This window comes from Chitinophaga chungangae, from assembly GCF_017742215.1.
Taxonomy (GTDB): Bacteria; Bacteroidota; Bacteroidia; order Chitinophagales; family Chitinophagaceae; genus Chitinophaga; species Chitinophaga chungangae.
Genome location: NZ_JAGHKP010000001.1, coordinates 1,556,153 through 1,613,823, shown reverse-complemented (window position 1 = coordinate 1,613,823; position 57,671 = coordinate 1,556,153). Strand labels below are relative to the sequence as shown.

The 57,671-nt window shown below is 52.0% G+C and carries 51 protein-coding genes and 2 tRNA genes (1 of these 53 cut by a window edge); 37 read left to right on the top strand and 16 right to left on the bottom strand.

Annotation, left to right across the window (positions count from 1 at the left end; translation table 11 throughout):
* Positions 1-647: 647 nt before the first annotated feature.
* The 22 genes from J7I43_RS06800 to J7I43_RS06700 all read left to right on the top strand — a co-directional run bounded on the left by J7I43_RS06800 (position 648) and on the right by J7I43_RS06700 (position 15,758).
* Positions 648-779: transfer RNA gene (locus J7I43_RS06800), tRNA-OTHER, on the top strand.
* Positions 780-1,099: 320 nt separating this feature from the next.
* Positions 1,100-1,228 carry a plasmid mobilization protein gene (locus J7I43_RS24840; protein ID WP_262898644.1) on the top strand — a complete coding sequence of 43 codons (129 nt, stop codon included), beginning with the start codon at positions 1,100-1,102 and terminating at the stop codon, positions 1,226-1,228.
* 120 nt (positions 1,229-1,348) lie between these two features.
* Positions 1,349-3,394: an AAA family ATPase gene (locus tag J7I43_RS06795; protein WP_209144556.1), complete on the top strand. Its 2,046-nt coding sequence runs from the start codon at positions 1,349-1,351 to the stop codon at positions 3,392-3,394.
* A 12-nt stretch (positions 3,395-3,406) separates the two neighbouring features.
* The gene (locus J7I43_RS06790; RefSeq protein ID WP_209144555.1) at positions 3,407-4,240 is read left to right on the top strand and encodes a recombinase RecT; all 834 of its coding nucleotides are present in this window, start codon (positions 3,407-3,409) and stop codon (positions 4,238-4,240) included.
* A complete protein-coding gene (locus J7I43_RS06785) occupies positions 4,240-4,962 on the top strand; it encodes an MBL fold metallo-hydrolase (protein ID WP_209144553.1) in 723 nt (240 codons plus the stop codon). The genes J7I43_RS06790 and J7I43_RS06785 overlap by 1 nt, the downstream gene beginning before the upstream one ends.
* Positions 4,962-5,372, top strand: coding sequence for a hypothetical protein (locus J7I43_RS06780; RefSeq protein WP_209144551.1), 411 nt, complete (start codon positions 4,962-4,964; stop codon positions 5,370-5,372). Before J7I43_RS06785 ends, J7I43_RS06780 begins: the two co-directional genes overlap by 1 nt.
* A gap of 433 nt (positions 5,373-5,805) precedes the next feature.
* The gene (locus J7I43_RS24975) at positions 5,806-6,060 is read left to right on the top strand and encodes a helix-turn-helix domain-containing protein (RefSeq protein WP_209144549.1); all 255 of its coding nucleotides are present in this window, start codon (positions 5,806-5,808) and stop codon (positions 6,058-6,060) included.
* Between the two features lie 436 nt (positions 6,061-6,496).
* Positions 6,497-7,270, top strand: coding sequence for a hypothetical protein (locus tag J7I43_RS06770; protein WP_209144547.1), 774 nt, complete (start codon positions 6,497-6,499; stop codon positions 7,268-7,270).
* A complete protein-coding gene (locus tag J7I43_RS06765) occupies positions 7,167-8,006 on the top strand; it encodes a hypothetical protein (RefSeq protein WP_209144545.1) in 840 nt (279 codons plus the stop codon). Before J7I43_RS06770 ends, J7I43_RS06765 begins: the two co-directional genes overlap by 104 nt.
* Positions 8,003-8,239 carry a helix-turn-helix domain-containing protein gene (locus tag J7I43_RS06760; protein WP_209144543.1) on the top strand — a complete coding sequence of 79 codons (237 nt, stop codon included), beginning with the start codon at positions 8,003-8,005 and terminating at the stop codon, positions 8,237-8,239. The genes J7I43_RS06765 and J7I43_RS06760 overlap by 4 nt, the downstream gene beginning before the upstream one ends.
* Positions 8,229-8,486, top strand: a complete 258-nt coding sequence (locus J7I43_RS06755; protein ID WP_209144541.1) for a helix-turn-helix domain-containing protein — start codon at positions 8,229-8,231, stop codon at positions 8,484-8,486. The genes J7I43_RS06760 and J7I43_RS06755 overlap by 11 nt, the downstream gene beginning before the upstream one ends.
* On the top strand, positions 8,483-8,899 hold the full coding sequence (locus J7I43_RS06750; protein ID WP_209144539.1) for a DUF1064 domain-containing protein: 417 nt from the start codon (positions 8,483-8,485) through the stop codon (positions 8,897-8,899). The genes J7I43_RS06755 and J7I43_RS06750 overlap by 4 nt, the downstream gene beginning before the upstream one ends.
* The gene (locus J7I43_RS06745) at positions 8,896-9,852 is read left to right on the top strand and encodes a DNA cytosine methyltransferase (protein ID WP_209144537.1); all 957 of its coding nucleotides are present in this window, start codon (positions 8,896-8,898) and stop codon (positions 9,850-9,852) included. The genes J7I43_RS06750 and J7I43_RS06745 overlap by 4 nt, the downstream gene beginning before the upstream one ends.
* 328 nt (positions 9,853-10,180) lie before the next feature.
* Complete coding sequence (locus J7I43_RS06740; RefSeq protein ID WP_209144535.1) at positions 10,181-10,561, top strand: hypothetical protein; 381 nt, start codon at positions 10,181-10,183, stop codon at positions 10,559-10,561.
* A 2-nt stretch (positions 10,562-10,563) separates the two neighbouring features.
* A complete protein-coding gene (locus J7I43_RS06735; protein ID WP_209144533.1) occupies positions 10,564-10,998 on the top strand; it encodes a hypothetical protein in 435 nt (144 codons plus the stop codon).
* Entirely contained in the window at positions 10,995-11,459 is a 465-nt protein-coding gene (locus J7I43_RS06730) for a YopX family protein (RefSeq protein WP_209144531.1), read from the top strand. The genes J7I43_RS06735 and J7I43_RS06730 overlap by 4 nt, the downstream gene beginning before the upstream one ends.
* 193 nt (positions 11,460-11,652) lie before the next feature.
* The gene (locus J7I43_RS06725) at positions 11,653-12,804 is read left to right on the top strand and encodes a DUF551 domain-containing protein (protein ID WP_209144529.1); all 1,152 of its coding nucleotides are present in this window, start codon (positions 11,653-11,655) and stop codon (positions 12,802-12,804) included.
* A gap of 726 nt (positions 12,805-13,530) precedes the next feature.
* Positions 13,531-13,764 carry a hypothetical protein gene (locus tag J7I43_RS06720; RefSeq protein WP_209144527.1) on the top strand — a complete coding sequence of 78 codons (234 nt, stop codon included), beginning with the start codon at positions 13,531-13,533 and terminating at the stop codon, positions 13,762-13,764.
* Between the two features lie 16 nt (positions 13,765-13,780).
* Positions 13,781-14,137: a hypothetical protein gene (locus J7I43_RS06715; protein WP_209144525.1), complete on the top strand. Its 357-nt coding sequence runs from the start codon at positions 13,781-13,783 to the stop codon at positions 14,135-14,137.
* A gap of 112 nt (positions 14,138-14,249) precedes the next feature.
* The gene (locus tag J7I43_RS06710; RefSeq protein WP_209144523.1) at positions 14,250-14,534 is read left to right on the top strand and encodes a hypothetical protein; all 285 of its coding nucleotides are present in this window, start codon (positions 14,250-14,252) and stop codon (positions 14,532-14,534) included.
* Between the two features lie 229 nt (positions 14,535-14,763).
* The gene (locus tag J7I43_RS06705) at positions 14,764-15,480 is read left to right on the top strand and encodes a hypothetical protein (protein WP_209144522.1); all 717 of its coding nucleotides are present in this window, start codon (positions 14,764-14,766) and stop codon (positions 15,478-15,480) included.
* Positions 15,481-15,494: 14 nt separating this feature from the next.
* Positions 15,495-15,758, top strand: a complete 264-nt coding sequence (locus J7I43_RS06700) for a hypothetical protein (protein WP_209144520.1) — start codon at positions 15,495-15,497, stop codon at positions 15,756-15,758.
* Here J7I43_RS06700 and J7I43_RS06695 read toward each other — a convergent pair.
* Both J7I43_RS06695 and J7I43_RS06690 read right to left on the bottom strand, forming a co-directional pair.
* Positions 15,755-16,873, bottom strand: coding sequence for a site-specific integrase (locus J7I43_RS06695; RefSeq protein ID WP_209144518.1), 1,119 nt, complete (start codon positions 16,871-16,873; stop codon positions 15,755-15,757). The genes J7I43_RS06700 and J7I43_RS06695 overlap by 4 nt on opposite strands.
* Before the next feature lie 135 nt (positions 16,874-17,008).
* Positions 17,009-17,079, bottom strand: a tRNA-Cys gene (locus tag J7I43_RS06690).
* Positions 17,080-17,184: 105 nt separating this feature from the next.
* Here J7I43_RS06690 and J7I43_RS06685 point away from each other — a divergent pair.
* From J7I43_RS06685 to J7I43_RS06675, 3 genes are read left to right on the top strand one after another with little or no spacing between them, the layout of a single operon-like run.
* A complete protein-coding gene (locus J7I43_RS06685; protein ID WP_209144516.1) occupies positions 17,185-18,060 on the top strand; it encodes a nucleoside phosphorylase in 876 nt (291 codons plus the stop codon).
* Positions 18,061-18,098: 38 nt separating this feature from the next.
* Entirely contained in the window at positions 18,099-18,872 is a 774-nt protein-coding gene (gene dapF / locus J7I43_RS06680; protein WP_209144514.1) for a diaminopimelate epimerase, read from the top strand.
* A gap of 44 nt (positions 18,873-18,916) precedes the next feature.
* Positions 18,917-19,855 carry a magnesium transporter CorA family protein gene (locus J7I43_RS06675; protein ID WP_209144512.1) on the top strand — a complete coding sequence of 313 codons (939 nt, stop codon included), beginning with the start codon at positions 18,917-18,919 and terminating at the stop codon, positions 19,853-19,855.
* On the opposite strand, the gene J7I43_RS06670 is transcribed toward J7I43_RS06675, so the two are convergent.
* The 3 genes from J7I43_RS06670 to J7I43_RS06660 are packed head-to-tail and all read right to left on the bottom strand — an operon-like array spanning position 19,852 to position 21,394.
* A complete protein-coding gene (locus J7I43_RS06670; RefSeq protein WP_209144510.1) occupies positions 19,852-20,304 on the bottom strand; it encodes an NUDIX domain-containing protein in 453 nt (150 codons plus the stop codon). The two genes, J7I43_RS06675 and J7I43_RS06670, sit on opposite strands and share 4 nt — an antisense overlap.
* Before the next feature lie 14 nt (positions 20,305-20,318).
* Positions 20,319-21,116, bottom strand: a complete 798-nt coding sequence (locus J7I43_RS06665) for a queuosine precursor transporter (protein WP_209144508.1) — start codon at positions 21,114-21,116, stop codon at positions 20,319-20,321.
* Entirely contained in the window at positions 21,113-21,394 is a 282-nt protein-coding gene (locus tag J7I43_RS06660; RefSeq protein WP_209144506.1) for a hypothetical protein, read from the bottom strand. Before J7I43_RS06660 ends, J7I43_RS06665 begins: the two co-directional genes overlap by 4 nt.
* Before the next feature lie 63 nt (positions 21,395-21,457).
* Here J7I43_RS06660 and J7I43_RS06655 point away from each other — a divergent pair, with 63 nt between their 5' ends.
* Complete coding sequence (locus J7I43_RS06655) at positions 21,458-23,923, top strand: YfhO family protein (protein ID WP_209144504.1); 2,466 nt, start codon at positions 21,458-21,460, stop codon at positions 23,921-23,923.
* A 54-nt stretch (positions 23,924-23,977) separates the two neighbouring features.
* Here J7I43_RS06655 and J7I43_RS06650 read toward each other — a convergent pair whose 3' ends face one another.
* Genes J7I43_RS06650 through J7I43_RS06630 form a run of 5 tightly spaced genes read right to left on the bottom strand, consistent with a single transcriptional unit; the run spans position 23,978 to position 29,963 of the window.
* Entirely contained in the window at positions 23,978-24,889 is a 912-nt protein-coding gene (locus J7I43_RS06650) for a glycosyltransferase family 2 protein (protein WP_209144502.1), read from the bottom strand.
* The gene (locus tag J7I43_RS24915) at positions 24,886-26,052 is read right to left on the bottom strand and encodes a glycosyltransferase family 4 protein (RefSeq protein WP_209144500.1); all 1,167 of its coding nucleotides are present in this window, start codon (positions 26,050-26,052) and stop codon (positions 24,886-24,888) included. The genes J7I43_RS06650 and J7I43_RS24915 overlap by 4 nt, the downstream gene beginning before the upstream one ends.
* Entirely contained in the window at positions 26,049-26,861 is an 813-nt protein-coding gene (locus tag J7I43_RS06640) for a glycosyltransferase family 2 protein (protein WP_209144498.1), read from the bottom strand. The genes J7I43_RS24915 and J7I43_RS06640 overlap by 4 nt, the downstream gene beginning before the upstream one ends.
* Positions 26,862-26,870: 9 nt before the next feature.
* The gene (locus J7I43_RS06635; RefSeq protein ID WP_209144496.1) at positions 26,871-27,707 is read right to left on the bottom strand and encodes an alpha-1,2-fucosyltransferase; all 837 of its coding nucleotides are present in this window, start codon (positions 27,705-27,707) and stop codon (positions 26,871-26,873) included.
* A gap of 51 nt (positions 27,708-27,758) precedes the next feature.
* Positions 27,759-29,963 carry a CshA/CshB family fibrillar adhesin-related protein gene (locus J7I43_RS06630; protein ID WP_209144494.1) on the bottom strand — a complete coding sequence of 735 codons (2,205 nt, stop codon included), beginning with the start codon at positions 29,961-29,963 and terminating at the stop codon, positions 27,759-27,761.
* Positions 29,964-30,085: 122 nt separating this feature from the next.
* Between J7I43_RS06630 and J7I43_RS06625 the strand changes: the two genes are divergently transcribed.
* A complete protein-coding gene (locus J7I43_RS06625) occupies positions 30,086-31,570 on the top strand; it encodes a lipopolysaccharide biosynthesis protein (protein ID WP_209144492.1) in 1,485 nt (494 codons plus the stop codon).
* Here J7I43_RS06625 and J7I43_RS06620 read toward each other — a convergent pair.
* Positions 31,556-32,494, bottom strand: a complete 939-nt coding sequence (locus J7I43_RS06620) for a glycosyltransferase family 2 protein (RefSeq protein ID WP_209144490.1) — start codon at positions 32,492-32,494, stop codon at positions 31,556-31,558. The genes J7I43_RS06625 and J7I43_RS06620 overlap by 15 nt on opposite strands.
* Before the next feature lie 56 nt (positions 32,495-32,550).
* Between J7I43_RS06620 and J7I43_RS06615 the strand changes: the two genes are divergently transcribed.
* Positions 32,551-33,366 carry an FkbM family methyltransferase gene (locus J7I43_RS06615; RefSeq protein WP_209144488.1) on the top strand — a complete coding sequence of 272 codons (816 nt, stop codon included), beginning with the start codon at positions 32,551-32,553 and terminating at the stop codon, positions 33,364-33,366.
* Here J7I43_RS06615 and J7I43_RS06610 read toward each other — a convergent pair.
* On the bottom strand, positions 33,363-34,028 hold the full coding sequence (locus tag J7I43_RS06610) for a C40 family peptidase (RefSeq protein ID WP_209144486.1): 666 nt from the start codon (positions 34,026-34,028) through the stop codon (positions 33,363-33,365). The genes J7I43_RS06615 and J7I43_RS06610 overlap by 4 nt on opposite strands.
* A 92-nt stretch (positions 34,029-34,120) precedes the next feature.
* Between J7I43_RS06610 and dnaE the strand changes: the two genes are divergently transcribed.
* The 6 genes from dnaE to J7I43_RS06580 all read left to right on the top strand — a co-directional run bounded on the left by dnaE (position 34,121) and on the right by J7I43_RS06580 (position 44,108).
* Positions 34,121-37,753, top strand: coding sequence for a DNA polymerase III subunit alpha (gene dnaE, locus J7I43_RS06605; protein WP_209144484.1), 3,633 nt, complete (start codon positions 34,121-34,123; stop codon positions 37,751-37,753).
* Between the two features lie 136 nt (positions 37,754-37,889).
* Positions 37,890-38,207, top strand: coding sequence for a thioredoxin (trxA, locus tag J7I43_RS06600; RefSeq protein ID WP_120514865.1), 318 nt, complete (start codon positions 37,890-37,892; stop codon positions 38,205-38,207).
* 113 nt (positions 38,208-38,320) lie between these two features.
* The gene (locus tag J7I43_RS06595; protein WP_209144482.1) at positions 38,321-39,955 is read left to right on the top strand and encodes a nucleoside transporter C-terminal domain-containing protein; all 1,635 of its coding nucleotides are present in this window, start codon (positions 38,321-38,323) and stop codon (positions 39,953-39,955) included.
* A 214-nt stretch (positions 39,956-40,169) separates the two neighbouring features.
* A complete protein-coding gene (locus J7I43_RS06590; protein WP_209144480.1) occupies positions 40,170-42,305 on the top strand; it encodes a M43 family zinc metalloprotease in 2,136 nt (711 codons plus the stop codon).
* Positions 42,302-43,486, top strand: a complete 1,185-nt coding sequence (mqnE, locus tag J7I43_RS06585) for an aminofutalosine synthase MqnE (RefSeq protein WP_209144478.1) — start codon at positions 42,302-42,304, stop codon at positions 43,484-43,486. The genes J7I43_RS06590 and mqnE overlap by 4 nt, the downstream gene beginning before the upstream one ends.
* Before the next feature lie 88 nt (positions 43,487-43,574).
* Positions 43,575-44,108 carry a DUF192 domain-containing protein gene (locus tag J7I43_RS06580; protein WP_209144476.1) on the top strand — a complete coding sequence of 178 codons (534 nt, stop codon included), beginning with the start codon at positions 43,575-43,577 and terminating at the stop codon, positions 44,106-44,108.
* A 60-nt stretch (positions 44,109-44,168) separates the two neighbouring features.
* On the opposite strand, the gene J7I43_RS06575 is transcribed toward J7I43_RS06580, so the two are convergent.
* Positions 44,169-46,457, bottom strand: coding sequence for a DUF7133 domain-containing protein (locus J7I43_RS06575; RefSeq protein ID WP_209144474.1), 2,289 nt, complete (start codon positions 46,455-46,457; stop codon positions 44,169-44,171).
* A 221-nt stretch (positions 46,458-46,678) separates the two neighbouring features.
* Between J7I43_RS06575 and J7I43_RS06570 the strand changes: the two genes are divergently transcribed.
* Entirely contained in the window at positions 46,679-46,909 is a 231-nt protein-coding gene (locus J7I43_RS06570) for a hypothetical protein (protein ID WP_209144472.1), read from the top strand.
* A 34-nt stretch (positions 46,910-46,943) separates the two neighbouring features.
* Here J7I43_RS06570 and J7I43_RS06565 read toward each other — a convergent pair whose 3' ends face one another.
* Together J7I43_RS06565 and smc are read right to left on the bottom strand one after the other, a co-directional pair.
* Positions 46,944-48,407, bottom strand: a complete 1,464-nt coding sequence (locus J7I43_RS06565; protein WP_209144470.1) for an MFS transporter — start codon at positions 48,405-48,407, stop codon at positions 46,944-46,946.
* A 106-nt stretch (positions 48,408-48,513) separates the two neighbouring features.
* Positions 48,514-52,044: a chromosome segregation protein SMC gene (smc, locus tag J7I43_RS06560; protein WP_209144468.1), complete on the bottom strand. Its 3,531-nt coding sequence runs from the start codon at positions 52,042-52,044 to the stop codon at positions 48,514-48,516.
* A gap of 295 nt (positions 52,045-52,339) precedes the next feature.
* Here smc and J7I43_RS06555 point away from each other — a divergent pair, with 295 nt between their 5' ends.
* Positions 52,340-54,574 carry an FUSC family protein gene (locus J7I43_RS06555; RefSeq protein WP_209144466.1) on the top strand — a complete coding sequence of 745 codons (2,235 nt, stop codon included), beginning with the start codon at positions 52,340-52,342 and terminating at the stop codon, positions 54,572-54,574.
* An 8-nt stretch (positions 54,575-54,582) separates the two neighbouring features.
* Here the strand turns inward: J7I43_RS06555 and bshC are convergent, their stop codons facing one another.
* Positions 54,583-56,196 (bottom strand): bacillithiol biosynthesis cysteine-adding enzyme BshC, encoded by a 1,614-nt coding sequence (bshC, locus tag J7I43_RS06550; RefSeq protein ID WP_317197062.1) that lies wholly within the window; start codon positions 56,194-56,196, stop codon positions 54,583-54,585.
* A 222-nt stretch (positions 56,197-56,418) separates the two neighbouring features.
* Here bshC and J7I43_RS06545 point away from each other — a divergent pair, with 222 nt between their 5' ends.
* Positions 56,419-57,671: the 5' portion of a glycosyltransferase family 4 protein gene (locus J7I43_RS06545; protein ID WP_209144462.1), read on the top strand. It continues 1,033 nt past the right edge of the window; the window shows 1,253 of its 2,286 coding nt (coding positions 1-1,253); its start codon is at positions 56,419-56,421; the stop codon falls past the right edge of the window.

The following is a 57,671-nucleotide window of genomic DNA, read 5'->3' as shown; positions in this document are numbered from 1 at the left end:
TTTCCAGGTGCTGGACCAATCAGAAACAAAGTTCTTTAAATATTGGGGTTTTATATAGGCTCGGCGCACTTGCCGGCGTCGGGCCATATTTAACCAAGCGAATTTTCATAACGTGGAATACTGATCGGCCGGCTATGTCTATGGCTGGCTCCTTTAGGTTCTCGTTCAAAAATACAAGGTATAGGGATAAATAAGCGAAGGCCGGGAGTGATCTCGCTCCTGGCTGTTTTAAAAAGTTCTTTGAAATTATTCACGCCGAAAGGCACCCAAGGTACAGGGAGAGCAACAACCCTTGAAAGCCCTAAAAACGCGCCTTGGGATATTACTTAACCCGCAGAAACAGGGCGCGCACTTTAACGAGTGTATGTAGAACGTCTGGTAGCTAAAGACGGCCCGAAAACTACGGCGTGAAAATATTCTGGTGATGGTTAGCGCAACCACGGATGCCAGAAAATGGGAGCAGTCCACGGTACTGCGTTTAAGTATTTACTGTTAAGAATACTGCCAGTTTTGAGGTTTGCAGGCGAGAATAAACCTTGGTTGCCTATCGCTTCAGGCGTCCCTTCGAAGGGAAATAGGCGCAATTATATAGGGGCGGGAGTTTGGGTGTCCGGCTCTCTACCGGCCGCGGGGAATCAGCGGCAAATGACCAGGTGGCGGAATGGTAGACGCAAGGTAGGGGGAGCGAAAAATGAAAATAGGCTACGTGCAAACCTTAACGCTCCATACGTGTACGCACGAATAAATCTCATTTGAGGGTTCGAATCCCTCCCTGGTCACGAAAGACACCGCAATAATCCCTAAATGACCGGACGCGGCCGGCATGATCCACCGGCAAACATTGGGGGCAAGCGGGCATTTGTGAGATTATGCCGGGCGTTGAGGATCGTTCCCTCGGCCTCCACGATCCACTCAGACAGCAGAACCGATTTGGAGTAGGGCAACAGGCATGCTAGGTACGAATTAAGGATTTACCGGGATAATGGAATGCCCGTGACAATGCGGAAAAGACGTATGACAGCCTGGAAAGAAACGAAACGAATCTGACCAGCCCGGGAAAGCAGCGGGCACTTTTTAAAAGTCATCTATTACTCATCATATGGCAAAAGTAGAATTCCGCTGTACTGATACGCTGAAAAGCAAAATCCAAAAAGCAGCGAAGAAAGAAAAGAAAAGCGTTGCAGAATACCTCCGGGAACTGGTGGTAGCGGCGCAAAAGAAGAAATAACAAAAGGCCGGTTGACAGGGCCGGCCTTTTTAAAAACCCTCGAAATTATTTGTTACAGAAATAATAAAGGCCCGGCAAGAATACCGGACCATAGCTAAAAGTAAATTGAAAATCAAAGTTATGAAAAGAATTTATTTACAAAACCTCACTCTTCGGAACTTTAAGGGAGTTCTGGACCTGGTGGTAAATTTTTCTTCTGCCACTCGGATTATGGGCGCAAATGAAACTGGTAAGTCCACCATCCTGTCTGCCTTTTACTGGCTGTTAACCGGTAAAGACGAGTTCGACCGGAAAGACTATGAAATTAAAAACACCTCCCGTCCTGAGCTCAACGCTCAATCACATGAAGTGGAAGGGGTCTTTCAGGTTGGAAGTCACACAGTAAAGCTTAAACGCGCGTACCTGGAGGACTGGAAGAAGCCAAAAGGCCAATCCCGGAAGGTATTCAATGGCCACTATACCGACTATTTTGTAAATGATGTGCCCTGCTCTGCTACCGAGTTCCAGTCCAAAGTGGACGAAATGATCCCTACCCACCTGATAAAACTGGTTACAAACCCGATGTTCTTTAATTCCATGAAATGGGACGACCAGCGCCGCGGACTTATTGGGATCGCAGGGGAGATTTCCGACGCTGATATTTTCGCTCAGATTGTTACTCTTGATAATGACTTTTCAAACCTGAAGCAAGTGATCGCCAGCGGAAGGTATAAGAACTTGGATGAATATAAAAAAGAACTGGCATCCAAACGCTTGTTGTTAAAAAAGGCTGCGGAAGAATATGCACCGAGGATCGACGAGGCAAAACGGAATTGTCCCGAAGTGCTTAACTGGGCCGGTATCGAAAGCCAGATTAAGGATGTCCGTTCGCGGATCACGGCCATTGATGACCAAATCGCAGACGCATCGAAGGCCCAGCAGGAGAAGCAAAAGGGGATTACTGAATTGCGCAACCAGGTGTTCTCAAAGGAAAGCGCGATCGCGGCAATCCGTAACCGGGTGAAAACCGGCCTGCTGGACAAGAAAAACGACGGCGCCGGTGAAGTCTCCTCGCTCCTGAAGCATATTAAAAGTATCGGGGATGATATCATCCGTGCCGCGGAAGATATTAAGAGACGAGAGCAGGCTATCGAAAACTGCCAGAAAGAGGTTGCCCGACTGGATGCCCTGATCGAAAGCAACCGGAAGAGCTGGTCCGAAATAAACGCCGAAAAGTTCCAGTTCGATGAATCATCCTGCAGCTGCCCAACCTGCAAACAACAGCTTCCTGCCGGGCAGATTGAAAAGACTAAAGCAGACCTGCTCAAAAACTTCAATGAGGATGTTGCTGCGCGGAAGGCCGAAGAAGTTCGCAAATCCAACCAGAGCAAAGCGGAAAGGGCCCGACAACTGGAAGCCATCTCCGGCTTACAGTTGTCTATAACCGAACTGGAGGCGACAATCACTGGGGACAAAGCCAGGCTCCCAGACCTTCAATTGAAACTCGAAGCACTCCAACAAGAGGATAAGGGCAAATCCATCCCGGATATCGAAGCAGCTGTGGATTTGCTTATGGAAAAGAACGCTGATGCGCTGAACTTGAAGGATGAAATATCCGAACTCACAAAGCAGATCAATGCAGCTACCGCAGCACTCGGACAACCATCAGACTTCGAACAAGAGAAGTCCGAAAAGGCGCAACTGAATGTAGAGCATGAAGCCTTACAAAAGAGCCTGGCCATTCGTGAAACCATCGAAAAGACGGGTGCGAGAATTTCCCAGCTGGAGGCGGAAGAGAGTGCCAACGCTCAGGAAATCGCCAACATCGAGCAACGACAGTTCGAGGTGGAGTCATACACCCGTGTCAAGATGGATATTCTGGAACAGCGTGTGAACGGCATGTTCCGGTATGTTTCCTTCCGCCTTTTCGAAACACAGGTTAACGGTGCAATCGCTGAAACATGCGTTTGCGAATACAAAGGTGTTCCCTATCCCACGCTGAACACAGCGGCCAAGATGCTGGCCGGGCTGGATGTGCTGGAAACTTTCTCAAACCATTATGGAATACATGCCCCTGTTTTCTGCGACAACAGAGAATCAGTGAGCTTCATCCCGGAAAGCAAATCTCAACTCATAAGCCTTTTTGTTTCACCCGCTGATTCCACGTTAAGAGTGGAGGCTGCGTAATCCTTGCCATACATGCAAACTAATAACACCCCCGTCGTACAAAAGCCTAAAATTGAAGTCCTTAAGGACATCATGAAGGCCCCAAGCATCCAGGAGCAGTTCAACAACGTGCTCAAAGAAAACTCAGGTGTTTTTGTCGCCTCAATCATTGACCTGTATAACAGTGACAAAAACCTTCAGAACTGCGAACCGAAGCAGGTAGTTATGGAGGCTCTTAAAGCCGCCGTTCTTAAACTACCGGTGAATAAAAGCCTTGGATTTGCCTACATCGTCCCTTACAACGAAAGCTACAGAGACGGTGAGGGGAACTGGCAGAAAAAACAGGTTCCGCAGATGCAGATAGGCTACAAGGGGCTAATTCAACTGGCCATGAGAACGGGGCAATACCGAATCATAAACGCCGACCTACTGTACGAGGGTGAGCTTAAAACCGTCAACAAACTTACTGGGGAGATTGATATGTCGGGGGAAAGAACCAGTGACAAGGTGGTCGGTTATTTCGCCCACATCGAAATGCTCAACGGGTTCACTAAGACCCTATACTCTACGGTTGACAAAATATCAGCTCACGCGAAGAAATACAGCAAGTCTTTCAGTTCAAAAAATTCGCCATGGACTACAGAATTTGACGCCATGGCCATTAAAACGGTCCTCCGTAACCTGCTTTCTCACTATGGCTTCCTGTCGGTCGAAATGATTGGCGCCATGGCTAAAGACATCGAAGGCGACACCGTGGGAGACGAAGTAGACCAGACTATTCAGGAAAAAGCCAACAGGGTGGAAATGAAATTCGATGATGCCGAGGTTGTCGAAGAGACCGAAACAAAAGAACAAAACCCGATCTGATGAAATTGGTAGTCATAGGAAGTAACAGCGCCGGAAACTCTTACCTACTCCAAGGGGAGAATGAAACCCTCCTGATAGAGTGCGGAGTTCACTTTTCGAAGATTAAAAAAGCCTTAGGGTACAACCTACAGAATGTTTCAGCCATTGTCACTCATTCCCACGGTGACCACTCAAAGTCCATAAAGGACGTCCTAAATGCAGGAATACCGGTTTGGGCAGGGGTAGAAACTTTCAAAGCTTTAGGAATTGAATCACACCACCGGGCAAAGACCATTGTTCAGGGGTTATCCTACAAGATCGGGAATTTCAAGGTGAAGCCATTTAATGTGAATCATGATGTGCCTTGCCTGGGATTTCTGATTCAACACCCGGAATGTGGCCTTACGCTCTTTCTGACGGACACCTATTTCTGTGACTACGTTTTCCCAGGACTGAATAATATTATCGTAGAGTGCAACCATGCGGAGGACATTATTTCATCAAATGGCACCCCGCGCTTTCTTCATGACCGGATTATTCAGTCTCACATGAACCTGGAGACTTGCAAAAGCCTTCTGAAGGCAAACGATCTCTCTTGCGTAAATAATATCGTGCTCATTCACCTGTCGGACAGTAACAGCGACGAAAAGAGATTTAAACGAGAAATCACTGAGCTGACCGGAAAAGAGGTTCACATTGCTACGGCTGGCCTTTCTATCAAATTCAATAAAACCGCTATTTAATGTCAGAAAGTGTTTGCCATATCGAAAACGGACAGATAAAGAATCCTACCGACATACGGAAACAGTTTTCGGGTCTGAAAGATGGAACATACCTGGTAAAAGTGTCTGCCCGGAAGGTGCGGAGCCTTCATCAGAATGCATATTACTGGGGTGTGGTTTGCGATATGGTAAAGGACGGCCTGATTGAAGCCGGATTTGCTGAGGTTTCATCACCGGACGATGCGCACGAAGTATTAAAAGGGCTCTTCCTGAAAAGGGAAATTGTGAGCCTGGAAACAGGGGAAGTGCTTACAGGCTCAAAAAGCACTACAGAACTGACTACCCTGGAGTTTAACACATACATAGAGAAAATACAACATTGGGCGGCTGAGTATTTGGGCATCAGCATCCCGTCACCAAATGAAAATTAGTTAACCATGGTAGGACAAACATTTTCACGGACGCTGACCACCAAAGGTCAAAAGGTAACCATCTGACGGAAGATCACCGGGGAATACAATCAGTACGGCCGCAGGTTCTATGTACTGTACAATCCGGAGACAAAAATGAGCATGGAGGCGGTAGCGGATGATTTCGACCGGGAATTTAAGGTTACGGGATCTTCTCCCTTCATTCACCGGAAGGGGTACAAAGGGAGAAATATTTCCGGGGCACAAAAACTTGCATGACCCTGGACTGTGACATAATCAGCCTCTTCCATCCTGCAGGTAAACAAACAGTATACGGATTGAAAGGAGAAAAGGTAACCCTGATAGCGGAGCATGGACATGTGCTGATTGTACAGGGTAAGAAAGGAAGATTTCCAGTTAGTAAAGACCAAATTCAAGAGTAATACACACAGCTATGAATTTAACCACATCCTCACCGATCAATGTAGAGAAGCTTTCCCGACAGAACAAAATGGTATACGATCACCTAATGAGGGGTGAAACCATAACCACCCTTCAAGCGGAACGCCTCTTCGGTATACGGAACTTACATAGCAGAATTCCTGAGCTGAAAAACGCGGGGGTCGTGATCTATGACCGGATGGTTAAGCACCAGGACCGGTTCGGCGAGTTAACAAAGTGCAAAGAGTATTCATTGACAGAATTTTAGTTATGGCGACTAGAAAAACTTACTCAGATAAATTGAGAGACCCACGGTGGCAAAAGAAACGGCTGGAGGTTATGCAAAGGGATTCTTTTACGTGTAGATGGTGCTTAGCCACTGATATAACATTAAATGTCCATCACCTGACTTACAACGGCGAACCCTGGGAGGCTGACGAAAATCACCTATTGACGATATGTGAAGATTGTCATAGCAATGACCATAAGTATCGAAAAGAGACCGAGGCTGAGTTACTAAAAAGCCTCAAACTTCAAGGATTTAGCTATGAAGCGATAGGACAGTTAGCGAGGGGATTTGAAGCCATTGAGCCAGGGGGTGACAGAGGATTTCTGGCAATGGCCTTGGAATGGCTATTAACAAGGTCAGCACGGCGAGAAAAATTAGTGGATGACTTTAGTGATGAGATATTTAACAGTTGACTATGGCTAAAAGGTTCACAGATACGGACAAATGGAAAAAAGCATTCATCAAGAGCTTGCCGGCTGAATACAAACTTTTCTGGCTTTACCTTCTGGATGAATGCGATCACGCAGGAATATGGCATGTTGAATTCGAACTGGCTGAAGTGAGATTGGGAGTAAAACTTTCGAAAGAAAAAGTCCGCGGGCTGTTTAAAGACCGAATTTTTGATTTCGATAATGGATCAAAGTGGTTCATACCTGACTTTATTTCTTTCCAATACGGGGAACTGACAGAAAAAAACCGGGCGCATAATTCAGTACTTCAGCAGCTAAAAAAGTACAATCTATTAAAAGAAGGTAAGGTGCATATAAGCCCCTTACAAGGGGCTAAGGATAAAGAACAAGATAAAGACAAGGATAAAGACAAAGGGGGTGTGGGGGAAATTCCTTTCGTGGCAAACGGATATTTCCCGAATGAGGAAAATAGGAGCCTGGAGCTTCCGAAGAACAAAGCAGAAACCGCGGCCGAGCGTGTTAGGCTTACATTAAAGCAGAGCATCGACATGACGCAGGTGTATGGGTTGTGGGAAGTTTTCAAAGACCAATATTTCACGGGGAAAAAATATTATGACAACGAAGGGGCCATCTACCAACACTTTAGTAACTGGATCAAAGATCAAAAGTTCACCAATGGAAAATCAGGAAAACAAACAGTTGCGGGTAGTATCGACGCGATTGACGCCGCTACCGCTGAACTCCTCCGAGATATCAATGAGGCAGCAGGCCAGCGGTGAAAAGATATCGGAAATGCCGATTAACACCCTCCTGGCTAAGCTATCTAACTCCCTTAAGGAAATTTGCCTTATGACTGGACTGAAAGTAGAAGAAGCGACCGGGAAGGAGTTTACCAAGCTATTTGCAAAGTTCGTGTTAAGCCACTACGGGTATTTAACCGCTGGAGAATTATCATTGGCTTTTTCGCTGAATGCAGCCGATGAGCTCCCCACCAAAACGGTGTGTTACGGCTCAAATCTGACCATTGAATACGTTGGGGCTATCCTATCCTCGTATAAACAGAAAAGAATGGCTCTTGCGTCTAAAATCGCCCTTTCTGCATCACACGAATTACCTACTCCTGAGTTAACCAAAGAACAGAAGGAATCAGAAGCTAAGGAATTTTGCAATGAGTATTACAAAAAGTGGCTGGAGCGAGATTTTTCACCTGTAACAGCGCTTTACGCCTACATGGTGTACGACACCCTAGACAAGGCAGGAATTATTTCACTGACGGTGGAAGAAAAAAAACACTGGTTTGCCAAGGCGCAGGAACAGCGTGAACGAGAACTGAGTGCCCCGTCAATCGACCGGCAAGAAAGGAAAGACTATAACCGGATGATGGAAGCGTACATGAACAACTCGGTGCCGCAGGAAGAAAAAGACCTGGTAAAAAACTATGCCAAGAAACTGGCTCTTCTGGACTATTTCTCCTCGTGGAAGTTAGAGGGAAAAGTTAAAATTTTCGACATATGAGTGGGAAAGACTTCAAGAAGATAATAGGAAACAACCTTCGGGCGCTACGGATCAAAAAAGGGTGGAATCAAAAGGTTGCAGGAGAGAGAACCGGAATTGCGGCCAAAACATACCAATCATACGAATATGGTCGTGCCGCCCCTGCTATTTTCGTCCTGGTAAGGTTGGCCGAATTTTACGGCATTACTGTAAACGATTTACTGACAGAAAACTTTGAAAAGAATGAAAATTAAAGGGAAGCAAGATTTTCTGAAAATGCTCGCCTGCAACCTTCTTTTCCTTCGAGAGACGAAGGGGTTGAGCATGCAAAAGCTGTGCGATGAAATGGAAATAAATAAATCAAATTACGCAAAGTGGGAAGAGGGAGTTTGCGCGCCACGGTATGGCCCGATCATTACTCTTTCAAGATACTACGGGGTGACCATCGATGACCTGCTGACAAAGTACTTAAGCTACGGAACTGGTGTAAAAGCGGCATGAGTAAGAAGCAGACCAGGTTTACAACGGAGTATCTGGCGAAGACAGCCTGCGCCTCACTTAATCCTCACCTTTTTGACCAGCCGGAAGAAAAGAAGAAGAAAAAGAGCAAGTACGGAAACAAAAAAACGGAGATAAACGGGATCGAATTTGACAGCATCCGGGAGGCGAAGCGATACAAACACCTTCTCTTCCTGCAAAAGATCGGAGAAATAGCCTTCCTGAAACTGCAGGTGCCGTATGAGTTGAATCCGGGAGGAACTCACAGTCTGATTTACATAGCGGACTTCGTATACATGGAGGCGAAAACGGGGGAATGGGTGGTGGAGGACTCAAAAGGAATGCGCACCGCGGTCTACCGAAAGAAACGAAGGTTGATGAAGAAGGTTCACGGGATAACGATAAAAGAAACATGAGACACGCATCACTTTTTACAGGAATAGGCGGTTTTGACCTGGCGGCAGAATGGCTGGGGTGGCAAAACATCTTCCAGTGTGAAATTGACCCGTGGTGCCAGAAATTACTGAAACAGAATTTTCCGACAGTACAACATCGATATGGCAATATCAAAGAAACGGACTTCAAACAATGGGCAGGCAGAATTGATATTCTTTCCGGAGGATTCCCTTGTCAGCCGTACAGCACAGCAGGTAAGCGCCTCGGAAAGAATGATGACCGGCACCTCTGGCCGGAAATGCTTAGAGTTATTCGAGAAGTTTCCCCGCGTTGGATTGTGGGCGAAAATGTTCGCGGGCTTACTAATTGGAATGGAGGGGTGGTATTCGACGAAGTGCAGGCTGACCTGGAAGCTGAAGGCTACGAAGTCCTCCCGTTTTTACTTCCAGCTTGCGCCGTCAACGCTCCGCATAGAAGGGACCGTGTCTGGTTTATTGCCCACAGCACGCGCAAACGATGCGGAGAAACGGGGGAATATTTCCTGCGATCCTCGGAACGGATTGCCCGGTTTAGCAGTGAATGGAATGCTTCCAACGCCGAACGTATTCGATGCGAAGGGGACATTCTTACAAGGGAAGGAATACAATGGGCTGAACAAGCACGGCAAAAAACTTGGGCAAGCGGTTATAAGGATGGGGTTGCTCCCTACTCCGACAGCGATCAGCGACCCGAAAGGGGGTTGTACGCGGACGGACCCGGCGCGGCAACAATATACACTAGCCTATGCGGTGCATGGGCTAGTGGGAGAGCCTGGGAAGACTTCCCAACTCAATCCCCTGTTTGTGGAAGAGATGATGGGGTTTCCCATCGGGTGGACAGACTTAAAGGATTAGGAAACGCGGTTGTTCCGCAGGTTGTACTTCAAATCTTCAAAGCAATTGAACAGTATGAACTACTTAGAATACCGGCTTAAACTGAAACTGGAAGGCAAGCCCCCAAAGGAAAAGAAGGTATACCGCATACCACGAGAGAGCAAGAAACGGGCGAAGATCAACCGGGAGTATGCGAAGAAGTCACGGCCGGTTTGGAGGGGGCAGCCATGCGAAGTAAAATTGAAGGGTTGTACGGGAATGGCGGAGGGTATCCAGCACATCCGCGGTAAGGTAACTATGGAATTGCTTTTGGATTCGGACAACTGGATACCCTGCTGCAATTCGTGCAACCAAAGGTGCGAAAGCCATCCATGGGAAGCAGAAGAGAAAGGTGCTAAAAAAACAAGACTGACAAAACAAAATTAACTCATGAATATAAAGACCCTCCAGAAAGCAAAGCAGCAGCTTGACCGCCTCCAGGACCTTGACAAGGAGATTATCAACATAGAGTGCTTAGCAATGAAACTAAAAGACGGGAAAGACAATATTACCCTATCGCTGGGCTGTGATAAACCACAGGAGCCCATTAAAGTGCCTGATGAGACGCAATTCTACACCATTCCTTCGTTTCCGTTTAGCTACTTGCGAAGCAATCGAAAATGTGAAGTGAATTCCAAGGAAACTTCAAGCTTTGAGATAACCGATGTCATGGCACTGCAGGTATTGGGAGTGATTGTAGCTCACAAGGAAAACGAAAGAATGTCAATTATTAACCAGCTCAACGCACTCGGTGTTGAGGTAAATGTTTAGGAATGAAATTATCCGATCAAGTATGCACCCTGCGGCAGGCAATGCGTCTGAAGGAACTGGGGATAGCTCAGGAAGGCTTATACACATGGCTATTCAGTCCGTTGTCTGGAGATTGGGCAATTAGCCATCAGACAGCAGAAGCACTCCACATTCTGAAATATGCCAACCCAAAGTCAAAAGAATGGGCAGAGCGAAAAGAGCGGGGATGGTATTCAGCTTTTACGGTAGCTGAGTTGGGCGTGATGCTACCATTCAACTGCATTTCCTATTTAGACTGCTATCATAGATGGAGCGCTACTAACGATTATCAAAACCCGAACATTGAATTCGAATACATAGGAGAAACGGAATGCGACGCTCGGGCATCACTGGTTATATCGCTCCTCGAAACCGGATTACTCACCGCCGAAGAGGCGAATAAAAGACTTAAAGCATGAAAAGGGAAATAAAATTCCGGTATTGGAATAAACATACCAGCCAGATGATTGACAACGTAGGCTATCACCCGGAGATCGACTTCAACCTGTCTGCTGACCCTGAGTATTCCTACGAACAGGGTGGCCCGAAATCCCGTATTGTGGCGCCACCGTACTCCAGTCAATTCTTGATGCAGTTCACCGGTTTGAATGACAAAAATGGCGAGAATATTTACGAAGGGGACATAATTGAGGTGACGAACAAAGGGTCATACAACGGGCTGAGAGTTGTCTCCTGGGATGAAACTTTGCTTTGCTATGTTCTTATCTGGACGCCCCATTATAAAAAATTCCTAACCAGTGGGAAAATACCAGGTTCATATCTGAAAGTTTCCAGCGGACTTTCCTGTTACCTGATCGGCAACATCCACCAACACCCTCACCTTTTAACCGGCGACCGGGCCGATACCGGAGAGAAATGAGCAACGAACAAAACATACAAACCACTCCTTACGATGGCAAAACAGCAATTATTGTTGGCTCCCATCCTCAAACTGGTACAACCGCTAAATGCTTGGGAGCCCTCTATACAGCAGTAGGATGGTCATTGTATTTTCAAGCCATCAACAGTGACGCGAAATTTTGCGTATTTAAACCTGCAAATATTAAATGGGTATGAGCAACGAACAAAACAGGCCGATGACGCCCGAAGATGTGCAGGCTGAGAGAGACATGAAATTGGCAAATTTAATAGCCATTCATAGCAGACAAATGGAGCATGACGGAGGCGTAAAAAGTTTTAAAGCTGGCTTCCGTCAAGGCTATGACCTTCACGCCATTCAAACCGCCTTCCTGTCCGAGAAGGTGAAGGAGCTGGAAGAAGGAATGATAAGGGGATATAAGGTGGGAACCATGGCCTACATCCCATTTGAAAGGATAGCTTGGAAGGACGCCCGTATCGCCGAACTGGAAGAAAATTACCGACAGCTGGCAGAAGACCGCGACGATCTCAAATCGAAGGTGGATGTCATGAGTACTGCACAGGGAAACATCGTGCGGGAACTGGAAGCCGTGAAGAAGGAAAGGGACGAAGCAAAAAGGGCATTAGAATACGAGCGGAAAGTAGCTTATGAAACGTCGAAGAAAAATGCAGATATGATAGTAGAACTGGAAGCCGTGAAGAAGGAGAAGAACGACTTGTTTAAAATCGAAAATGATCTCCAATCGTCATATAAGGGCGCGATGAATGATAAAATAATTTTCGAAAAAGGGTTCAATGCAGCAAAAGAGGCAACGGACAAGGCGATGCAGCAACTGTCCGAGGTGACGCGCCAGAGGGATGAATGGGAAAACTTTAAATGTCAACTGGCCGCTTACCTCATGGAATGCAACTATAAATGTACTGGCGCTGAAGTATCAGACTTCATTGACGAATTTTCACCCCGCATATCCTCCGGGGAGACGAAGCCGGTACGGGAAAAAGAAAGGAATGAATGTGAGCAGGAACGAGATAGGGCGAGATGGCTATTATCTCGTTATCTTGAATATGCTGAAAGTGGATGCATTCAAGGAATGGAGGACGATGAATTATCGGAAGATACTCGGAATTTTTTGAACGGGAATGCGCTGCCGGTAAGCCCTTGGATCAGCGTAGAGGATCGGCTGCCTGAAAAAAAGGGATATTATATAGCAATGTGCTTAGCGCCTTATAAAGAACCCGGCTTGATCCATTATCATAAAAATACAGGTTGGCAGAACGGATTCTATGAATGTTCTCACTGGATGCCCCTTCCCGCCCCTCCTGAATCTTTAACCGATAAAAAGTAAAACATGTGGTTTTATTTGACATGTGGAATTATCATAACCGTGACTTTGGGCACCTTAACAAGCCGGCGTTTTTGGAAGTGGGTAAAAGTAAAAAGATGTAATCATTGCGGCGGCGATGGGTTTGTAGAGCACATTGGAGAAGGTATTGAGGAACCGTGCGAACATTGTAACCAATAACCGATAAAAAGTAAAGTATGCCACGGTTCGCAGTATCAATTTTATTTCAAGAACAACACCCTGATCGTATGAGCAATATGATGCGAATGAAAATTGTTGAAGCAGGGAGCGTTGACGAAGCGATAGGAAAAACCCTACTCTATTTTAGAGAATACGATTGCATGATAAGAAATGCAAGTTCGTCAATAGAATTAGCAATAAAAATCCAAGAAAATGAACATTGAAAAGCTAAGGGAAGAAGCGGCAAAACTACCACCGGGTACACAACCTCCATATTCTAATTATAGGTCTTATGACGTAGGGTTTCACGCGGGGGCAGATTGGGAGTATAGTCGCCCAAAATGGGTGAACGTAGAGGATGGATTGCCGCCTGCTGGTAAAACCGGCCGTACATCTGAAAGGGTTTTAGTAGAATACACAGACGGAACTTTTGAAGTGACTCGATATGACCATTATACAGAGTCCTTCCGCCTACACACGAACAGGATCGAAAACCGTTGGACAGAAATACCGAAATGCTGAATATTTGACCGATAAAAAATTAAAACCATGACCAGAAAACAATTACAAGACTATTTGGAACAGTTCCCGGAAGAAATGCCGATAATGGTTTTGATTGATAACCATTCAGTTGATGAACTTACAGAAGAGCAAATTTTACACACGTCTGATACGGCCTATGTTGACGTTACAGCCCCGGAAGAAGAATGGGATTGTGAGGATGGAAAAATAAGGCTCGGGGACGGCTCTCAATATGTATTAATCAACGCCATAATTATTTAACGGGAAAAAACAAGCCATGACCAACACTAACGGACAATGCAAAGGCGAATCCCCCAACTCTCCGGCAATTCCGGAAGATTCAAAATACGAGGCAAAGGTCAGGGAGATTGCAGAAGAAATATTTCATAAATCACCTGATGTCAAGTGTTTCAGGTGGGAAGGGTGCGCGATCCAGTTCCATGAAGCGGAAAACTTTATTCCACTTGCGCGCGCTGTTAGAAATAACATGGCGGAGGCATTTAAAAACGGATTTGAATCAGCGACAAAGTTGTTTGGAATGACCCTGGACGATTACACGTACTTGATGGACAAGGAACTGATTGAACTCGGCCTTATTCCCCCACCTGCCCAACTGGAGGAATCCGGCAAGTAAAAGCCCAGGATATATCCCAGGCTCTCAATATTGGCAGGGCTAGACATCCGGGCCGAATTAAAGATAAGCATTTATAATTAAACCGGCCCGGCGGTACCCGGGAGGCAGAAAGATGGAAAAGTTAGAACATCTACACAAGATTCAGCTGGCGACATCCGCCATCGATTATATGTCCACAAAGATCCAGCTGAGCATGATGAGTTTCGCTGGCAGCTCGTATGGAGAATTGGCTAAGCGCCACGCCGAAAAGCTCGAGGAAATAACAGAGCAGCTGAAGCCGATACTTAACAATCTGGGCGACTTTCTCAATAACCATGATATGACGGACAGCCTGGACGAACGAATCACAGAACCAGCTTACGACATCCTGATTCACGGAAACGATACCGCAGAATAAACCCGCCGCCCACGGTAACGGGCAGAAAGAAAATGCGGTGCCATTGGACAACGTTTGAAGGTAAAAGGATAAGAATACCGGGGTGCTACCCAGCGGCGTTACACTTTCATGATGAAGATTTCGGCGAATGGTTTTGCACCTGCACAGATACATCCCGAAAACGCCGGAAGATCAGCCAGGTAAAAAAACTGAAAATGAAGATTAAGAAACTAAAAAAACAGCTAAAGCAATGAACCTACAGGAACAACCAGCAAGCCTTTGGGAAACCATTTTGCAGAGGTACAAACCCCGGAAGCGGCCAATACTCTTCTCCGGCGCCATGGTAAGGGCCATATTCGCCCTTCTCAAAACTCAGACCCGGCGCATTGCCAAAGGTGTGCAGCTTAAGGATGATGAATATCCCTCTTTTTATGTGAACGAAAAGGGAGAGTTGTGGATGGTGCCCCTCTGGAAAAGCAACAACCTTCCTTCAGGTTCTAAAGCCATAAAATGCCCCTTCGGGCCAGGTGATATTCTCTGGGTAAAAGAAACCTTTCAGTGGGTGGATGCCGGCGAGGACAGTGGCTATGTTTACCGCGCTACCGATCCTGACTGGGAAACAACTGAGGAATGGAGGTGGAAGCCATCCTTATTCATGCCGGAGAAGGCGTCCAGGATTAGCCTGCGCGTGGTTTCTGTCAGGCTGGAGCGCCTGCAGGATATCAGTGCGGAGGATGCAAAAGCCGAGGGATTCGCCTGCATAACCAAAGACGGCGGTTTAACCTGGAAATATGGAATTCCTGACGATGACGGGCTGCCAGGGAACGGTAGGGGAATTGGATGGCCCTGGAACGAATGGGAGGAGGACCCGCGGAACGCCTTCCGGACGATCTGGGAAAAGATCAACGGCCCCGGTAACTGGGAGGCGTCGCCCTGGGTTTGGAAAATAGAGTTTGAGAAAATATAAAAGTAAAGTTAACCATGAAAGAATCGACGACATTAGCAAGAGAAATAGCTAAACAATTGATAGCAATCGCGGATTTGCCGCATTGTGAATGGATTAGTGAAAAAAAGGCGGTTGAAGAGTTCCCATTCAGTCTGGATATGCTGCGGGATATGCGGGGTGCGGGGACACTAGAATTCAACTACCATTGGAAACACATCAGAAAAGCCGGAGAGAGCCGGAAAAAGCCCGGCATAATTTATCACCGCCAGCGGATGATCAAGTTTATAGAGGATATTTAACCATGCAATTTCATCATCCACTGATCAACGTTATCATTGGAGATATGGTAGTATACGGATGTCACTTTGGTGTTCCGGTGCCCCATTAGTTTCGCCGCAACCTCAATCGGGACGTTTGCTTCGGCGCACGAATAGCCAAATGTGTGCCTGGCGCAATGGAAAGTTAATTTCTTCCGAATCCCGGCTTTAGCTGCAATAACCTTCACGGCCCTGTTGCACTCCTGGTTAGTAGGCATTTTCCCCTCAAAAGGCGCAATCCTGACGAGGGCCTGCCGAATCTTAGGAGTGATTATAATACTAACATCCTCGGAGGTTTTTACCATATTAAGCAAAAGCCTCTTCCCTTCTCTCACATGGAGCGAACTTCTGAATTGATGGCAATCACTGTACCTCAGCCCCGTAAGGCAAGAGAAAACAAAGAACCATCCTGCCGGTAAATCAGCTCCCGTTACCCTATCGATAGTCGCAATAAACCGATCCAATTCTCGTGCAGTCAGATGCCCCCTGGAACCACCTTTGAAGGTCGGAGTAGAATAATGTAGGAACGGATCTTCCTTAATCACCCTATTTTTAAGTGCCGTCTTGAAAAAGGTTTTCAGGTTTTTAAACGAGCGCCATAAGGTATTCGGCATATTCCCCAATTCTTTTCGCTGGTAAATTTCGTAAGCTTTCAGCCACTCAGGAGTGACATCAGAAAATTGCAAGTGCGGAGCGTATCTACGTATCTTTGAAAGTTCGTGCTTGTATTTCTCTAGGGTGGAATCCTTCTTCTCCCCTTTCCACTCAATCAAAAGACTTTCGCAGTATTTGTAGAAATCCATCTTTTTGACCTTCGGCGCCAGCTTTTTCACTACAACCTCCGGCGTTACATCCCGGTCTTGAAGCTCTTCCTTCAACAATTCCCCCTTTAAGTCAGAAATCAACTTTTCTACTTTGGCATTGATCAGTTTAGCGTTTGGATAACTACTTTTGACATGGCCGTCCCATTGAGATTCGGGAACGGCCTCGCCGGTAGGCTTATAGATTCTCTTCCCGTTGATGCTGATCCTGATCACAATTGGGCAGAGGCCTTTTGAGTTAGGGCGGTGGGCGTGGATTATCGGGGATATTTTCATGTTGGCAATTTTGCAGTCACTAATATAGTATTTTTGCCAACAAGCTACCATATCTACCCAATATGATATATGTCGTAAACGCGCTACAGAAAAGGAAAACCCGCTAGTGTAGCGGGTTTCAGGAAGTTAATTTTGAGGTACCGAGCGGATTCGAACCGCTGTACGAGGTTTTGCAGACCTCTGCCTAGCCACTCGGCCACGGTACCATTGTTTGCCATCGAATTTTGATGGACTGCAAAAGTAGTAAATTTTAGATATTTGCCAAATCTGATTACAAGATATTAGATTACGGATTAAAAAAATTGCAAGGTATGAGCACTCCCATAGCCGAATCTGAACTGATACTCAACGCCCGCGGCGCCATTTACCACCTGGACGTAAGGCCCGAAGAACTGGCCCCCACCATCATCACCGTGGGCGACCCGGACCGTGTTAAAGCCGTCAGCAAACATTTCGACGCCGTGGAAGGCCGTTACCAGCACCGGGAATTTGTGACCCATACCGGCAGGATCGGCAGCAAACGGCTGTCCGTCGTGTCCACCGGCATCGGCACCGACAATATCGATATCGTGCTGAACGAGCTGGACGCCCTTGCCAATATCGATTTCTCCACGCGCCTGGTGAAAGAACAACCGGCGAGCCTCCGCATCATCCGCCTCGGCACGTCGGGCTCGCTGCAGGAAAACATCCCGGTAGACAGCTTCGTGGTGTCTTCCCACGGCCTCGGGCTGGACAACCTGCTGCCCTTTTACAACTATCACAACACCCCGGAAGAACTGCAGCTGCTCGAAGCTTTCCGCGGGCAGATACGCATGCACCCCAACGCGGCGCGGCCTTACCTGGTGGAAGCTTCGGCCGAACTGGCGGGCCTTTTCACAGAAGGTTTCCATTCCGGCATCACCGTTACCTGCCCGGGTTTTTACGCCCCGCAGGGCCGCCTGCTGCGAGGGCAGCTCTCCCACCCCGAGCTGATCGACCAGCTTACCGGTTTCAGTTTCGAGAACCGGCATATCACCAATTTCGAAATGGAAACCGCCGGCATTTACGGGCTGGGGCGCGTGCTGGGGCATGAATGCCTGTCTATCAGCGCCATCGTGGCCAACCGGGTGAGGAAAGAATTCAGCAAAGACGGCGGCGCGGCGGTGGAAAGCCTTATCAGCAAAGCGTTAGGCATCATCGCGGCATAATCATCAAAACAATTTTTACCTTTGCGTACAGAATGAATATGCATTTTTATAAATACCAGGGAACGGGCAACGACTTCGTGATCGTAGACAACCGTGGCGGGGAATACAGCCAGCTTACCACGGAACAGATCGCCCACCTCTGCGACCGCCGTTTCGGCATCGGGGCAGACGGGCTCATGATGCTGGAAAACCGCGAAGGGTACGATTTCGCGATGAAATATTACAACTCCGACGGCCGCGAAGGCAGCATGTGCGGCAACGGGGGCCGGTGCCTTACCGCTTTCGCCCGCCAGATGGGCATCGAAGGCGCCGAACTGAAGTTCATCGCGGTAGACGGCGAGCACCAGGCCAGTTTCCGAGAAAACGGCTGGGTGAACCTGAAAATGCAGGATGTGGAATGGGTGGAAAAAGGTAACCTGTACTTTTATCTCAATACCGGCTCGCCGCACTTCGTCAAGTTTGTGACGGACGTGCAGGAAGTGGACGTATACCAGCAGGGCCGGGAAATACGTTATAACGAACGGTTCGCCGCCGAAGGCACCAATGTGAATTTCGTGCAGGAAACGGACAACGGCATTTTCGTTCGCACTTACGAGCGCGGTGTGGAAGACGAGACCTATTCCTGCGGTACCGGCGTGACCGCTTCAGCGCTTACCGCGTCGCCATCGGAGCCGGGCAATTACGCCATTCCCGTCGAAACGCTGGGCGGACACCTGGAAGTGCGCTTTGCACGCGCGGGCGAACGCCACTTCTCCGACATCTGGCTTTGCGGCCCCGCAACGCTGGTGTTTGAAGGAAATATTAATATTTAGCCCCCCGGCTATTGGTGAATTAATTCCCCTACCTTTGCGCCCGGATGATCCAGTATTTCAAAAATATAGACGCGCGCACTGTTGCCATCGAAGAGCCGGAAAACGGCTCCTGGGTGAATGTTGCCCCGCCGCTCAAACAAGCGGAGTTCGAACAGTTGTCTGACGCTCTCGACATCCCGCTCGACTTTTTGACGGATTCGCTGGACATCGATGAAAAAAGCCGCTACGAACTGGAAGACAACGTGAAGCTGATCGTTATCAAAACGCCGGCCGAAAACAATTCCATCAACGAAAGCGACGCCTATTACATCACGATCCCTATCGTGATCATCCTTACCCACAACCAGATCGTAACCGTTAACTCTTTCGACAACGCGGCGATCAAAAAATTCCTCAACACCTTCCACAACCGCCACCCCGAAAAAAGGAACATGATGGTACTGAAGGTATTCGAGAAAGTGGTGATGAACTTCCTGGATTACCTGAAAGAGATCAACCAGCGCCGCAACCTGCTGGAACAGAAACTTTACGATTCCAACCGGAACGAAGAGCTGCTCTACCTGATGCGCATACAAAAAAGCCTCGTGTATTTCGTGACGGCCCTGCGCAGCAACGAACTGCTGCTCATGAAACTGGAACGCACCAACTTCCTCGCCCTCAACGACGATGAAAAGGAATTCCTGCAGGACCTGATCGTAGACACCAGCCAGGCGCTTGAAATGGCGAACATCTACACCAATATCCTCAGCAGCACGATGGACGCGTTCGCCAGCATCATTTCCAACAACCTCAACTTTGTGATGAAACGCCTCACGTCCATCACGATCGTGCTTACGCTGCCGGTGCTCGTGGCCAGCATTTACGGGATGAACGTGGAGATCCCCTACGCCCATTCCACCTACGCGTTCTACATACCCGTTACCATCGCCATCGTAACGGCGGTGATCATGAGCTGGTATTTCATGAAGAAAAAGTGGTTCTAAAATCTTTCCTTTACCAGTTGTGTAACCTTTTTATCCGTAGGCAGGGTAACGGTTTCGGCTGAATAATCCTCCCAATCCACCCAGCGCAGGCCTTCCACCTGCACCGAAGGGTCTTCCGGCATGGGGAAGCCGAAAGGTTTGCCAAGCAGCGGCGCCTTGAACGGCGACAACGCTTTGACCAGGTAATATATCGCGATGATCTGCTGCCCTGGCCTGAAGGCGTTCATCTGGAAAAAGTCCGTCGTATAAAGATGAGACACCACCTCCACGTCCTGCCCTACTTCCTCTCTCCATTCGCGCACGATGCATTCCAGCGTGCCTTCGCCAAACTCGAGGCCGCCGCCGGGATACTTGGTGTACAGCCCGCCGCGGATGTGCTCGTCGCTTACCAGTACCTGTTTTTTTTCATTGATCATGATGCCGTACACACGGACTGTAAATAGATCCATCGGGGAGGGAATTTTTACCGGTTCATGGCGGCGCGTTTCATTTCCGCCGCGGTGCTGTGGCCCAGGTACCGCTCGAGGATACCGTGCACCCAGTAGATCACCGGCGTGAGCACGATGGCCGCCGTGAATTTATAGATATAATTGATGATGCAGACCGCGAGCACCTGGCCGAGGGACCACACCGGGTCGTTGTTCGGGTTATAGAGCAGCGGCAGCAGGTAAAACGCCACGAACAACACTACGAAGCTGTCTATCAGCTGCGAAATAAGCGTAGAGCCGGTTGCGCGCAGCCAGATCCTTTTTTCGCCGGTCACTTTTTTGATCCTGTGAAAGGTGAACACGTCTACCAGCTGCCCGAGCAGGAAAGCCGTAAGCGAAGCCACGATAATGAAAGAGCCCTGACCCAGGATCTGCTGGTAGGCTTTGTCCATATCGGGCACGCCCGAGTTCGTTCGCATGGTCACAAAAAACTCCGCCGGGGTTAGGCGGATGGCGAAGAAAAATATGATGAAGGCGAAAAGGATGAGCCCTGCGGCGAGAAACGACAGGAAACGCACGCCTTTCATGCCGTAATATTCGTTGATGATGTCCGTCATGATAAACACCACGGGCCACAGCAGCACGCCTGCCGTCATGTTGAAGCTGTATGTTTCCCCCAGTATCATAAGATTGGCGGGTTGCAGGCCCAGTGTGGCTTCGAGGGAAAATATCTTTACCCCGATGATCTCCGCGATAAGTGCGTTGGCAACGAGAATGCCGCTTAAAATGATGAAGAGCCTTGTCGGTTTATCCCTTAGAATATTGGTGATCATAAGAACAATTCCAGTTGAAGCAGCAAGATAATAACATTCAAAATAAATATAACAGGATGAATATCCGTAAACCGCACTTTCCGGGCCAGCAGGAAGATAACGGCCAGCAAAATGACGAGGATATTCAAGGGTGCGGCCACGAGGCCGCCCAGTACCATGATATGTTTGGCGATATGCTCCCAGGTTTCGGTATTGTCGAGCATACGGATGATAAAACCGGCGAGATAACAGATATTACAGATAAAGCTCACTTTTATCAGGAAACGGAGCCAGTTCATATTGAAATTTCCGATAAAATACAGTTATTTTGGATTCTTTAAAAACTAAACAGGAAAAACCCGATGAAGCAAAACTGGCAAAAAGCCGTCCTAAAACATGTGTACGCCGTCCTCATTTTCCTGGGGCTTTCATTTTTATTTTGCAGCCCCGTGCTGGAAGGCCTTGAGATCAGGCAGACCGATACCGTTTCCTGGCAGGCCATGAGCCAGGAGGCGCGCGCGTACCACGACAGCACGGGCATCAAGCCGCTGTGGACCAACGCCATGTTCGGCGGCATGCCCACGTACCAGATCTACCTGTCGCAGGACAACTACACATATTACCTGCACGAGGTGCTCACGCTGGGCCTGCCCAAGCCGGTGAACTTCTTTTTCCTCGCGATGATCGGGTTCTACATCCTCCTTTCCGTGATGGGTTTCCGGCAATGGGTCAACATTCTCGGCGCCATCGCCTTCGGCTTTGCGTCGTACAACCCCATGATCATATCGGCCGGCCACGATACCAAAATGTTCACCATCGCCTACATGGCGCCGCTATTGGCGGGTATTTTGCTTACCTATCGCGGCAAATACCTTATCGGCGGCATCATTACCTGCATCACGCTTTGCCTGATGGTGACCAACGGGCACTACCAGATCGTGTTTTACACGCTGCTGCTTTGCCTTTGCATCGGCATCGGCTACCTCGTGCAGGCTATTAAAACGAAACAGGTGCCGCAATATATCAAAGCCACACTGGTATTGCTGGGCTTCGGCCTGCTTTCCGTGCTGCCGTCTACCGTCAGCCTGTGGACCACTTCCGAATTCAGCAAATTCACCATGCGCGGCGGCCACTCCGAGCTCACGGCCGAAGCCGGGCAGGAAGGAGATAAAACCAAAGGCGGCCTCGACAAAAGCTACGCTTTTAACTGGAGCCAGGGCAAAATGGAAACGCTCACCACTTTCGTGCCCAACCTGTACGGCGGCGGCAGCTATTCCCCGCTTTCAAGCAATAGCAATACCGCGAAAACCTTCTCGCAGATCGGCGTGCCACCCGCGCAGCAGGAACAGATCCTCCAGCAAATGCCGACCTACTGGGGCCCCCAGCCCATGACCGACGGGCCCGTTTACTGGGGCGCCGCCATCATGTTCTTTTTTGTGCTGGCGTTCTTTATCGTAAAAGATTTCAATAAATGGTGGATACTGGCAGGCTGCCTGCTCGGCCTTTTCCTCGCATGGGGCAGCAACTTCGCCTTCTTTAACTACTTCCTGTTCGACCACCTGCCGCTGTTCAGCAAGTTCCGCGCCCCGGCGCAGGCGCTGGTGCTTTGCCAGCTGCTCGTGCCCTTCCTCGCGTGCTGGGCGCTGAACGACCTGGTGACCAAAGAATGGGACAAAACCGCCGTGCTCAAACAACTGAAAAATGCGCTGTACGTTACCGGCGGCATCGTAGTGCTGCTGTTGCTCCTTTCCTTCGGCATGAGCTTTACGGCAGACGAAGACGCGGGCCTGCGTTTTTACCAGCAGTTCACCGGCGGCAACCAGCAATTGATCGATCAGCTGCTGAGCGCGCTGCGGGCAGACAGGGCTTCCCTGCTCCGCCTCGACGCCATCCGATCGCTGGTGTTTATCCTGATAGCGGCAGGCCTTGCCTGGGCGTTCATTCAAAAGAAACTCCAGGCCGGTTACATGCTCGCCCTCCTTACGCTTTCCGTTGCGGTAGACCAGATGCTGGTGGCGCACCGCATCCTCAATTCCAAAAACTACGTGACCCCAACGGACTACAGCTCTCATTTCGCGCCGTCGCCCGTAGACCAGGCCATCAAACAGGATAAAGACCCGTATTACCGTGTATTCAACACCGTTAGTTTCATGGATGCTCTCAGTTCCTACCATCACAGGAGCGTGGGCGGTTACAGCCCCGTGAAGCTCGCGCTGTACGATGACCTGATCAAATACCAGATCGCGAAAAACAACCCGCATGTGCTCAACATGCTGAACGCGAAATACGTGATCGTGCAGGACCAGCAGGGCCAGCTCTCCTACTTCCAGAACAAGGACGCGTTGGGCAACGCCTGGTTTGTAGACAGCATTGTATGGGCGAAAAATGCCGATGTGGAAATGCAGACGCTGGACAGCCTGCCCACCGGCCGCGCCGCGGTGATCGACGAAAGGTTCAAACCCGCGTTAAACGGGCTGGTACCGGGCAAAGATTCCGCCGCTTCCATCCAGCTCACCAAATACGGCCTGAACGAACTGCAATACCGCAGCCACAACAGCAAACCCGGTTTCGCCGTGTTCTCCGAGATCTATTACCCGGCAGGCTGGGACCTTTACATCGACGGTAAAAAAGAAGAGATCGTGCGTACGGACTACCTGCTGCGCGGCGCGAAGATCCCCGCGGGAGATCACCAGCTGGTGATGAAATTCGAGCCCAGGAGCTATTACCTCGGCAATACGATCACACGCTGGAGCTCTATTGCCATGCTGATATTGCTGGCATTGGCCATCGCTTTCGAGGCAAGACGCGCGGCTAAAACACAATCGTAAATACCCGGTTTCAGATAACGGAAAGGGAGCGGACGTATCCGCTCCCTTTTTATTTCAATACCATAATCTTGCTTCCACTTTTTGCAGGTACCGCCGTGCAGCCCCATCCAGCGGCTGTTTTTTTTCCGTTCGCGGGATGCGGCGCACTTCTTTCCAGCCGTTCAGCCATTCTTTCCAGTTCCAGCCGGTCTTTTTCAGGAACTCGAGCGACCACATGAATGCCGTGGTGAGGAAGTGGAAGAATGAAAGATAACGGTAAGCCACTTTGCTTTTGTTGATCCACAGCATTTTCATTTTTGCGAGATGCGGCGTACGGCCCAGCGGGCTTTCGTTATGCAGCACCACCACATCTGCCGTGTAAGCGATGGCGTAGCCGTTTTGGATCACGCGGTAAGTGAGATCGTATTCTTCCATGCCGTAAAAAAAATCAGCAGGGTAATCGCCCGCTTTTTCATACACTTCTTTGAGAATGGCATGACCTGCGCCGATGAAATAAGGCGCGAGGAAGGAAGCTTTGTGTTTGTATTTATCGAATTTTTTATGCGGGAAAGCGTTCACCTGCATCTGCCCGGTGCTGGCGTACAGCACTTTAAAACAGAGGATGCCGGCGTGGTTGTGCTGCATGAAGTCGTTGCCGAAAATGTCACGGATCTTCCGCAATGCGTCCGTATCGCGGAACCAGGCGTCGTCGTCGATCGTGATGAGGATGGGCGCTTTGGCCATGGAGATGCCAAGATTGCGGCCGCGCGCCACGCCGAGGTTGTCGTTGGAATAATGGTAACGGATGTAAGGAAAACCGGCGGCAAATTCCGTAACAGGCGTATAATCCGCCGTGGAAGCGTTGTTGATCACGATCACTTCTTCCAGCAGCTCCGCGGCGCCTTCCTGCGCGCTGAGGTTGCGCAGCAGCACCAGCAGATCGTCTGGCCGGTTGTAGGTGATGATGATGACGGATAATGCTTTCATGCTTTAAAAAATAAACCGCGGTACGCCTCCGCAAATGTTTCCATACTGAAATGCGTGCGGGCATACGCGATATTGTTTTCCCGCATCGCCGCCAGCGTGGCGGGCTGCCATTCCTTCACCAGCCGCGCGCCGGCGGCGATGATATTTTCTTCCGTATCGAGATGAGGGACCAGGTACCCGTTTTCGTTGTTGCGCACGTGGAAAGGAATATCCCCCGCATCGGTAGCCAGCACGGCCAGCCCCCGTGCCATGCCTTCCATGATCACCATCGGGAAACCTTCGCGGATGGAGGTGATCACGATCACGCGGTGACGGCGGTACAGTTCGTCTATCTCCGCAGGCTCCGTCTGTTCGCCGTAAAAACGGCAATGCGCCCGCAGATCCTCCGGGACAGCGCCTTCCACGTTACCGATAAAACCGGCCGTAACGCCCGCCGCTTTTGCAATGGCGGCCACGAGATGCACCCGTTTTTCCGGCGTGCCACGGCCTACATACAGCAGCATGTTCGCTTCCACGAGCGGCGAGGTGTCTTTTGGCAGCGGAATGCCGTTCATCACCAGCCTGATCTTTTCCGCGTAACCGGCCGGCACGCCAAAGCGGCGGTACAATTCAAGATGGCGCTGCACGCTTTCCCGGCTGATCATCACCGTGGTTTCGTAATACGGGATGAAGGGCAAACGGATATACGAAAAACTGCAGAACGAATGGATCAGCTCTATCTGCCGGATGCGCGCCGGCAAATGCGCGCTCAGCTTGTACGCGAAGTTGCACTGGCCGTTGAAGACCACCGGCTGTTTTTGCTGCCGCGCGATCCAGGTGGCCGCAATGCCCCGCCAGATAAGGTTATTGAAGTACAGGAATTTATTATCGGTATACTTCGACACATCGCGGACGGTATTGCCCGGCGCTTCAAAAGCGGCCAGCATGGCGGTGTTTGCGGACTTTTTTGTAAAAAGGATCAGTATTTTTTTACCCGGGAACAGCTTTGCGACTTCGCTGTGTACTTTTTCGGCGCCGCCCACGTGATAAAAGGGGAAAAACAGGAAGATGTCGTATTCCTCCTTCAAAGGCCGCCACAGCGCGATCAGCCGCCCCAGCCACACGAAAGGGGCGATCAGTATGGCTTCAATGAAGCGTTTTATGCGCAGCAGCGTGTATATCACAATTTCTGTTTAATATTTTTCCCGATGGCCGTCAGCAGGTCTTTACACATCCCGGCAAACACCCGGAGGTCGAACCCGTTCAGTTTCCCCTGCGCCAGCCTGGCCGAAAGATAACGGCGTTTGCAGCGGAAATGGCGGGAAAACACGTTTTTCTTTTTAATGATGCTCAGCGTCATAGACGCGGAGTGAACCCGGTACCACAGCAGCATTTCAGGCACTTTTTCCATTACCAGCCCCGCTCCCGCCAACCGCAGCCACATATCGTAGTCTTCCAGCGGTTTCTGCGAATCGAGGTAAGGAAAACGGCGGAACACTTCCGTGCGCGCCATTACGCCCGGGTGCGCAATACAATTCACCGTGGGCAGCGCTTTCCTGATCTGTTCGTTGGAAACGTTGGCGCGGTCTTCCGGCCAGTTGCCCTGCACCGCTCCCTTTTCGTCGATAAAAGTAATAAGACACCCAACCATAGCGGTTTCCGGCCGTTGCTCCAGCCATTCCGCCTGCAACCGGAAACGTTCGGGCAGGCATATATCGTCCGCATCGATGCGCGCGATGTATTTGCCACGGGCTTCCGCGATGCCGCGGTTGAGCGTATAGGCAAACCCTTTGTTGGGATGATGGAAATAACGGATACGGCTATCCGAATATGACCGGATAATATTTTCGCTGCCGTCCGAAGACCCGTCGTTGATCACCAGCAATTCAAAGTCGGCCTGCGTTTGCGCAAGAATGGCGTCGAGGGTTTCCCGGAGGAAATCCGCGCCGTTGTAAACGGGCAATACGACTGAAATAAGCGGCGACTGCTGCATGTTGATCTTTTATATCCGCTGCCAGCCCGGCGGCACGAGGTTTTGAACGTTAAGGTTTTCCCGGGCGTACCATTTCAGCGGCGCGATCACCTGTTTTTGCTCATATTCGTTCAGCCACGCGGCCCACCAGCTGAAACTGCTGTTGGCGATCACCTGGTGGCGGCATTGACTCATGAGGAAAAGGTCTTCGTATTGCGTGCGCGTGAGGCTGCCGCTGGGTATTTCGTATGAAATGGCCGCCGGGAGATTATTTTTCACCCATTCCGGGTCGTTGGTAAAAATGTAAAAAGTGGCGCCGGGAAAACGTTTCACCGCGGCTTCATAATAGGCCGGCTCGCAGGCGCCGTGAAAGGAAGCCGTTTCTGCGTTGGTGTAATCGCCGCGGCGGAAGTGCACCGCCACGCTTTCGCTGTTGCGCAGTTCGGCCGCTTTGGCCATGATGGCTTCGCTGAAACTGACGGAGAACCGGAAGTCCTGCCGGATAATGTCTTTCACCGGCTCTGAATATTTCCAGCTTTGCCAGTACCCTTTGAGGTATACGGGCGGTTTTACGTTGAAAAAATCCGGGTCGAACTCGAGGGAAGATTCTTTAAAGATACGCCGCATGGGCGCGGGCGCGAGCCGGTTCCATACTTTGGCGGCGAAGCCCGGCTGCGGGATCATTTCGGGGGAAGCTTCCACGGCGCTCACGCTCAACCCTCCCAGCCCGTACATGCCGGCCTGGCGGGGCTCGTAGCTGCCTTTGTCCAAAGCCAGCGGAACTTTATGCAATACCGAAAGGCAGCGGCCCGCGGCATATTGGAACATCTGGTTGCCCAGCCCTCCTTTCAATTGAACAACGATCAAAACCCGGTAATTTTTAGGCACGAAAATATTCATTTCCGCCCAATTAACCCATCACCGCAGCAAAGTAACGGTGCCTTTGCGGTCTACATTCCCGCATTCCGATTCTATCCGCAGCACATATACGAAAGTGGCCACATCGCAGGGAACGCCCTTGTAGGTGCCGTCCCAGCAATCCGTCACCTTGTTGGTATGGAACACTATATTGCCCCAGCGGTCGTAAATGGAAAATTCCACTTTGCCCACCAGCCCCGGGAACTTGATGCCGAAACAGTCGTTGCGCCCGTCGTTATTCGGAGTAAAGGCCGTAGGCATTTCATAATGCGCCATAGTGCCGGCTTTCACGACATTTACGGTCGCGGAATCGAGGGCCTGGCAGCCATAGTCGTCTGTTATGAGCACGTAATATTTGGTGGTTTCCTGCGGCGTTACTACGATCGAGCGGCCGGTTTGCAGGTTGTTGCCCTGCACGTCCATCCACTGGTAATCGCGGCCGCCCGAGGCCAGCAGCGTGGCCCTGCCGGTGCTGCAATCGAGGTCGTTGCTTTTGGCGACGAACGTTACCGGCGGCTCTATTACCGTGATGGGCACGGGCACGGTCTGCTGCGAATTGCAACGGTTTTCGCTGAGCGTGGCATAGATGGTAGTGCTGGAAACCGGCGTGTAGGTGAACTGGTTGCCGGCGCCGATGGTTTGCCCGCCGGCATCGGACCATACCGTATTGTCTGCCCCGGTGGTGGTAAATTCGATGTAGCCGCCCTTGCATATCGGCGGGATGTTGTTGTCCAGCTGCAGCGTGGGCAGCGGGTCTACGGTCACCAGCACCGTGTCTTTGCTCAAACATCCATTGGTATGCACGGCAGATACGCGGTATTCTTTTGTTGCAACAGGCGTGGCCACCGGGTTGGCTATCAGGTCGCTGCTGAGGTCGCCGCTTTGCTCCCAGGTATAACCGATAGCCCCGGCCGCATTGAGCTGGGCGGTTTGCCCGGTGCAGATGCGCATATCCTGCCCGGCGTCTACCTTCGTGGTAAGGCAGGGCTGTAAAACCGGCCGGTAATAGTCTTCCACCTCCCCGTCCGGCGCAAAACCGCCAGGGTCCTGCACCGCGGCCTGCACGGAGGATACGCGGAAGCGGAACGCGAAATTCGTCATTACGCCGGCAGGCAACTCGTCCGGCAGGTTGGTCCAGGTAAAGGTGATGCTACCTCCTGCCGCCGCCGGCACGGTATGCTCAATGCCTTCGTTGGGCGTGAATACCCCGTCGCGGTTGTAATCGAACCATACTTTGATGTAGGCGGTATTGCCGGTAAGATTGGTGACCGGCGCTACCAGCGTGTAGCTGTGTGTGGTATTGATGTATTCGGGCCAGATGGTCACGGCGTCTTCGTCTGCGCCGGTCATGTTGTCGTCCGCACCGTTGGAGCCGTCCGCATCGGGCATGGCATTGCCTAAAAACAGGCTGGCCTGCGGCACCAAAGCGGGCCTGGGATTGTCGTACGCGCATTCGTTGATGTTGGTGAACCGGATGGCGTGCTGCGGGAATAAAAAAGTGCCCTGGAGATCGCCGCGGTCTATCGGCGACAATATCCCAAAAGCCACGGCCATACCGCCTTCGACGCCGTTCCTGAACATCGTGGTGGAGATCCGGAGCGGGGCCGCCCCGTCGGAAAAGGTGGCTACAAGCGGGTTTTGACCGTATTGCACAGCCTCGCCGTAAGTCTCGGCGATATGCACCGTCTGCGTATTGCAACCGGTAAGCGGGTTTACGGCCTGGTTGGTATTTTTGAAGAAATCGACCGTTTTCCAGGGACCGCCGCTGGTAGTGAAATCTGTGCGCTCCGCTTCCGAGGAAGCTTCCGCGTCCGCCGCCACGAAGGTGAACGGCACGGGCTGGCCGTTGCGGGTAGCGGTGATCTCCATGTCGAACGACATGGGCGTGGAAGTGGCTTTGCTATGCAGGGCGGGCCTGAAATCAGGCTGCGAAAAGTCGTACAGGGTATGCAGCACCGCCCCGTACCAGGTGTTCATCACATCGGGTTCCACGCCGTCGCCGGAAACGTTGCTGAACGTAACGGTGATCTGCAGGCCTTCAGCGGAAGTGAACGAACGGGTGAAACCATTGGCGATCGCGGCGCCGTTCCAGTCGAACCACCAGATATACGGGCGCAGCGCCCCGGTGCCACGGTCTGCGTATTGGGCCTTCAGGTCAATATTAAAAAGGGTACATGCAAAAATCAGCAGGTAGAGTTTTCTCATGGTATTTTGAGGGATAAACATTTGTCCTATTCGCTTTCAAGGTATAATTTTCGGCGATTAAAGATAATGTTTGGGAATTAAAGTTTAAAAACATTATATATTCGCCTCCAAGTCAGGCAAATATGGGCATCATCAGGAACCAGAGCATCAAATCTTCGATTCTTACCTATGTCGGGTTCGGCATCGGGGGCATTTACACGCTGTTGCTGGCGAAACTGATCGATCCGAACATCAACGGGCTTTTCCGTTTTTTCGTGAGCGTGGCCACCATCGTATGCGCCCTGTCTAACCTCGGTTCGGTATCGGTGATGAACAAATTCTACCCGTATTACCGCGACCTGCTGCAGCCGCCGCGCCGCGATATACTGGGGCTGGTGCTTATTTTCTGCGGGATCGGGTTCTTATTCTGCACGGCGGGATTTTTTGTGTTTGAAGACCTGGTGATCCGCAAGTTCGGCACCAAGAGCAACCTGGTGGTGGAATATTATTATTTCCTCATTCCCTTCAGTTTTTTCTACCTCTTTTTCGTCACCTTCGAAAACTACTCCTACAACCAGTTCAAATCGCTGATGCCCATTGCGTTGAAAGAAGTGGGCCTGCGTTTGCTGAACGTAACGCTGGCGGTGCTGTTCCTTTCGGGCGTATTCAGGCTGGCGGGTTTCGTATGGGCGTATTCGATGATCTACGGCGTGCTGCTGGCCGTGCTGCTCATTTATCTTTACCGCCAGCGCGACCTGCTGTTCACTTTTAAGATCAGCAACGTTACGCGCAGGCTGGCCGGCAAAATGATCACCTTCAACGCCACGCTGTACCTCGGCGCGGTGATGGGCGTGGTCGCGCAGAATTTCGATAACCTGTCCATTTCCAGCGCGCAGGGCCTCAGCATGGGCTTCGTGTACGAATTTGCGACGTACGTGGCCACGGTGATCCTGGTGCCGCAACGCAGCATTATCGCCATTTCCATACCGGTGCTGGCCAAGGCCTGGAAAGACCGCGACCTTTCGGGCATTCAAAGCATCTACCGGCGCAGCTCCAACACCATGTTCTCCTATTCGCTGCTCGTGTTCCTGCTGATCTGGATGAATGTGGACAGCGTATTCAGCATACTGGCGCTGGACGAGATCTACAACGCGGGCAAGCCCGTTATTTTTATCCTCGGTTCGATGCGGGTGATAGAAATGAGTTTCGGGGTGAACTCGCAGATCATCGGCACGTCCAACTACTGGCGCGTGAACTTTTTTTCGGAGCTGGTGCAGTTTGCGCTGGTGATCCCGCTGAACCTTTATTTTAACCGGCTTTTCGGCATACAGGGCAATGCGCTGGCCAACCTGCTTTCACTTATCGTATTCGGCCTGATCCGTTATTCGTTCCTGTTGTTTAAATTCCGTTTCCAGCCATGGACGATGCATACGTTCTACATCCTGTGCATCGCGGCGAGCGGGTATTTTATCTGCACGAGCTTCAGCATCTCCAATCCCTACGTCAGCCTGATCTTCCGCAGCGTAGTTTTCGCCGCGTGGTACGTGGGGCTGATACTCATCTTCAAACTGAGCAATGATGTTACGGAAGGCTGGAATATGGTGTGGAAGCGGTTAAAAAGACAATAACGACCGAAGATAGGCCAGCGTCATCAGCGATTTTGAGACCATTCCTTTTTTTACCCATGAAGCCGGCAACAATCCCAGGAAATCGGACATGATGCACAGCACGGGCGGCAGGCTGAGATTGCCCGCCACTTTCTGCAGATCGCTTACACTGCGGATATTAAAATTGCGCAACAATCTCCAGCTGTGGTCGAAATACCGGATGTTCCTGAAGATCGGGCCGTTGAGCTTATGCAGCAAACGGATGTGCTCGGGGATCACCACTTCACGGTCGTGCTGTACGGCGGCGGTCACCTGGTCTTCGTGAATACCGATGTTCAACAGCGGTTCCCCGATGTACAGCGCTTGGCCTTTGTAACAGAGACGGATGTAAAAATCGTAATCCACCACCCATTTCATATGCGGGTCGTACAACAGCCCGGTGTCTTTCCTGAAAGTAACGGTACTGGGCGCGCCGATGAAATTGCCCAGCAGCAGGCATTCCGGCTCTTGGTGCAGGCGTTGCAGCTGCGCGGCGGAAGGCTCATGAAGGATCTCGGTACCGTCGGGGCGCACATCGTAACAGGCGGAGAACACGAAGCTGGCGCCGGGATTTTCGTCGAGCGCCGTTACGCAGAGAGACAGCGCGTCGGGCGAACGGAGCCAGTCGTCCTGGTGAAGGGTTTTGATATACCTGCCGGAAGCTTTGGCCAGCCCGGCGTTCCAGTTTTTGGGGGAACCGAGCGCGGGCTCGTTCTTTGAATAGACCAGGGGAAAATCCGCCGCAAAGGTTTCCACCAGCATGCGCACGGCATCGTCCGGAGAATCGTCGGTGATGATCACTTCCATATCACGGAACCGCTGGCTGCGGATGCTTTCGAGGCACCGCCGCAACAGGTGCGCCTGCCGATATGCCGGTATGCAGATGGAAATCGTGGGTTTTCTCATTTAATCTTAATAATTTGCAAAGATATATTTATCTGATCTATCAATCTATACATACAATGGCATCCCGGTCAGTATTTTCCATCGCCGCCGAAGGCATTTTAAAAAAATTCAGGAAATCTCCTGCCACCGGGGAGCGCCTTTCTTTCTGGACCGAAAAATATCTCAAACACCTGCCGCAGGGGCCGCTCAAAAGCATTCCCTGGCGTGGCGGAAGGCTTTGGTTCACCAAATCCTGGGAGCTCATGCATTCCTTCGACGAGATCGTGACCGGGGAAATTTACCGTTTCCAGGCAGGCAACGATACGCCGCGCATTCTCGACTGCGGCGCCAACATCGGCCTCAGCGTGCTGTATTTCGCGCAGCTATACCCGCAGGCGAAAATTACCGCTTTCGAGCCGGACGCGCATAATTTCGCGCTGCTGAAAAAAAATATGGAAAGTTTTGGCGTGCAGAACGTAACGATAGAACAGAAAGCCATCTGGATACACAACGATTCCATCACGTTCGAATCCACCGGCGGGCAGGGCAGCAAAATAGGTGAAGGTGGCAGCATTACCGTCGCGAGCGCACGCCTGGCGGACCTTTTACAGGAACCGGCCGATTTCCTGAAGATCGATATCGAAGGTGCGGAATATGCGGTGATCAAAGACTGTGCAAACGTGCTGCGCAATGTAAAACATCTTTTCCTCGAATACCACGGCGCCATCGGGCAGAGCCACGAGCTCACCGAAATGCTGGAAATACTGCACCACAACGGGTTTGATTATTATATCCGCGAAGCGGCGGATAATGTGAAGTACCCTTATATCCGGGAAAGATCTTCCGGCTTCGACCAACAGCTGAATATTTTCGGCGTACGGCGCGGGAATTAATTGATGCGCCCCGCTCCCATGTAATACCGCACCCAGTAAGGCTCGCGGAGATCGCTGATCATTACCCCGTTGCTGCTGGATGCATGCACGAAACGTTCGTTTTCCAGGTAAATGCCCACATGCGAGATCCTTTTTTTGCGGTTGATGGCGAAAAACACGAGATCGCCGGGCTTCAGTTCCGCGCGTTTGCCCAGGCGCGTTACCTGGTTGTATAATTGAATGGAATTGCCGGCCAGTGTGATCTGATAAACGGCGGACATTAAAGTGTTCACGAAATTAGAGCAGTCGATGCCGCTTTTGGTGTTGCCGCCCAGGCGGTACGGCGTTCCCCACCATTCCTCGATAAAATTGTAGAGTTTTTCATTCACCACGTTCTCCACCGGCAGGTCGAGCAGCTGTGCGTACTTAAACTGCCAGGGGCGGGCTTCTTCGATGCTGTTTACAGTGGTGGGGGCATTGCCGATGCGGGTGTTGCGGCTTTTGTGCGCGGTACCGGCCGATTTAGCGTCGGGTTTGATGGCGAGGCCGTCGATGAACTCGATCTGCTGTTGCGCCGGCGCTTCCGCCCGTTTCGCCGTTTCTTTCGGTTTCAGTATCGCGCAGCTTCCCAATAAAAGCGCGCCTGCCGGTATCAGGCATAATTTCCCCTTTCTTCTATGCATTGGCCCCTGTTTAAAAATTGCTGCAATATAAAAAAAATCCGATTTTTGCTGCTTGCTTTGACCGATCTTTATGATGTAATTCTGATCCGACGATGAAGTTTTCTCACCTGCACGTACACACACAGTTCTCCCTGCTCGACGGAGCCGCCGATATCAAGCAGCTTTATAAAAAGGCGATGGCCGACAATATGCCCGCGCTCGCCATTACCGATCACGGCAACATGTTCGGCGCATTTCAGTTCGTGGCCGAAGCTTATAATAACAAGCTCAATCCCGAAGATCCAAAAGATAAACGCCTGAAAGTGAAGCCTATTGTGGGTTGTGAATTTTATCTCGTGGAAAACCGCCACAAACGCCAGTTCACGCGCGAAGAAAAAGATATGCGGTACCACCAGGTGCTGCTCGCGAAAGACGACCAGGGCTACAAAAATCTTATCAAACTCTGCTCCCTCGGTTACATGGAAGGCCTTTACGGCAAATATCCGCGTATCGACAAAGAGCTCGTCCTTCAATATCATAAAGGCCTCATCGCCACCACCTGCTGCCTCGGCGCGTCCGTTCCCAAAACCATCCTCAAAAAAGGAGAAGAAGAAGGCGAAAAGGAATTTAAATGGTGGCTGGACATCTTCGGCGAGGACTTCTACGTGGAAATGCAGCGCCACGGCATTCCCGAACAGGAAAAAGTGAACGAATGCCTCGTAAGGTACGCGCAGAAATACAATGTGAAGATCATCGCGTCCAACGACAGTCATTATGTAGACCAGGCAGACGCCAACGCGCACGACATCCTGCTTTGCATCAACACCGGCGAAAAGAAAAGCACGCCTTCGATGAAGGAATTTTCAGACGACGACGCCGTGGTGAAAAACAAACGTTTCGCATTCTATAACGACCAGTTCTATTTCAAGAACACGCAGGAAATGAGCAAACTGTTCGCCGACCTGCCGCAGGCCATCGACAACACCAACGAGATCGTCGATAAAGTGCAGCTGCTCGACCTCAAGCGCGACATTTTGCTGCCCAACTTCCCCATTCCCCCCGAATTTATCACGCAGGACCAGTACCTGCGCCACCTCACTTACGAAGGCGCGCGGCAGCGGTATGCGGAGATCACGCCGGACGTGGAAGAAAGGCTGAACTTCGAGCTGAACGTGATCGAGAACATGGGTTTTGCCGGTTACTTCCTCATCGTGGGCGATTTTATCAAGGCGGGGCGCGAGCTGGGCGTGTTCATCGGCCCGGGGCGCGGTTCCGCGGCGGGCTCCGCCGTGGCGTACTGCATCGGTATCACCAATATCGACCCCATTAAATACGATCTCCTGTTCGAACGTTTCCTGAACCCGGAACGTAAGAGCATGCCCGATATCGATACGGACTTCGACGACGAAGGCCGTCAGAAAGTAATTGATTACGTCGTGCAGAAATACGGCAAGCAACAGGTGGCGCAGATCATCACCTACGGCACCATGGCCGCAAAAATGAGCATCAAGGACGTGGCGCGCGTGATGGACCTGCCCCTGCAGGATTCCAACATGCTGGCCAAATTGGTGCCGGACAAACCCGGCATCCAGCTGGACCGTATTTTCAACGCCCCGATCGAAGGTGAAAAAAGCCTGTCGGAAAAAGAAGGGCTTGCCGCGGAAGATCTGGAGAACGTAAAACGCCTCCGCGAACTGATCAAAGGCAACGACCTGCAGGGCGAAGTGCTGCGTGAAGCCTGCGTGCTGGAAGGCTCCGTGCGCAACACCGGCATACACGCAGCGGGCATCATCATCGCACCCACCGACCTTTCGGAACTGATACCCGTCACTACCGCGAAAGATTCCGACCTGCTGGTGACGCAGTTCGAAGGCAACGTGATCGAGAGCGCGGGCGTGATCAAGATGGACTTTTTGGGGCTGAAAACCCTCACCATCATCAAAGGCGCGCTGCAGATGATCAAAAAAAACCATGGGGTAGACATCGTGATAGACGACATCCCGCTGGACGACGCCAAGACTTTCGAACTCTACCAGAAAGCGGAAACCAACGCCACGTTCCAGTTTGAAAGCCCGGGTATGCAAAAATACCTGCGCGAGCTGAAGCCGGACAAATTCGCCGACCTGATCGCGATGAACGCCCTGTACCGCCCGGGCCCGCTGGAGTACATCCCCACGTTCATCCGCCGTAAACACGGACTGGAGCCCGTTACGTACGACGTGCCCGTGATGGAGGAATACCTTGCCGAAACCTACGGCATCAACGTATACCAGGAACAGGTAATGCTGCTCAGCCAGAAAATGGCGAACTTCTCCAAAGGCGACGCGGATATTCTCCGTAAAGCCATGGGTAAAAAACAAAAAGCCGTGCTGGACAAAATGAAGGCCCAGTTCATGGAAGGCTGCAAAGCCAACGGGCACGACCTTAAAATGTGCGACAAGGTATGGACGGACTGGGAAGCGTTTGCATCGTACGCGTTCAACAAATCGCACTCCACCTGTTATGCGTTCGTGGCTTACCAAACTGCCTATCTCAAGGCCCACTACCCGGCGGAATACATGGCCGCGGTGCTGAACAACGCCAGCAACCTGGAAAAGATCACCTTCTTTATGGAAGAATGTAAACGCATGGGGCTGGACGTATTGCCGCCCGATGTGAACGAATCTTTCAAAGGTTTCGCGGTGAACAAAAAAGGACAGGTGCGCTTCGGTCTTGCCGGCCTCAAAGGCGTAGGCGAAGCGGCCATTGAAAACATTATCGAGGAACGTGAAAAAGACGGCGCTTACAAGAGCATCTTCGATATGATCAAACGCGTGAACCAGCGCGCGGTGAACAAAAAATCGCTGGAGGCGCTGGCCATGAGCGGGGCGCTGGACTGCTTCCCCGAACTGCACCGCGCGCAGTATTTCCACCAGGCGGAAGGCACTACCGGCCTCGAAAAGATCATCCGTTTCGGGCAGCAGGTGGCGGCGGGCAGCTCCACTTCCGGCGGGCTGTTCGGCGATGCTTTTATGGATGAGATACAGCCGCCGAAAATTCCGCCCTGCGACCTCTGGCCGCTTACCATCAAACTCAACAACGAACGCGATGTAACGGGCATCTACATTTCCGGCCACCCGCTGGACGATTACAAGTTCGAGCAAAAATATTACCGCATGAACACGCTGGCCGAGGTAACGGATTACCAGAACCAGATCAGCGGCGCGTCTGACAATAACAAAGGCAAAGCGAAAGACTTCCGGATGGCGGTGTATGTAAGCGGAGCCGTGGAGCGCATTTCGCGGAACAATAAACAGTTCGGCATCATGACGCTGGAAGATTACACCGGCAAATTCGAGTTCGCGCTGTGGAGCGAAGATTTCCTCAAATTCAACACCCACTTCAAAACCGGGCTTTGTTTGTATGTGAACGGCGGTTTCAAGCCGCGCAGGTTCAACGAGAACGAATACGAGTTCAGGGTCAACAGCATGCAGTTATTGCAGGAAGTGAAACGCACGCAAACGAAAAAGATCGGGCTTATCACCATGCCGCAGTTCATTACCCCGCAGGTGATCGACTTTTTATCTGACAACATCCAGAAAAACCCCGGCAAAGCCGAGATCTACTGCCAGCTGATCGACCGCGACGAGGAACTGATGGTGAAAATGCACACGTTCACGAAACACGTGGAGATGAATGACGAACTGGCACAGTTCCTGGACAGCCAGCCGGATATTGATGTCTATATCGACACAACCAATAAGTAGCGATGCCAAAAAAGCAGTAGTTTTACACCGGTTTGGTTTTTGCATATCTTGCATACCGGCTTGAAACAAAACAAACCGAAAACAATCTGGAAACCAATCATTTAAATAAAAATTATAAACTTTTAAATCTATAAAAATGGCTTTAGAATTCACAGATGCGAACTTTCAAACCACCGTTTTGAACTCGGACAAGCTGACCGTGGTGGACTTTTGGGCGGAATGGTGCGGCCCCTGCCGTGCGATCGGCCCGGTGATCGAGGAACTGTCTAAAGACTACGACGGCAAAGTGAACGTTGGTAAGGTGAATGTGGACAACAACCCGCAGATCTCCATGAATTACGGCATCACCAGCATCCCCGCGATCCTCTTCATTAAAGACGGTAAAGTGGTGGATAAACAAGTGGGCGCAGTTCCCAAATCCGTTCTGGAAAAGAAGATCCAGGCTAACCTCTAGTACTGGAAACGCATAAAACGCAAAGGGTGGCTGTATAGCCGCCCTTTTTTTGCGCCCGGTTGGCCTCATATGAACATAATCCCTTATTTTGCCTGGTAAATCAATCTCTGAGAATGCTACATTGGGAAAATGTCGCCCGCGGCATGCTGGGTATGTTCTTTCTGGTACTGGTTTGTTACCTCCTGAGCAATAACCGCCGCGCCGTTAACTGGAAGCTGGTCGGGATCGGCATCTGCGCGCAGGTGATGTTCGCCATGGGTGTGCTTAACACCCAATTCGGCGGTCAGCCCGTCTTCTGGGTATTATTCGGCCTCATGATCCTCCTGTACTGCATCAACCGTTTCCGGCGCAAACAACGTGAGGGCTTCGGCCTTCCCTCCGACATATGGAGTTATCTATTGCCCGTTGCTGCGTTGGCGGGCTTTTTCTTTGGCATTATCCGCAGCGGCCACTACCCGCTCCCGGCCGTGGCGTTTTTCATCGGCCTCGTTCCCATCGCCGCCATGGTGAAGCTCCAGCAGAAAAAGAACATCGAGCTGGTGAAATGGACGATACTGGCGGGCTGCCTTTTGCTGACGCTTTCCGTGTACATGCGCTGGTGCTCGCCCGATGTATTCAAAACCACGCTTTCCGCCGTTTCCAATGCCTTCGTGAAGCTCATCAACATCAGTCATAAAGGAACGGAATTCATGTTCCAGGGCCTGGCGGATTACCGCGGCGCCTGGGGGTATATTTTCGCCGTACAGGTGCTGCCGAACATCATCTTTTTCGCGGCATTAAGCTCCGTGCTATATTACCTGGGCATTTTGCAGAAGATCGTGTACGTTTTTGCGTACCTGCTGAACAAACTGAGCATTTCCGGGGCGGAAAGCCTTTCCACTGCGGCCAATATCTTCCTCGGGCAAACGGAGGCCCCGTTGATGATCAGGCCTTATCTCGAAAAAATGACGCGTTCGGAGATCCTTTGTATCATGGTGGGCGGCTTTGCGAACACCGCGGGCAGCGTGCTGGCTGCCTATGTGGGCATGTTGGGCGGGGCGGACGTGGGCCAGCAGGAATATTTCGCGCTGCACATGCTCAGCCAGAGCATCATGAGCGCCCCGGCGGCCATCGTGTGCGCCAAGCTCATCTTCCCCGAAACCCAATCGCACCTTATACAAAAAGACCTTTACGTGCCTCGCGAAAAGCTGGGCGACAACTTCCTCGACGCCCTGTCCATCGGCACCACAGACGGCCTGAAACTGGCCGTGAACGTAGGCGCCATGCTGATCGTGTTCACCGCGCTGATGTACGTGGTAAACGCCATCCTGGGCGGCATCGGCGACGCCACCAACCTCAACCCGCAGATAGCGGCCATGAGCGGCGGCCAGTACAAGGAGCTGAGCCTCGAAATGGTGCTCGGTTATCTTTTTAGCCCCGTGGCCTGGCTGATCGGCGTCAACAGCCAGGATATCCTGCCTGTGGGGCAATTGCTCGGGCAAAAGACCGTATTGAACGAATTCCTGGCGTACCAGTCGCTCGCCGTGATGAAGGACGCCAACGTGATCAGCGACCCCAAGTCGCTGCTGATCGTTACCTACGCCCTGTGCGGCTTCGCCAATTTCGCATCCATCGGCATACAGATCGGCGGCATCAGCCAGCTGGCGCCCAACCAGCGCCGCAACCTGACAGAACTGGGCGTAAAAGCCCTGATCGGTGGCACCATCGCCTGCCTGATGTGCGGCTGCATTGCCGGGGCTTTGAGCTGAGCCGGCAAGACAATTTGAACCTGTGGATAAATCGGCCTAAAAGGCATAGCAGCTTGCCGCCCAATCTTCTATAAGCCCTCTTTGCACGGAATTTTGAGCCGGTTCGCCGATAATTTGACGCGAATCTCAGCCGGCGTAAGTACATTTACATCAGAACCGAACCGTGATTGACCGGCTTTTTGATCATATCACTATCACCTATAACGGATATCACTTGCGTAATTTTCTCCTGCCCGCCCTTTTCATGCTAAGTTTCGCGGGCGCTTCGGCCCAACGGAAATGCGGTACGGAAACAGCGCTGGCCCAGAAGCTGAAAGAGCAGCCCCGGCTGGTGGCACGAATGCAGGCCGTGGAAGCCACGCTTCAAAAAACCAGGCCCTCCAGGATCTACCAGCGGATAAACGCCCGCGTAACCATCCCCGTGGTGGTGCATATCGTATTGCCGGACCCCACCGTAGTGACGGACCAGCAGATCCTCAGCCAGATCGCTTCCCTGAACCAGGACTATATCGCCCAAAACGCGGACGTAACGGGCGTACCGGCAGCATGGCAGGGCCTCGTGGGCAATTCGGAGCTGCAGTTCTGTCTTGCCGCCCGCACGCCGGACGGCGACCCGTCCAGCGGCATTACCCGCACGGTTACTTCCCGCAGCGGTTTTTCCATCAACAACGCGGCATCCGACGTGAAATATACCACTACCGGCGGCAAGCCCGGCTGGGACAATACCCGTTTTCTCAACATCTGGGTATGTGTGCTGGAAGATAATTTCCTGGGCGTGGCCACCCCGCCCGGCAATGTGTTTCCGGCACAGGAAGACGGCGTGGTGGTGAATTTTCGCGCTTTCGGCAACAGCGGCTCCGCCCGCGCGCCGTTTAACCTCGGCCGTACCCTTACCCACGAAATAGGCCATTTTTTCGGTCTCAAACACATCTGGGGCGACGACGGGGGCAATTGCTCGGCAGACGACGGCGTGAGCGACACCCCCCTGCAGGGCGCCGAAACCTACGGCTGCCCCACCGGCGTGCAAACAGACAACTGCTCCTCCATGGCTCCCGGTTACATGTACATGAACTACATGGACTATGTGAACGACGCCTGCATGATACTTTTCACCACCGGGCAGGTAGACCGCATGCGCAACGCCCTCGACGCTCAGCGCGCATCCCTGCTCAGTTCCAACGGCTGCGTGCCCGTAAACCTGCGGAATGTGGACGCGGGCGTTTCCGAAGTGCAGCAACCCACCGGCTACCGCTGCGAAGCGGGGCAAATGCCGCTGGTAACGCTCAAAAACCGCGGTTTCGACCCGCTCACCTCCGTTACCATCCGGTACACGGTGAACGACGGCCCGCCCACCGACCACCACTGGACCGGCAACCTGGCCACCCTCGGGCAGACCGGCGTAACGCTGCCCGGGTTCCAGGCGGCGCAGGGCACATTCACCTTCAAAGCATGGACGATAGGCCCGAACGGCGAGGCAGACCAGCAGCCGGAAAACGATACGGCCTCCGCCAGCTTCAATTACCGCCCGCCGGTAACGCTGCCATTCACCGAAAGTTTTGAAGGCAACGCCTTCCCACCCGCTGGTTTCACCATCCGCAACCCAGACAGGAGCTTTACCTGGGAAAGGGGCTTCACGGGCAGCGGCGGCAGCGGCGCAAGCGGGCGCAGCGCGTTGATGCGGAACCTCGGTTACGCCACCAACAACGAGGTAGACGACCTGATCGGGCCCGTGGTAGACGCAACCGGCGCGGATTCCGTATTCGTGAGCTTCGATGTGGCGGCTGCGGCGGCCACCGCGCTGAACACGACCGGCAACGCCTGGGACACGCTGGAAGTAATGATAACGCTCGATTGCGGGCAAACCTTCATTCCTACCGGCTACAAAAGATGGGGCGCCTCGCTGGTAACGCGCAAAACGCCGACAGACGCGGAATTTGTGCCTACAGCGAGCGAATGGCGGAGAGATACGGTAGACCTCACGCCTTTTGTGAACCAGCAACCCTTCCGCGTGGTGTTCCGCAATACGACCAATTATGAGAACAACGTGTATATCGACCAGGTGAATCTTTTCAAAAAAGACGTGAACGCCGACCTCGCCAGCCGCGGCATCCTGATATGGCCGAACGCGTTCAGCAGGCAGTTCTACATCGAGTTCCGCACCTGGCCGGACGATCTGAAAGGCATAGCGGTGTACGATGCGGCGGGAAGGCAGGTATACCGCCAGCAGCCCGTGATCCGCAGTGGCAACAGGGCGACAATTGATTTGGTAAATGCCTCAAATGGTGTTTACTTTGTAACGTTATTTTACAGCCAACAGGTGAGGACATATAAAATAGTGAAAGCAAAATGACGACGACGAACACAGCACCAAAGCCCGGATTACTGACGATCTTGTCTGCACCCACTCTCGACAAGGATCTGAAGCGGATCGCAGATAAAGTGCTGAACCGGGAAAGGCTTACGCAGGAAGAAGGCGTAACACTGTTTGAAAAGGGAGAGATCGGGTATCTCGGGGCGCTGGCCAACCATGTGCGCGAACGCCTTCACGGCAACAAAACTTACTTCAACCGCAACTTCCATATCGAGCCGACCAACGTTTGCGTGTTTACCTGCAAATTCTGCTCGTATTCAAGATTATACAAAAACCGCGAAGAAGGCTGGGAACTGAGCATCGACGAGATGCTGGACATCGTGAAAAAATACGACGGCCAGCCCGTGACCGAAGTGCACATCGTAGGCGGCGTGCATCCCAAAATGAACCTCGACTTTTTCACCGAGCTGATGCGGAAGATCAAAGCGCACCGGCCGGATCTTCACATCAAAGGTTTTACGCCCGTTGAACTGGATTACATGTTCCGCAAAGCGAAAGTAAGCGTTGAAGAAGGCATGCGCATGATGAAAGAAGCCGGCCTGCAATCGCTTCCCGGCGGCGGCGCGGAGATCTTCCATCCGGACATCCGCAACCAGATCTGCCACGACAAAGTGGACGCAGAAGGCTGGCTGGCCATTCACCGCGCGGCCCACGGCCTGGGCATGGTTACCAACGCCACCATGCTATACGGTCATATCGAACAGTTCTGGCACCGCGTAGACCATATGGAGCGCCTGCGCCAGCTGCAGGACGAAACGCACGGCTTCAACACCTTCATCCCGCTCAAGTTCCGCAATAAAGACAACGACATGGCGCATGTGCCCGAGTCCACCATCGTGGAAGATCTGCGTATGTACGCCATCGCCCGTTTGTACATGGATAATTTCCAGCACTTGAAAGCCTACTGGCCCATGCTGGGAAGGAACAGCGCGCAACTGACGCTTTCCTTCGGCGTAAACGACCTCGACGGCACCATCGACGATACCACGAAGATCTACTCCATGGCCGGTTCCGAGGAACAATCCCCTTCCATGAACACCGCACAGCTGGCCATGCTCATCAAACAGGCCGGCAGGGCGCCCGTGGAGAGAGATACCGTATACAACGAAGTGAAAGATTATTCCGAAGTGGAATTCACCGAAGAAGAACTACTGAATTAAAATACCTTGTTAATATTTGTAAAAGAGGAACGGCCCGGCTTTTCCTCTTTTTCTTTTTTATTACCTTCAAGCCTCAAATTGCGTAATCATGAAGAATTTTATGTGGACACTGGCGATCTCCGGCTTTGCTTTTGCCGCTTCCTGCCAAAACCAACCCAAGCAGGAAAGCAGCGCAGAATCAGCTTCCGCATCATCCGCCACAGCCACCACGCCCGCCGTTACAGGCGGCCCCGTGTTTAAAAAAGAAGGCTCGCTTTCGTTTATCAGCAAGGCAAAAGGCGATACCATCAAAACGATCGATATTGAAATTGCGGAAACAGACGACGAAAGAGCGCGCGGGCTGATGGACCGCAAGTCCATGCTGGATTCACAGGGCATGCTGTTTATTTTCGCGGCGCCGGAAGAACAGTCTTTCTGGATGAAAAATACCTACATTTCGCTGGATATCATGTATGTGGACGAAAAATTCGAGATCGTGTCTATCCAGAAGTACGCCACTCCCCTTTCGGAAGAAAGCCTGCCGTCTTTTAAAAAGGCGCAGTACGTGGTGGAAACCAATGCCGGTTTTGCGGACAAATACAAGATCGCGTTCGGCGACAAGATCGCGTTCACCAAACAATAATAACGTGAACAGCCCCGCGTTCGCAAACGACGCGGGGCTGTTCAAAGTTTGTTTTCCCGGTTATTTGAATTCTTCCATCGTAAACGACTTCTGGCGGCCTTTGTATTGCTGGCGCACGGCCTGAATGTCTTTCTCCACCACCTTTTCAGCCTTGTTGCTCCACCCGTTGCGCACGAAGCTGAGCAATTGCGCGATGTCCGCATCGGAGAACTCGTCGTTGCTGCCGATGCCCGGCATATCCGCGCTTACCTTGTACACTTTTCCGTTCACTTCCACCGGGCCGGTAAGGCCGTACAGCACGATCGCGATCAGCCGTTCCTTTTTACCGGTAACGATCTCGGAATGGTTCAGCGGCGGCGCCAGCGACTGGATGCCCTCGCCGTCCATGCCGTGGCAGGTTTGGCAAACCGTTTTGAAGATGATAGCCCCACGCGGGTATTCTTTCGCCAAAGCGCCGTCCATATTAGACAGGCGTTTGTTTTTGATGTCTTTGATCACTTTTTCGAGGCGCCTGCGGATCACGAGGTTCGTATCCGGGTTCCAGGCTGTAATGTCAGCCAGCAGCTGGGCTTCCCTGTCTTTTGCGTTGCTTATAACGGCATCGGCTACGTAGGGGTTGTTCGGAAAAGCTTCGTACACCGTTTTCGACAGGCCTTTCCCGAAGCCGGGCTCATATTTATCCGCCACGTTCGCGAGGTATTCGGCCATGGGCGCTTCGTTTTCGCGGGAAGCCAGTTCCGTGAGGAACGTTTCCGCCGCCCCGGCGTTCTGTTTGTTCACCACGGCCGGCAAAGCCGCCAGCACGCTTTGGTTAAAAGCGGTGTTCCCTTCTTTTACATACGCCGCCGTCACATCGTCTAACGTGAGCGCGTGCAATCCTTCGAGCGCCCAAAGGGCATGAAGGACCTGCACCGTTCCTTTGGAACCGTTTGCCAGCAAGGCTTTCAGCATGGGGATCGCCGCTTTGTCCTGCGCGTCTACCAGCATTTGCTGCGCTTTATCCCTGATCCAGCCGTTGTTCGAGCCGAGCGCCTTTACGAGGTCTTCCGTTTTGCGGCCGAGTTTTTCGGTCACGGGTGTCGACCCTTCCGGCACGATGCGGTAAATGCGGCCGCAGTTGAGCGGCTGTGTAAGACTGCGCATACCGATCTCGTTTTTGAGGTATGGCGTGAGGTAGGTTTTATGTTGAATGATGCCGCGGTACATATCGAGCACGTAAATGGCGCCGTCTGGCCCGAGGTGCAGGTTGACGGGTCGGAAACGTTCGTCCGTACTGGCGAGGAATTCCCTGCCGGTATAGGCCTGGCGGCCTTTTACGAGGTAGAGGCTGTCTGAAACGATGTTCCTTTTCACGAGGTTCGCGGAAGGTTCGGCTACGAACGCGTTGCCATCGTAATCTTTGCCGAACAGGCCGCCGCGGTAGATCAGCGGGCCGCAGGCCGCGGTGAAGTTCACGAGGCGCAGGCTGTCGTCCAGCACGCCTTTCATGTACCCCCTGTTCACGCCCGGCGTGGGACGGAGGGGATACGTGCGGTTATCCGGCACGATGTTCTCGTCGTACCCCGATACGCGGCGCTGGTTGGCGTTGGCGGAGCCGAGGCCTGGCGGGAAGTAGTCTCCCAGCAGGTTTTCAGAGTTGTTGTTATAAAAAAGGCGGCCGTAGTCGTCTTGCGAAATACCCCATTGCCCGCGGAAATGCGTTTCTTCTTTCAGCCAACGGTTGCCTTCCCTGCGGTAGCGTTTGGACGATTTGGCGTTGTAGATCCAGTTGTCCAGCGCGCGATAGAGGCCGTTGGGCTGGTGCTCCACGTTGCCGCCTTCGGTATAGGCGGAATCGACGAGCGTTTTTTTGCCGGCTTTATCGCCGTTGATCTCCACGAACCAAAGCCGGGGCGGTTCCGCCACCAGCAGGCCGTTGCCCACGATACAGAGGGCGCGCGGCAGGATCAGCGAATCGAGGAAAACGGTGCGGGTATCGGCGGAGCCGTCGCCGTTGGTATCTTCGAGGATAACGATCTTCCCGTTCATGGCTTCTTCGCCGGTGCCAACGGTATCCGGCATATAACCGTTCATTTCCGCAACCCACATGCGGCCGCGTTCGTCGAAGGTCATGGCTACGGGCACCACCACCTGCGGTTCCGCGGCTACGAGCTGGGCGGAGAAACCTGGTTCGGTGTGCAATTGTTTGAGGGATTGTGCGGGGGAAAGCACGGGAGATTCGGCAAATTGCCGGCGCATGGCGATGGAATCCGATTTCGGCCCTTTGTTCCCGTTGTTACAGGCCGTTGCTGTTATTCCTGCTAATAAAACGCTCATCCATATCCTGCCCCTGATCATAACATCTGGCATATCAGAAATCGATTGAAAATTACCTTTAAAATAATATCCCTGACAGGAATAATCAAATTACAATGGGCCAAAATAAGGCAGGAAAAGCCAAAAAAAACGAAATATTGACGGGCGGCGGGGAGGTTGATGCCTGGAACCGTTGCTTTGAGCAGCAGTCAGGCCGATTTCATCTTGTTTTGGACTGCTTTACTTAAGAAGTAAATTCGTACAAAAGGAATGTTATGCGAAAAACTTTGGAACAGGAAGTGCATAAATATTTTGTTCAACTTAATAAGGCGGAGCAGAAGGCTGTTATACAGTTATTACGGACCTTTTTAAAAAACCGCCAACAAAAACCGGAACGATGTACCATTGAACAATATAACCGGGAATTAGAAGAAGCTGAAAAACGGATAGCGGCGGGAGATTTTATTACCCACGAGCAATTGACACGCGAGATGAAAAAATGGTAGTTCTTAGCGATATTGAGATCATTATACCGGGGGCTTAAAAAAACTTCCTCTTGAATACGCTTTTGATCTGCGAATACCCGTTCATCAGCGTGCCCGTCAGGAAATTGTCCTTGAGGTTGTTTCGCAGCGTGCTTCGCATAATGCGCACCACCACGTCTTTTTCCACTTCGCCGGTCTCTTTCACCCGGTGCAGCCGGTTCAGCGCGATAAATCCCAGCAATGCCCCGAAAAGGAACAGGAAGTTCCAGTCCTGCAGTTCGATGATGTGCAATGTTTTCGTCCACTTCGGGCCGCCCCATTCCGCGTCCATCTTCAAATGCCTGCCCGTGAAATAATCCGCCAGCACACCGCCTGCCAGCGGCGCCAGGGCTGAAAACACGGCCGTAACAATGTTCTTGGTGGAAAGATAGATGATAGAATCAGCCGTGGGAGCCAGTTTCAGACCGATGTTGGTCAGCGACAGGTTGATGCCCGCATTCGCAAAACCCATCGCCAGGTGAATAACGGCCAGCAATACGAGATTGGCCCATAATTGCGAGTAGATCCCCACAAAACACCAGGCGATCAGGCAAAGGATATAGATCGGCGCGCCGATGGCGATGATGGTCTTATTACTGTACCGGTCCGCAAACAGTCCCCATATGCGGATCGTGAAAATGCTGCTTACCTGGCTGAGAATGTTCAGCCCGATAATGAATGACAATTCCAGCCCCATGCTTTTCATCATGAACACCGTAAAGAACGGCGCGGCGATATTGACGGCGAACACCCAGGCGGAATTGAACACCAGCAACCGCCGGAAGTTCGGGTCTTTCAACGGCCGGCTCAGCATGATAAAAAGATTTTCCCGCGGCAATATTTTTTTCGGCTCCGGCGTGCTGGCTAATATGAGCGTGCCGGTCACCCCGCTGACGCCGGCAAGGATGAACATCCAGCCGTAAGCGTCCAGTTCCAGCCCGGGGAAATGTTTGCGGATATAGTCCACCCCCACGGCCACCAGCAGGCTCAACACCACGTTCAGCGACTGCATCAGGCTGCTTCTTTTGGCAAAAAAAGCGCCCAGCTGTTTTTCCGGCACCAGGTCTTTCATCCAGGAGTTCCAGCTGGCGCCGGCGATGGCGCCGGAGAGATAATAAAAGAATAAAATGGGGATGATCAGCTCGATCGTAACGACGCCGGGCAGCGTCAGCGGCAGCAAACCGATGACGATAAGCGGAAAGCGTGCGAGCAGGGAACAGATCACCGTAATGCCCCGCCGGTTGTTAAAACGCCGCACCAGCCAGATGGATATCAGCTGAAAAACGTTCACCATCGTGGGAAGCGCCGCAATCAGGCCCAGCTGCACGTTGTTCGCCCCCAGCAAAATAGCCATGGCAATGATGAAAGCGCCGCCGGTAAGGGTAGTCATGGCTTCAGACGAAAGCCCGTCCCCGATCACCAGCTTTAATCCCCGCCTTACGTCCTGCTCTGTCAGTACTTCTTTCGGCTGTAAATTCATCTTTCCGGTTTGGGTGTTGGGAGCAATCTTTGTGCCTTTCTTCGCACCGCAATAAAAAAGCCCCGACGCTGCGCCGGGGCTTGTATATGTTGCTTTGGAAACATTGTTAGTTCAGGCTTCTGAAGTCTACCGGTACCAGTTTGCTTACGCCGGGCTCTTGCATGGTTACCCCGTAGATTACGTCCACCGCCGCCATCGTTTGTTTGTTGTGGGTAACGATGATGAACTGGGAATTGTCGGAGAACTTGCGGATCATGTTGGTGAACTTGCCCACGTTCGCATCGTCCAGCGGTGCGTCTACCTCATCGAGGATGCAGAACGGCGCGGGTTTGATGAGGTATATGGCGAACAGCAGCGCGGTGGCCGTCAGCGTTTTTTCACCGCCGGACAGCTGCGTGATGGCCGCGGGGCGCTTGCCTTTCGGTTTGGCGATGATCTCGATGCCGGTATCCGCCAGGTTCGCCGGGTCGTTCAGTATCATGTCGCACTGGTCTTCTTCGGTAAACAGTGCTTTGAACACGCGGATGAAATTTTCTTTCACCTGGTTAAAGGTGTCGAGGAACTTCTGGTTGGCAGTGGATTCCACTTCCTGGATGGTGGCCAGCAGCGATTCCTTCGCGTTCACGAGATCGTTTTTCTGTTCGAGGATGAACTCGTACCGTTTTTTCATCTCGGTATACGCCTCGATCGCCGTGGGGTTGATCTCTCCCATGTTCTCGAGCCGTTTTTTCAGGCGTTCAGCGTTGTTTTGCAGGTCTTCCAGCGCGGCGGTGCCTGTGCGCTCCTCGTCCAGTATCTCGTCCAGGTTCACTTTGAACTCCACGCTCAGCCTTTCTTTCATGGAGGCCAGCTGTAGTTTCAGCTCGTTCACCTTGTCTTTCACCTGGTTCAGGTTCTGGTCGAGCATGTCGCGCGTTTTCTGTTTGCTGCGCAGCGCGCTTTCAAGTTCCTGGAGATGGTTGCGGAAATTGTAATACTCCTGGTCTTTTTCGTTGAGCCCTTTTTCTTCTTCTTCGCGGCGGCGGAACAGCTCCACCAGCCCGTCTTCGGACTGAACAAGCCTGTCTTCAGCGGCGGCGATGTTGCCGGCCGTGTCTTCCAGCTGGGTTTTATTGCTGATCACCTGCGCGTGCAGGTCGCTGAGCTGTTTGCGTTTGAAGTCCAGCTCCTGTTTCAGCCCCTGCACCTTGCTTTGCTGGCGGGTATGCTGGAGGTTCTGGTTGTTGAACTGTACGTTGGCCTGGTTGAATTGCTGCTCGGCTTCCTGCGCGGAACGGTCGGCCTCGGCGATGCTGTCGTGCAGCTGGTGCACGCGGTCGTTGAGAGTGTCCAGTTCGTCGCGCACGCTGGAGATGCTTTGTTCGTTCGCCGCCAGCGAAGCTTCCATTTCCTCGAGGCGTTTGTTGCCGGTCTCGATCAGGTGGTGGAAGTTTTCGATGCGGTTCTGCAGGCCGAACAGCTGGTTGTTCAGCTGGTTCACTTTTTCGCGCAGGGCGTTGATCTTGTTTTCGTTGAGCTGGCTGTTATAACCGAGCACTTCGTCGTGTTTGGCCTGGAGGCGCGTTTTAAGGTCCGCCACATTGCTTTCCAGCGTACGGATCTCGGCGTCCAGCTTTTCGAGGTTTTTGGCGCGGCCGAGTTTCTTGCCTTCGAAAAGGCCCACAGAGCCGCCGTTCATGCTGTATTTGCCACGGTGCATGCGCCCGCTTTGTTCGGTGATGAGCACGTCCTGCTCGGGCAGTTCGCTGAAGTTAATGGCGGTGAGGTCTTCGGCGATAAATACTTTACCGAGCAGGTAATTGCCCAGGCCTTTGTATTTCTCGTCGATCTCCACCACGTCCAGCGCCGGGATGGTGCCGGGCGGGGTGAACAGGTTGCCGGCCTGGTGGTTGAACTGGTCGAGGATAAAAAAGTTGGCTTTGCCTTTTTTATGGAGGTCGAGCAGGCGGATGGCCGTAATGGCCTCTTCCGTGTTGTTCACCACGTAATAGTTGAGGTACGGTTCCAGCAGGTTTTCTATGCAGGTGCGGTACGCTTCCTTACAGAAAAATATATCGCTGAGAATGGGCGCCTTATTGTTCCAGTCGCTGTTCTTTTTAAGGAACTTGATGCTTTCCGGGTAACCTTCCAGGCTGTCTACCAGCGATTTGAGCAGGTCGTATTCGTTCTTTTTGGAATCGAGGGAACGGTTTTCGTCTACCAGTTTGTCGCGCAACCCTTCGATCTCGCCTTGCGTGGCGAGGATCTTCCCTTTTGTTTCTTCCTGGAAAGCCACCATATCGGCGAGTTCTTCCTTGCTGTTTTCCAGGGTTTCCTGCAGCGCGTTTTTTTCGTCTTCCAGCTGTTGGATCTGCGCCAGGCGGTTGGTTTTCTCTTCCTGCAACTGCTGGATGCCGCGCTGGAGGTTCTGCACGGAAGTATCGGCCACGGCCACTTTCTTTTCCGCTTCGAACTGCTGGCGCTGCCATTGCTGCTGGTCTTTCCGGAAGTTCTCCAGGGCCGCTTTCTTTTCCTGGAAGTGGTGTTTTTTCTCATCCACCATTTCGTGGAGCGTTTCCAGCTCGTCCTGCATGGAATCGAACACTTCCTGTTCGTCGGTTACCTGTGTTTCGGTGAAGGCGATAGATTCGGTAAGACCGGCTACGGTGCCTTCGGCGCTGTTGAGGAAGTCCGTCAGGCTTTTTTCCCGCTCGCGCAGGTAAGTGAGCTGCTGGGTGGCGAGGTTTTTATCGTTTTCCCTGGTGCGGATGGTGGACACCAGTTCGTTGAACGAGCGCTGCATTGCCTGCAGCTCGCGTTCTTTGGCAACGAAATGCAGTTTGTCCTGCTCCACGGCCGCCTCGTCCGTACTGATCTCGGCTTCGAGGGCCATTTTGCGGTCGGTTTCCTGCTGCTGCTGCTCGGTGAGGTCGCGGAAGGTGATGTTGAAACCTTCCAGCGCGGCTTTGGCCAGCTCTATGCTCGCTTCCTTGTACTCCTTTTTGATCTCGTAATAACGTTCCGCCTTTTTGGCCTGGCTTTCCAGGGTTTTGAGGTTGTTATTGATCTCGAAAAGGAGGTCCTCGATGCGGTTGAGGTCGCCTTCCGTAGCGTCCAGCTTGGATTTGGCTTCTTTTTTCCGCGTTTTATAAATGGAAATGCCGGCTGCCTGCTCAAGCATGCGGCGGCGGGAATTCTCTTTGTCTTTAATGATATCGTCTACCATCCCCAGCTCGATAATGGCGTAGGAATCGGTACTGACGCCGGTATCGAGGAAGAGGTTATGAATGTCTTTGAGGCGGCAGGCCACATCGTTGAGACGGTACTCGCTGTCTCCGTTCTTGTAGAATTTACGTGTAATCGTAACCGTGGTGAACTCGGTGGGCAGTACATTTTTGGTGTTCTCGAAGGTGAGGCTTACTTCGGCCATGCCGCTGGCGGAGCGGGTACGCGAACCATTGAACACGAGGCCGGCCTGGTTCTCCGAACGCAGGTTGCTGATCTTGTGCTCCCCGATCACCCAGCGGATGGAATCGATGATATTGCTTTTTCCGCAGCCATTGGGGCCAATCACGCCTGTCACCCCTTCGTCGAAGTGCAGCACGGTTTTGTCCGCAAAACTTTTAAAACCTTTGATCTCTAGTGTTTTTAAACGCACATTTTTCGGATTACGAATGAATGATTTGGCCGCCAAAGATAGTCGAATTCTGCTGATTCCCGCATGCTGAGGGGCGGGCCTGTGGGGTCAGCGGTTTTCTGCGATATGGCAACTACCGGTAATTTAATCCCGGTTGCCTAAATAACGGCGTTTATTTATACACACCTGGGGATAATTTATACACCTACACCCTCTAAAAGATATAGTATCTTACTGAAAATGAGCGCAATGTAAAAGTTATATGCATTACAGCCATAACGCATAAATAAGCACTGATATTTGTAATTTTGTCGCAATGCAAGAACGTTGGACCAAAGAAGCGAAAGCCTTTATTTTCAGTTACCATTTCAGCAACGGACTTCGCACCACGCTCAGCGTGGTAGTTCCTTCCCTGATCTTCGGCCTCATCGGCCACCTCGAAACAGGCATCGCCATTTCGATGGGCGCGCTCTGTACGGCCCTGGCAGACGTTCCCGGCACCATCATCCATAAACGGAACGGCCTCATCATCAGCACTATCCTTATTTTCATCACCGCCCTGGGCACGGGGCTGCTCCTGTCTTTCTGGCCGCTGCTTACGGTCTGGGTGGGCATTTGCAGCTTTTTGTACAGCATGCTGCTCATTTACGGCAACCGCGGCGGCAATATCGGGCTGGGCTGCCTGCTCGTGATGGTCAGTCTCATGGCCGAATCGTATACCCCGCGCGAGGCCATCCAGGTGAGCTTCCTTATCCTCAGCGGCAGCATCTGGTACGCCCTGCTCGCGCTGCTGCTCTGGCAGATCAGGCCCTACCTCACCGTGCAGCAAACGCTGGGCGACTGCATCCAGCAAACGGCCAAATACCTTCGCTTGCGCGCCGATTTTTACCGCCCCGAAAAAGATATTACGGACACTTACCGCGACGTGCTCGCCCAGCAAGTGATCGTCAACGACAAACAGGAAGCCGTGCGCGAGCTGCTGCTCAAAATGCGCTCCGCCCAGCAGGGCACCTCCAGCATCAGCAAAAGCATGGTGCTTATTTTCCTCGACCTGGTAGACATGTACGAACAGATCATGGCCTCGCAGATCGATTATACCGGCCTTCAGAAAAGGTTTGCCGGTACGCCGGTGATCACCGAGTTGCACCACGCCATTCTGCAATACGCCGAAGAGCTGGACAATATCGGCATTGCCGTAAGCGCCGCGCAGCGTTCCCTGCCCAAAGTGAACCTGAAACTGGAGCTCGAAAAAAGCAAACGCGCGTTCAAAACCTACCAGTCCTCACTGCCAACGCTGAAAGAGCGCACCGACCTCATTCATTTCGAAAGCATATTCGACAACCTGCAGCACATCTCGCAGCGCGTGTACAACATGCACCGCCTCACCCGCCTAGAGCGCGTGAAAGACGCGAGTTTCGACCACCAGCTGGAGCTGAGCAAGTTTACCACCCGCCAGCAGTACGACCTCACCACGTTCATACACAACCTCACGTTCGATTCCCACATCTTCCGCCACGGCGTCCGCACCGCGCTGGCCATGATGACCGGCTTCCTGCTGGGGCAGGCGCTGCACCTGAGCCGGGCTTACTGGATCCTGCTCACTATCGTGGTGATCATGAAACCAGGTTTCAGCATGACCAAAACGCGCAGCTACCAGCGCATCGTGGGCACGCTGATCGGGGCGTTTTTCGCGGCGGGCGTGCTTTGGTTCACGAAAGACAATACGGTTATTTTTTTCCTCATGCTCGTGTGCATCCTGGGCGCGTACAGCTTCCAGGCGTATCATTATGTTACGAGCGTGGTGTTCATGACGCCGTTTATCGTGTTCCTGCTGCACCTGCTGTACCCGGCGGATTTCCAGAACGTGACGCAGCGCGTGCTGGACACACTGATCGGCGGGGGCATCGCATTTGCGTTCAACTACATTTTCTGGCCCAGCTGGGAGTTCCGGTTCCTGCCGGATTACATGGTAAAAACCATCTCGTCCAACAAACAATACCTCACACAGGTGATGAACCTGTATACGGACAGGCCTTTCAGCCTGATCGCTTATAAACTGGCGCGTAAAGATGTGCATGTGACCACGGCGAACCTTACCTCGGCGTTCCAGCGGATGCTGAGCGAGCCCAAAAGCAAGCAGAAATACGGTTCGGAGCTGTACCATTTCGTGGTGCTGAGCCATTCGCTGGCCTCGCATATCGCGCAGCTGAGCGCCTACGCGCTGCAGCACCGGCTTAAATACAAACGGCCCGAGTACAAGGACATTCTATTGTTCCTGCTCACCATCATGGACCAGATCGAGCAATATGTGACGGTGGGCGCGCGCATGGCGGACCCGGAGATACCGGCGGCGTTCCACAGCCTGGAAGACCGGCTGGAACACCTGCTGAAGCTCCGCCAGGAGCAGATCAACCAGGGCCAGGGGCATACGCAGGAAAGGGAGGAAATGCTGGAGATCAAACATGTGCGCGACCAGTTCCAGGCGCTTTTCACGGTGCTGAAAGACATGAAAAAAGCGGCCGTGCATGGCGCGGAGATCATCAACAGTTAAGCTGCGATCTATATTTCGGAGATCACCATCAGCTGGTCCGTTACCGGGTTGATGGCTTTCAGTATGTCGTCGAAGTAAGACGGCCCGTACTGGGCGAAATAAGGGATGAAGTTTTCCTTGCGCTCCTGCAGCGAGTTGCCGGGGAAAAGGCGGTCTTTGACCGTCCTGATCTGGTCCGTCTGCCACTGGAATTTCTTTTTCTCCGCCCGCAGGAACTTGTGCTCCAGCTTGCCGATCGATTTGATGGCGCGGCTGCGCTCCGCGTTTACGGCGGCAACAAGGGTGATGTCGATAGAACGGGCTTTTTCTTCCAGTTCGTTATATAATTTTTCCACCGCGGCATACTCGTCTTTTAACACAAGAGAGGCGTTGGTATGTTCGTGCACGAAACGGTTCACCAGCAACTCGGTATCTTCGAACAGCGCCACCGGCGAAATGCCCAGCTTCTGCAGGCGGCTTCCTTCTTCCTTCCGCACCCACAGGAACGAGTTGCGGAGTAACACTACCGGGTACGGCACTTTATGATGTCTGAAGAGGTCTTTCAGTTCCAGCCAGTAGGCCACTTCGCCCCCGCCGCCGATAAACGCGATGTTGGGCAGGATGGTTTCCTGGAGTATGCCGCGGAGGATCACATTGGGGCTGAAACGCTCCGGATGGGCGTGCAGTTCGGCCCGCAATTCGTCCCATGTGAACGACAACGAAGTGTGCAATATCTTCCACACATCTCCCTCCTTTACAATACGTTCGCGGATATTACCCTTTAAATAAAAAAGATTTATTTCCCTCGGCGTCGCTTGTACTTTGTAATGTTCCGCCAGCCGCGCGATGGTTTTGCCTACGATGGCCTCGGAGCTTTGTTCGCGCAGTTCTTCCTCCATAACGGGGATCAATAGCCGTTTGAACGCGGGATTGTCCGGTATCAGCACTACCACGCCATAACAGCCGAACAGTTCGTTCACGAGGTACAACGTGGCTTCCTGGATGTTTTTATGCTCCAGGTAGGCCTTGCGCAGGATGTCCAGCAGCTGCGGCGCGTGCGGCATATAACCCGTAACGGCCTCTATCTCCTCTATCAGCTTTTCCAGCCCCGAGGTAAACATGCGGCCTACGGCGCCCGTCTGGTCCGTTTCCCAGGCCAGCTTGCGGCCTTCCAGGTTGATGGAGCCCAGCTCGTCCAGGTCCGCGTCTTCGCTTCCCATATAATAGACCGGCACAAAATGATTGCCGGGGTGCTGCCGTTGCAGCTCCTGTGCTAGTTTGACAGTCTGGAGAATTTTATATACAAAATACAGGTAACCTGTAAAGATGTTCGGCTGATGCGCCGTGCATACGGTAAACGTGTTGGTGGCCTGCAAAAGCCCGATGTTCGCGCGCACTTCCTCCCTGATCTCCATATGCCCGTACTGCGCGTACAGGGTTTCTGCCAATATGTCCCGGCGGACCGGTTGTGCGGCTTTCAACAACATTGCTTTGCGGAAATCCGGATTAATAGGGTTATATTCGTAAAAATTGCTCAATGGAGTTCGTGCAGCAAGAAAATCCGCTATCAGCGGGCTGCAAAAACCGGTTCCGGCAAAAGGCAAAGTATGATAATTAACTGCTGGCAATATCTGTTGAGTCACAAAGTCGTATTTTGAAGACACGAAGATAACCCGAAACTACATTATTCCCATCCTGTTAATATTACCATTTATCACAATTCATTCTTCGATTGAGGAATGACCGTTACGCGACGTCCACAATTTTTCACGGCACCAGATTTGCAAATGTTCTATGTCCTTCGGATGTTCGAATCCCGCCCCTGTACCTCGCAACAAAAAACAATAGCTGAAAATTTTTATCTTATGAAGATTGCGTATATAGCCTCTTATTTTCCCCGTGAGTGTGGAATTGCAACATTTACCGAGCATTTGATAAAAGCGGTTTGCGGTGGTACAGACGATGCGCCGGAAGTATCCGTTATTGCTATGAACGACGACGGACAGGTGTACGATTACCCGCCCGAAGTAAGCTTCACCATCAGGCAGAACCATATGCAGGATTATCTCGATGCAGCCGATCATGTAAATACCAGCGATGTAGACCTGGTGGTGGTCCAGCACGAGTTCGGCATATTTGGCGGGGAAAGCGGCATATACCTGCTTCCTTTCCTGCACCGCATTAAAGTTCCTTTCCTGGTTACTTTTCATACCGTGTTAAAAGAGCCTTCCTTTTTGCAGAAAAGCGTGGTGCGGGAAATTTCCCGTCATGCTTCGCGCGTGATCGTGATGAGCCGCCTTGCCATTTCTTTCCTCGAAGACATTTACGAAGTGCCCGCCGATAAAGTGATGCTCATCCCGCACGGCGTGCCCGATTTCGAAAAATTGTCCATTCGTTCCGACGTATTGCCGGAGGCCCTGCGCCAACGGAAAGTGATATTCACTTTCGGACTGCTGAGCAGGAACAAAGGCATCGAAACGGTGATCAACGCATTGCCGGCGGTGATCGGTCATCATCCTGACGTATTGTACGTAGTGGCCGGCAAAACGCATCCTGCGGTGATCCGGCACGCGGGTGAAGAATACCGGGAAAGTCTTCATGCGCTGGTAACAAAACTGAAGCTGGAAGACCATGTGTTGTTTGTGGACAAGTTCCTGACGGAAGACGACCTCTTCGCCTACCTTACCCACAGCGACATTTATGTAACTCCATATCTTAGTGAAACCCAGATTACCAGCGGCACCCTCACATATGCACTGGGTGCGGGGGCCGCTGTTCTTTCCACGCCGTACTGGTATGCGAAAGAATTGCTGGACGAAGGCCGCGGCCAGCTTTTCGGGTTCGCGCAACACGAAGAGCTGGGCTCGCTGATCCGCAACCTGCTGGACGAACCGGAAGCGCTCGACACGCTCCGCTCCCGCGCCAGCGAATACGGCCGCGAGCTGCAGTGGAGCAGGATGGGCGCACGTTACCGCCAGCTGGCCCGTAAAGTGCTCAGCACGCCGAGGCCCGCTTCCGTGAACAACCGCCCCCTGCCCGACGTAAGCGCTTTGCCCCCGCTAAACCTGACGCATATACGCCGTTTGACGGACGATACCGGCATCGTGCAGCACGCCAA

Coding starts and splice junctions, on each gene's coding strand:
- J7I43_RS06795 (WP_209144556.1), top strand. CDS start 1,349: ATGAAAAGAATTTATTTACAAAACCTCACTCTTCGGAACTTTAAGGGA.
- mqnE (WP_209144478.1), top strand. CDS start 42,302: ATGACGACGACGAACACAGCACCAAAGCCCGGATTACTGACGATCTTG.
- J7I43_RS06770 (WP_209144547.1), top strand. CDS start 6,497: ATGGCTAAAAGGTTCACAGATACGGACAAATGGAAAAAAGCATTCATC.
- J7I43_RS06700 (WP_209144520.1), top strand. CDS start 15,495: ATGAAAGAATCGACGACATTAGCAAGAGAAATAGCTAAACAATTGATA.
- J7I43_RS06555 (WP_209144466.1), top strand. CDS start 52,340: ATGCAAGAACGTTGGACCAAAGAAGCGAAAGCCTTTATTTTCAGTTAC.
- J7I43_RS06615 (WP_209144488.1), top strand. CDS start 32,551: ATGGCATCCCGGTCAGTATTTTCCATCGCCGCCGAAGGCATTTTAAAA.
- J7I43_RS06650 (WP_209144502.1), bottom strand. CDS start 24,889: ATGAAAGCATTATCCGTCATCATCATCACCTACAACCGGCCAGACGAT.
- J7I43_RS06780 (WP_209144551.1), top strand. CDS start 4,962: ATGTCAGAAAGTGTTTGCCATATCGAAAACGGACAGATAAAGAATCCT.
- J7I43_RS06695 (WP_209144518.1), bottom strand. CDS start 16,873: ATGAAAATATCCCCGATAATCCACGCCCACCGCCCTAACTCAAAAGGC.
- J7I43_RS06720 (WP_209144527.1), top strand. CDS start 13,531: ATGACCAGAAAACAATTACAAGACTATTTGGAACAGTTCCCGGAAGAA.
- J7I43_RS06710 (WP_209144523.1), top strand. CDS start 14,250: ATGGAAAAGTTAGAACATCTACACAAGATTCAGCTGGCGACATCCGCC.
- J7I43_RS06765 (WP_209144545.1), top strand. CDS start 7,167: ATGGAAAATCAGGAAAACAAACAGTTGCGGGTAGTATCGACGCGATTG.
- J7I43_RS06740 (WP_209144535.1), top strand. CDS start 10,181: ATGAATATAAAGACCCTCCAGAAAGCAAAGCAGCAGCTTGACCGCCTC.
- J7I43_RS06630 (WP_209144494.1), bottom strand. CDS start 29,963: ATGAGAAAACTCTACCTGCTGATTTTTGCATGTACCCTTTTTAATATT.
- J7I43_RS06655 (WP_209144504.1), top strand. CDS start 21,458: ATGAAGCAAAACTGGCAAAAAGCCGTCCTAAAACATGTGTACGCCGTC.
- J7I43_RS06730 (WP_209144531.1), top strand. CDS start 10,995: ATGAAAAGGGAAATAAAATTCCGGTATTGGAATAAACATACCAGCCAG.
- J7I43_RS06640 (WP_209144498.1), bottom strand. CDS start 26,861: ATGCAGCAGTCGCCGCTTATTTCAGTCGTATTGCCCGTTTACAACGGC.
- J7I43_RS06760 (WP_209144543.1), top strand. CDS start 8,003: ATGAGTGGGAAAGACTTCAAGAAGATAATAGGAAACAACCTTCGGGCG.
- J7I43_RS06670 (WP_209144510.1), bottom strand. CDS start 20,304: ATGGATCTATTTACAGTCCGTGTGTACGGCATCATGATCAATGAAAAA.
- dapF (WP_209144514.1), top strand. CDS start 18,099: ATGCATTTTTATAAATACCAGGGAACGGGCAACGACTTCGTGATCGTA.
- J7I43_RS06790 (WP_209144555.1), top strand. CDS start 3,407: ATGCAAACTAATAACACCCCCGTCGTACAAAAGCCTAAAATTGAAGTC.
- J7I43_RS06575 (WP_209144474.1), bottom strand. CDS start 46,457: ATGCCAGATGTTATGATCAGGGGCAGGATATGGATGAGCGTTTTATTA.
- trxA (WP_120514865.1), top strand. CDS start 37,890: ATGGCTTTAGAATTCACAGATGCGAACTTTCAAACCACCGTTTTGAAC.
- J7I43_RS06685 (WP_209144516.1), top strand. CDS start 17,185: ATGAGCACTCCCATAGCCGAATCTGAACTGATACTCAACGCCCGCGGC.
- J7I43_RS06675 (WP_209144512.1), top strand. CDS start 18,917: ATGATCCAGTATTTCAAAAATATAGACGCGCGCACTGTTGCCATCGAA.
- J7I43_RS06580 (WP_209144476.1), top strand. CDS start 43,575: ATGAAGAATTTTATGTGGACACTGGCGATCTCCGGCTTTGCTTTTGCC.
- J7I43_RS06705 (WP_209144522.1), top strand. CDS start 14,764: ATGAACCTACAGGAACAACCAGCAAGCCTTTGGGAAACCATTTTGCAG.
- J7I43_RS24840 (WP_262898644.1), top strand. CDS start 1,100: ATGGCAAAAGTAGAATTCCGCTGTACTGATACGCTGAAAAGCAAAATC.
- J7I43_RS06750 (WP_209144539.1), top strand. CDS start 8,483: ATGAGTAAGAAGCAGACCAGGTTTACAACGGAGTATCTGGCGAAGACA.
- J7I43_RS06565 (WP_209144470.1), bottom strand. CDS start 48,407: ATGAATTTACAGCCGAAAGAAGTACTGACAGAGCAGGACGTAAGGCGG.
- J7I43_RS06725 (WP_209144529.1), top strand. CDS start 11,653: ATGAGCAACGAACAAAACAGGCCGATGACGCCCGAAGATGTGCAGGCT.
- J7I43_RS06620 (WP_209144490.1), bottom strand. CDS start 32,494: ATGAGAAAACCCACGATTTCCATCTGCATACCGGCATATCGGCAGGCG.
- J7I43_RS06715 (WP_209144525.1), top strand. CDS start 13,781: ATGACCAACACTAACGGACAATGCAAAGGCGAATCCCCCAACTCTCCG.
- J7I43_RS06570 (WP_209144472.1), top strand. CDS start 46,679: ATGCGAAAAACTTTGGAACAGGAAGTGCATAAATATTTTGTTCAACTT.
- J7I43_RS06625 (WP_209144492.1), top strand. CDS start 30,086: ATGGGCATCATCAGGAACCAGAGCATCAAATCTTCGATTCTTACCTAT.
- J7I43_RS06735 (WP_209144533.1), top strand. CDS start 10,564: ATGAAATTATCCGATCAAGTATGCACCCTGCGGCAGGCAATGCGTCTG.
- J7I43_RS06610 (WP_209144486.1), bottom strand. CDS start 34,028: ATGCATAGAAGAAAGGGGAAATTATGCCTGATACCGGCAGGCGCGCTT.
- J7I43_RS06755 (WP_209144541.1), top strand. CDS start 8,229: ATGAAAATTAAAGGGAAGCAAGATTTTCTGAAAATGCTCGCCTGCAAC.
- J7I43_RS24975 (WP_209144549.1), top strand. CDS start 5,806: ATGAATTTAACCACATCCTCACCGATCAATGTAGAGAAGCTTTCCCGA.
- J7I43_RS06660 (WP_209144506.1), bottom strand. CDS start 21,394: ATGAACTGGCTCCGTTTCCTGATAAAAGTGAGCTTTATCTGTAATATC.
- J7I43_RS06665 (WP_209144508.1), bottom strand. CDS start 21,116: ATGATCACCAATATTCTAAGGGATAAACCGACAAGGCTCTTCATCATT.
- J7I43_RS06595 (WP_209144482.1), top strand. CDS start 38,321: ATGCTACATTGGGAAAATGTCGCCCGCGGCATGCTGGGTATGTTCTTT.
- dnaE (WP_209144484.1), top strand. CDS start 34,121: ATGAAGTTTTCTCACCTGCACGTACACACACAGTTCTCCCTGCTCGAC.
- J7I43_RS06745 (WP_209144537.1), top strand. CDS start 8,896: ATGAGACACGCATCACTTTTTACAGGAATAGGCGGTTTTGACCTGGCG.
- J7I43_RS06785 (WP_209144553.1), top strand. CDS start 4,240: ATGAAATTGGTAGTCATAGGAAGTAACAGCGCCGGAAACTCTTACCTA.